This is a genomic window from Synechococcus sp. 1G10, assembly GCF_002252625.1.
Lineage (GTDB): Bacteria > Cyanobacteriota > Cyanobacteriia > PCC-6307 > Cyanobiaceae > Regnicoccus_A.
The window spans coordinates 53,656-107,291 of the sequence record NZ_NQKW01000004.1 but is presented as its reverse complement, the minus strand read 5'-3'; the positions used below and the strand labels follow the sequence as shown (position 1 = coordinate 107,291).

General features: G+C 66.4%; 60 protein-coding genes (2 of these 60 only partly in view). 37 read left to right on the top strand and 23 right to left on the bottom strand.

All coding sequences use genetic code 11. The features are described from left to right. On the bottom strand, positions 1–760 hold the 5' portion of the coding sequence (locus CJZ82_RS05140; RefSeq protein ID WP_094554719.1) for a photosystem II S4 domain protein. The gene continues 35 nt to the left of window position 1, outside the view; the window shows 760 of its 795 coding nt (coding positions 1–760); it begins with the start codon at positions 758–760; the stop codon falls past the left edge of the window. Beyond that, positions 757–1,236 carry a hypothetical protein gene (locus CJZ82_RS05135; protein ID WP_094554828.1) on the bottom strand — a complete coding sequence of 160 codons (480 nt, stop codon included), beginning with the start codon at positions 1,234–1,236 and terminating at the stop codon, positions 757–759. Before CJZ82_RS05135 ends, CJZ82_RS05140 begins: the two co-directional genes overlap by 4 nt. A gap of 146 nt (positions 1,237–1,382) precedes the next feature. Between CJZ82_RS05135 and serA the strand changes: the two genes are divergently transcribed. The 4 genes from serA to CJZ82_RS05115 all read left to right on the top strand — a co-directional run bounded on the left by serA (position 1,383) and on the right by CJZ82_RS05115 (position 4,815). Then, positions 1,383–2,969, top strand: coding sequence for a phosphoglycerate dehydrogenase (gene serA, locus CJZ82_RS05130; protein ID WP_094554718.1), 1,587 nt, complete (start codon positions 1,383–1,385; stop codon positions 2,967–2,969). Positions 2,970–2,980: 11 nt separating this feature from the next. Then, the gene (gene prmA / locus CJZ82_RS05125; RefSeq protein WP_094554717.1) at positions 2,981–3,922 is read left to right on the top strand and encodes a 50S ribosomal protein L11 methyltransferase; all 942 of its coding nucleotides are present in this window, start codon (positions 2,981–2,983) and stop codon (positions 3,920–3,922) included. 142 nt (positions 3,923–4,064) lie between these two features. Continuing rightward, complete coding sequence (locus CJZ82_RS05120; protein ID WP_006171932.1) at positions 4,065–4,364, top strand: ferredoxin; 300 nt, start codon at positions 4,065–4,067, stop codon at positions 4,362–4,364. Positions 4,365–4,428: 64 nt separating this feature from the next. After that, positions 4,429–4,815: a hypothetical protein gene (locus tag CJZ82_RS05115; RefSeq protein WP_094554827.1), complete on the top strand. Its 387-nt coding sequence runs from the start codon at positions 4,429–4,431 to the stop codon at positions 4,813–4,815. 52 nt (positions 4,816–4,867) lie between these two features. Here CJZ82_RS05115 and psbV read toward each other — a convergent pair whose 3' ends face one another. After that, on the bottom strand, positions 4,868–5,389 hold the full coding sequence (gene psbV, locus CJZ82_RS05110) for a photosystem II cytochrome c-550 (protein ID WP_094554716.1): 522 nt from the start codon (positions 5,387–5,389) through the stop codon (positions 4,868–4,870). Between the two features lie 117 nt (positions 5,390–5,506). Next, positions 5,507–6,469: a ribonuclease Z gene (locus CJZ82_RS05105; protein WP_094554715.1), complete on the bottom strand. Its 963-nt coding sequence runs from the start codon at positions 6,467–6,469 to the stop codon at positions 5,507–5,509. Positions 6,470–6,582: 113 nt separating this feature from the next. Here CJZ82_RS05105 and CJZ82_RS05100 point away from each other — a divergent pair, with 113 nt between their 5' ends. Next, the gene (locus CJZ82_RS05100) at positions 6,583–7,962 is read left to right on the top strand and encodes a SpoIID/LytB domain-containing protein (protein WP_233130061.1); all 1,380 of its coding nucleotides are present in this window, start codon (positions 6,583–6,585) and stop codon (positions 7,960–7,962) included. Between the two features lie 81 nt (positions 7,963–8,043). Then, positions 8,044–8,790 carry a 6-phosphogluconolactonase gene (locus CJZ82_RS05095; protein WP_094554714.1) on the top strand — a complete coding sequence of 249 codons (747 nt, stop codon included), beginning with the start codon at positions 8,044–8,046 and terminating at the stop codon, positions 8,788–8,790. A gap of 4 nt (positions 8,791–8,794) precedes the next feature. Here CJZ82_RS05095 and CJZ82_RS05090 read toward each other — a convergent pair whose 3' ends face one another. Beyond that, positions 8,795–9,568 (bottom strand): YebC/PmpR family DNA-binding transcriptional regulator, encoded by a 774-nt coding sequence (locus tag CJZ82_RS05090; RefSeq protein ID WP_094554713.1) that lies wholly within the window; start codon positions 9,566–9,568, stop codon positions 8,795–8,797. Positions 9,569–9,637: 69 nt separating this feature from the next. Then, positions 9,638–10,558: a tRNA pseudouridine(55) synthase TruB gene (gene truB, locus CJZ82_RS05085; protein ID WP_094554825.1), complete on the bottom strand. Its 921-nt coding sequence runs from the start codon at positions 10,556–10,558 to the stop codon at positions 9,638–9,640. Positions 10,559–10,626: 68 nt separating this feature from the next. On the opposite strand from truB, the gene CJZ82_RS05080 reads away from it, so the two are divergent. Further along, positions 10,627–11,382, top strand: coding sequence for a queuosine precursor transporter (locus CJZ82_RS05080; RefSeq protein ID WP_094554712.1), 756 nt, complete (start codon positions 10,627–10,629; stop codon positions 11,380–11,382). Positions 11,383–11,473: 91 nt separating this feature from the next. Then, the gene (locus CJZ82_RS05075) at positions 11,474–12,223 is read left to right on the top strand and encodes a bifunctional 2-polyprenyl-6-hydroxyphenol methylase/3-demethylubiquinol 3-O-methyltransferase UbiG (protein ID WP_094554824.1); all 750 of its coding nucleotides are present in this window, start codon (positions 11,474–11,476) and stop codon (positions 12,221–12,223) included. Between the two features lie 34 nt (positions 12,224–12,257). Here CJZ82_RS05075 and rpmA read toward each other — a convergent pair whose 3' ends face one another. After that, on the bottom strand, positions 12,258–12,524 hold the full coding sequence (rpmA, locus tag CJZ82_RS05070) for a 50S ribosomal protein L27 (RefSeq protein WP_094554711.1): 267 nt from the start codon (positions 12,522–12,524) through the stop codon (positions 12,258–12,260). Positions 12,525–12,571: 47 nt separating this feature from the next. Beyond that, on the bottom strand, positions 12,572–12,937 hold the full coding sequence (gene rplU / locus CJZ82_RS05065; RefSeq protein ID WP_094554823.1) for a 50S ribosomal protein L21: 366 nt from the start codon (positions 12,935–12,937) through the stop codon (positions 12,572–12,574). 222 nt (positions 12,938–13,159) lie between these two features. Between rplU and CJZ82_RS05060 the strand changes: the two genes are divergently transcribed. The 3 genes from CJZ82_RS05060 to kaiC all read left to right on the top strand — a co-directional run bounded on the left by CJZ82_RS05060 (position 13,160) and on the right by kaiC (position 16,003). Next, positions 13,160–14,047 (top strand): circadian clock protein KaiA, encoded by an 888-nt coding sequence (locus CJZ82_RS05060; RefSeq protein ID WP_094554710.1) that lies wholly within the window; start codon positions 13,160–13,162, stop codon positions 14,045–14,047. Continuing rightward, positions 14,044–14,382, top strand: a complete 339-nt coding sequence (gene kaiB, locus CJZ82_RS05055) for a circadian clock protein KaiB (RefSeq protein WP_094554709.1) — start codon at positions 14,044–14,046, stop codon at positions 14,380–14,382. Before CJZ82_RS05060 ends, kaiB begins: the two co-directional genes overlap by 4 nt. Before the next feature lie 109 nt (positions 14,383–14,491). After that, on the top strand, positions 14,492–16,003 hold the full coding sequence (gene kaiC / locus CJZ82_RS05050; protein ID WP_198949666.1) for a circadian clock protein KaiC: 1,512 nt from the start codon (positions 14,492–14,494) through the stop codon (positions 16,001–16,003). A gap of 6 nt (positions 16,004–16,009) precedes the next feature. On the opposite strand, the gene CJZ82_RS05045 is transcribed toward kaiC, so the two are convergent. Both CJZ82_RS05045 and purD read right to left on the bottom strand, forming a co-directional pair. Next, entirely contained in the window at positions 16,010–18,019 is a 2,010-nt protein-coding gene (locus tag CJZ82_RS05045) for an ATP-binding protein (protein ID WP_094554707.1), read from the bottom strand. A 78-nt stretch (positions 18,020–18,097) separates the two neighbouring features. Continuing rightward, a complete protein-coding gene (gene purD / locus CJZ82_RS05040; protein ID WP_094554706.1) occupies positions 18,098–19,423 on the bottom strand; it encodes a phosphoribosylamine--glycine ligase in 1,326 nt (441 codons plus the stop codon). Between the two features lie 64 nt (positions 19,424–19,487). On the opposite strand from purD, the gene CJZ82_RS05035 reads away from it, so the two are divergent. The 9 genes from CJZ82_RS05035 to CJZ82_RS04995 all read left to right on the top strand — a co-directional run bounded on the left by CJZ82_RS05035 (position 19,488) and on the right by CJZ82_RS04995 (position 28,202). Further along, complete coding sequence (locus CJZ82_RS05035; RefSeq protein ID WP_233130060.1) at positions 19,488–20,630, top strand: hypothetical protein; 1,143 nt, start codon at positions 19,488–19,490, stop codon at positions 20,628–20,630. Beyond that, positions 20,627–21,382: a phosphoribosylaminoimidazolesuccinocarboxamide synthase gene (gene purC / locus CJZ82_RS05030; protein ID WP_094554704.1), complete on the top strand. Its 756-nt coding sequence runs from the start codon at positions 20,627–20,629 to the stop codon at positions 21,380–21,382. The genes CJZ82_RS05035 and purC overlap by 4 nt, the downstream gene beginning before the upstream one ends. A 103-nt stretch (positions 21,383–21,485) precedes the next feature. Next, on the top strand, positions 21,486–23,828 hold the full coding sequence (locus CJZ82_RS05025) for a BamA/TamA family outer membrane protein (protein ID WP_233130059.1): 2,343 nt from the start codon (positions 21,486–21,488) through the stop codon (positions 23,826–23,828). Next, positions 23,828–24,679, top strand: a complete 852-nt coding sequence (lpxC, locus tag CJZ82_RS05020; protein ID WP_094554702.1) for a UDP-3-O-acyl-N-acetylglucosamine deacetylase — start codon at positions 23,828–23,830, stop codon at positions 24,677–24,679. Before CJZ82_RS05025 ends, lpxC begins: the two co-directional genes overlap by 1 nt. A 6-nt stretch (positions 24,680–24,685) precedes the next feature. Then, positions 24,686–25,141, top strand: a complete 456-nt coding sequence (fabZ, locus tag CJZ82_RS05015; protein ID WP_198949665.1) for a 3-hydroxyacyl-ACP dehydratase FabZ — start codon at positions 24,686–24,688, stop codon at positions 25,139–25,141. Between the two features lie 4 nt (positions 25,142–25,145). Further along, entirely contained in the window at positions 25,146–25,967 is an 822-nt protein-coding gene (lpxA, locus tag CJZ82_RS05010; RefSeq protein ID WP_094554701.1) for an acyl-ACP--UDP-N-acetylglucosamine O-acyltransferase, read from the top strand. Further along, a complete protein-coding gene (lpxB, locus tag CJZ82_RS05005) occupies positions 25,967–27,154 on the top strand; it encodes a lipid-A-disaccharide synthase (protein ID WP_094554700.1) in 1,188 nt (395 codons plus the stop codon). Before lpxA ends, lpxB begins: the two co-directional genes overlap by 1 nt. Positions 27,155–27,240: 86 nt before the next feature. Next, on the top strand, positions 27,241–27,867 hold the full coding sequence (gene msrA / locus CJZ82_RS05000) for a peptide-methionine (S)-S-oxide reductase MsrA (RefSeq protein ID WP_094554699.1): 627 nt from the start codon (positions 27,241–27,243) through the stop codon (positions 27,865–27,867). A gap of 101 nt (positions 27,868–27,968) precedes the next feature. Beyond that, on the top strand, positions 27,969–28,202 hold the full coding sequence (locus CJZ82_RS04995; RefSeq protein ID WP_094554698.1) for a hypothetical protein: 234 nt from the start codon (positions 27,969–27,971) through the stop codon (positions 28,200–28,202). A gap of 6 nt (positions 28,203–28,208) precedes the next feature. On the opposite strand, the gene CJZ82_RS04990 is transcribed toward CJZ82_RS04995, so the two are convergent. Genes CJZ82_RS04990 through CJZ82_RS04975 form a run of 4 tightly spaced genes read right to left on the bottom strand, consistent with a single transcriptional unit; the run spans position 28,209 to position 31,352 of the window. Then, positions 28,209–28,478 carry a hypothetical protein gene (locus CJZ82_RS04990; protein ID WP_094554821.1) on the bottom strand — a complete coding sequence of 90 codons (270 nt, stop codon included), beginning with the start codon at positions 28,476–28,478 and terminating at the stop codon, positions 28,209–28,211. Positions 28,479–28,510: 32 nt separating this feature from the next. After that, entirely contained in the window at positions 28,511–29,986 is a 1,476-nt protein-coding gene (locus CJZ82_RS04985; RefSeq protein ID WP_094554697.1) for a leucyl aminopeptidase, read from the bottom strand. Between the two features lie 38 nt (positions 29,987–30,024). After that, a complete protein-coding gene (locus CJZ82_RS04980) occupies positions 30,025–30,642 on the bottom strand; it encodes a GIY-YIG nuclease family protein (RefSeq protein ID WP_198949673.1) in 618 nt (205 codons plus the stop codon). 8 nt (positions 30,643–30,650) lie between these two features. Further along, positions 30,651–31,352 (bottom strand): hypothetical protein, encoded by a 702-nt coding sequence (locus tag CJZ82_RS04975; RefSeq protein ID WP_094554696.1) that lies wholly within the window; start codon positions 31,350–31,352, stop codon positions 30,651–30,653. 131 nt (positions 31,353–31,483) lie between these two features. Here CJZ82_RS04975 and CJZ82_RS04970 point away from each other — a divergent pair, with 131 nt between their 5' ends. From CJZ82_RS04970 to CJZ82_RS04950, 5 genes are all read left to right on the top strand, one after another. Then, positions 31,484–31,807, top strand: a complete 324-nt coding sequence (locus CJZ82_RS04970; RefSeq protein WP_094554695.1) for a DUF1825 family protein — start codon at positions 31,484–31,486, stop codon at positions 31,805–31,807. Between the two features lie 47 nt (positions 31,808–31,854). After that, complete coding sequence (gene tyrS, locus CJZ82_RS04965) at positions 31,855–33,090, top strand: tyrosine--tRNA ligase (RefSeq protein WP_094554694.1); 1,236 nt, start codon at positions 31,855–31,857, stop codon at positions 33,088–33,090. Further along, a complete protein-coding gene (gene pyrF, locus CJZ82_RS04960) occupies positions 33,087–33,833 on the top strand; it encodes an orotidine-5'-phosphate decarboxylase (protein ID WP_094554693.1) in 747 nt (248 codons plus the stop codon). Before tyrS ends, pyrF begins: the two co-directional genes overlap by 4 nt. 86 nt (positions 33,834–33,919) lie before the next feature. Further along, entirely contained in the window at positions 33,920–34,627 is a 708-nt protein-coding gene (locus tag CJZ82_RS04955; protein ID WP_094554692.1) for a superoxide dismutase, read from the top strand. Positions 34,628–34,646: 19 nt separating this feature from the next. Further along, positions 34,647–36,044 (top strand): 1-acyl-sn-glycerol-3-phosphate acyltransferase, encoded by a 1,398-nt coding sequence (locus tag CJZ82_RS04950; RefSeq protein ID WP_094554691.1) that lies wholly within the window; start codon positions 34,647–34,649, stop codon positions 36,042–36,044. A 3-nt stretch (positions 36,045–36,047) separates the two neighbouring features. Here the strand turns inward: CJZ82_RS04950 and CJZ82_RS04945 are convergent, their stop codons facing one another. Genes CJZ82_RS04945 through hpf form a run of 5 tightly spaced genes read right to left on the bottom strand, consistent with a single transcriptional unit; the run spans position 36,048 to position 40,824 of the window. After that, a complete protein-coding gene (locus CJZ82_RS04945; RefSeq protein WP_094554690.1) occupies positions 36,048–37,271 on the bottom strand; it encodes a glycosyltransferase family 4 protein in 1,224 nt (407 codons plus the stop codon). Positions 37,272–37,299: 28 nt separating this feature from the next. Then, positions 37,300–38,688, bottom strand: coding sequence for an MFS transporter (locus CJZ82_RS04940; protein WP_094554689.1), 1,389 nt, complete (start codon positions 38,686–38,688; stop codon positions 37,300–37,302). 13 nt (positions 38,689–38,701) lie between these two features. Continuing rightward, complete coding sequence (gene recO / locus CJZ82_RS04935; RefSeq protein ID WP_369820023.1) at positions 38,702–39,532, bottom strand: DNA repair protein RecO; 831 nt, start codon at positions 39,530–39,532, stop codon at positions 38,702–38,704. After that, positions 39,529–40,209 carry a deoxyribose-phosphate aldolase gene (gene deoC / locus CJZ82_RS04930; RefSeq protein ID WP_094554687.1) on the bottom strand — a complete coding sequence of 227 codons (681 nt, stop codon included), beginning with the start codon at positions 40,207–40,209 and terminating at the stop codon, positions 39,529–39,531. Before deoC ends, recO begins: the two co-directional genes overlap by 4 nt. A 27-nt stretch (positions 40,210–40,236) precedes the next feature. Beyond that, positions 40,237–40,824, bottom strand: a complete 588-nt coding sequence (hpf, locus tag CJZ82_RS04925; protein WP_094554686.1) for a ribosome hibernation-promoting factor, HPF/YfiA family — start codon at positions 40,822–40,824, stop codon at positions 40,237–40,239. A gap of 53 nt (positions 40,825–40,877) precedes the next feature. Here hpf and lipB point away from each other — a divergent pair, with 53 nt between their 5' ends. The 5 genes from lipB to queA all read left to right on the top strand — a co-directional run bounded on the left by lipB (position 40,878) and on the right by queA (position 46,713). Then, entirely contained in the window at positions 40,878–41,555 is a 678-nt protein-coding gene (gene lipB / locus CJZ82_RS04920; RefSeq protein ID WP_094554685.1) for a lipoyl(octanoyl) transferase LipB, read from the top strand. A 29-nt stretch (positions 41,556–41,584) separates the two neighbouring features. Next, the gene (locus CJZ82_RS04915) at positions 41,585–43,576 is read left to right on the top strand and encodes an AMP-binding protein (protein WP_094554684.1); all 1,992 of its coding nucleotides are present in this window, start codon (positions 41,585–41,587) and stop codon (positions 43,574–43,576) included. 67 nt (positions 43,577–43,643) lie between these two features. Then, on the top strand, positions 43,644–44,087 hold the full coding sequence (locus CJZ82_RS04910; RefSeq protein ID WP_094554683.1) for a YlqD family protein: 444 nt from the start codon (positions 43,644–43,646) through the stop codon (positions 44,085–44,087). 68 nt (positions 44,088–44,155) lie between these two features. After that, a complete protein-coding gene (locus tag CJZ82_RS04905; protein WP_094554682.1) occupies positions 44,156–45,517 on the top strand; it encodes a dihydrolipoamide acetyltransferase family protein in 1,362 nt (453 codons plus the stop codon). Between the two features lie 38 nt (positions 45,518–45,555). Beyond that, positions 45,556–46,713 carry a tRNA preQ1(34) S-adenosylmethionine ribosyltransferase-isomerase QueA gene (queA, locus tag CJZ82_RS04900; RefSeq protein ID WP_094554819.1) on the top strand — a complete coding sequence of 386 codons (1,158 nt, stop codon included), beginning with the start codon at positions 45,556–45,558 and terminating at the stop codon, positions 46,711–46,713. Positions 46,714–46,759: 46 nt separating this feature from the next. Here queA and CJZ82_RS04895 read toward each other — a convergent pair whose 3' ends face one another. The 3 genes from CJZ82_RS04895 to CJZ82_RS04885 all read right to left on the bottom strand — a co-directional run bounded on the left by CJZ82_RS04895 (position 46,760) and on the right by CJZ82_RS04885 (position 48,638). Continuing rightward, positions 46,760–47,359: a superoxide dismutase gene (locus CJZ82_RS04895; protein ID WP_094554818.1), complete on the bottom strand. Its 600-nt coding sequence runs from the start codon at positions 47,357–47,359 to the stop codon at positions 46,760–46,762. 207 nt (positions 47,360–47,566) lie between these two features. Further along, positions 47,567–48,217 (bottom strand): FKBP-type peptidyl-prolyl cis-trans isomerase, encoded by a 651-nt coding sequence (locus CJZ82_RS04890; RefSeq protein ID WP_094554681.1) that lies wholly within the window; start codon positions 48,215–48,217, stop codon positions 47,567–47,569. Between the two features lie 79 nt (positions 48,218–48,296). Continuing rightward, positions 48,297–48,638, bottom strand: coding sequence for a phasin family protein (locus CJZ82_RS04885; protein WP_094554680.1), 342 nt, complete (start codon positions 48,636–48,638; stop codon positions 48,297–48,299). Between the two features lie 50 nt (positions 48,639–48,688). Here CJZ82_RS04885 and CJZ82_RS04880 point away from each other — a divergent pair, with 50 nt between their 5' ends. Next, positions 48,689–50,143, top strand: a complete 1,455-nt coding sequence (locus CJZ82_RS04880; protein ID WP_094554679.1) for an apolipoprotein N-acyltransferase — start codon at positions 48,689–48,691, stop codon at positions 50,141–50,143. A gap of 210 nt (positions 50,144–50,353) precedes the next feature. Next, on the top strand, positions 50,354–50,728 hold the full coding sequence (locus CJZ82_RS04875) for an AbrB family transcriptional regulator (protein WP_094554817.1): 375 nt from the start codon (positions 50,354–50,356) through the stop codon (positions 50,726–50,728). A gap of 137 nt (positions 50,729–50,865) precedes the next feature. Here CJZ82_RS04875 and CJZ82_RS04870 read toward each other — a convergent pair whose 3' ends face one another. Further along, positions 50,866–51,228 carry an RNA-binding protein gene (locus CJZ82_RS04870; RefSeq protein WP_094554678.1) on the bottom strand — a complete coding sequence of 121 codons (363 nt, stop codon included), beginning with the start codon at positions 51,226–51,228 and terminating at the stop codon, positions 50,866–50,868. Positions 51,229–51,355: 127 nt separating this feature from the next. Here CJZ82_RS04870 and CJZ82_RS04865 point away from each other — a divergent pair, with 127 nt between their 5' ends. The 5 genes from CJZ82_RS04865 to CJZ82_RS04845 form a co-directional block, all read left to right on the top strand. After that, positions 51,356–51,913, top strand: coding sequence for a PAP/fibrillin family protein (locus CJZ82_RS04865; RefSeq protein ID WP_233130058.1), 558 nt, complete (start codon positions 51,356–51,358; stop codon positions 51,911–51,913). Positions 51,914–52,006: 93 nt separating this feature from the next. Continuing rightward, a complete protein-coding gene (locus CJZ82_RS04860; RefSeq protein ID WP_094554815.1) occupies positions 52,007–52,246 on the top strand; it encodes a cell division protein SepF in 240 nt (79 codons plus the stop codon). A 114-nt stretch (positions 52,247–52,360) separates the two neighbouring features. Next, entirely contained in the window at positions 52,361–52,504 is a 144-nt protein-coding gene (locus CJZ82_RS04855) for a chlorophyll a/b-binding protein (RefSeq protein WP_094554677.1), read from the top strand. 52 nt (positions 52,505–52,556) lie between these two features. Continuing rightward, a complete protein-coding gene (locus CJZ82_RS04850) occupies positions 52,557–53,282 on the top strand; it encodes a hypothetical protein (RefSeq protein WP_094554676.1) in 726 nt (241 codons plus the stop codon). A 177-nt stretch (positions 53,283–53,459) separates the two neighbouring features. After that, on the top strand, positions 53,460–53,636 hold the beginning of the coding sequence (locus CJZ82_RS04845) for a J domain-containing protein (RefSeq protein ID WP_094554675.1). It continues 567 nt past the right edge of the window; only the first 177 of its 744 coding nucleotides appear in the window; it begins with the start codon at positions 53,460–53,462; the stop codon falls past the right edge of the window.

Genomic DNA, 53,636 nt, shown 5'->3' with positions numbered 1-53,636 from the left:
GCTTGGTGGGTTGGATCGAGAGCACGGTCAGCTCTCCGCGGTTCTCCAGCTGGATGCGGTCTCCGGCTTTGAGGTCTCGGCTGGGGCTGGTCACGGGTTGCCAGTTCACGCGGACGTCACCCCGGCGCACCAGTTCGGCCATGCGGCTGCGGGACAGACCGAACCCGGCCGATGCCACCGCATCCAGACGCAAGCTGGCCTCCACGGTGGCCAGTTTGCGTGGCTGGGGTCTGGTGGGAAGTTGCAGCTGATCGAGATCCCTGGCCTCCAGCTCCACGTCCACGCTGCGCACCCGGGCCGTGGTGCCCCCCAGGCGGCTGGCCAGCATCGGGTCCACGATCACCTGGGCGCCGCGGTCGCCCCGCAGCCATAGATCGCCCAGCTCCCCGTCGAGGGCGCCTGCCGCCAGCAGGGCGGCGCGGACATCGCCCGGTTCGGCCGGATCGAAAAGGAAGTTGCCGCTGACGTCCAAGCCGGCCAGAGGCGCAGGCGGCGGGGTTGACCCCGCGGCGAGATCGCGGCGCTGCAGCAGCAGCCGGCAGCGTTCGGCCTGGGGCCTGCCCCCCTCGGCGTCCAGCTGCAGCTCGCTGAGCCCCCCCAGCCGCTCCATTGCCTCTTCCCTGGCCATGGCAGAGAGGAACCCTGACCAGTGGGGCTGCCAGTCGCGCAGGGCCTGCTCGGCCAGGGCGATCAGTGGTTCGAGGGCTGCCGGATCGCGGCTGCCGCGCAGCAGATCGGCGCCGGGGGGCGTGTGGCTCATCCTTCGCCGAGCCGCACCACCGCCTGGGGACCGGCCTGCTGAATCAACAGCCAGGGGATCTCCTGGCCCGGAGCGCTCTCCAGCAGCAGCAGCCAGCTGCCCTCCTCCAGCCGGTTGCGCAGGCTGCGGATGCGGTCGTCGGCTTCCGAGCGAACACTGGCGGCCGCGGCGTAGCTGCCCATCCAGCCCGAACCCATGCCCAGTAGCCCTCCGATCAGGGGTTCGCCGTAGGTGCCGGCAAAGGCAAAGGTGTGAAGGTTGGTGATGAGGCTGAACATGAGCCCGGCGAAGAACCCGAAAGGCATCAGCCAGCGCACCATGCTGCGTTGCCGCCGCTGCCGAGCCAGGGCCGGGTTGAGCAGTTCGATGGAATCGATGCTGCTTTCTCCTTTTCCGAGGGCCATCAGTTCCCGTGGGGCGGGCTGAAGTTCGGCGAGCTGATCGCGCAGCCGCCGCAGCTTGCCCAGGTCGTTCATCACCACCACCACCGACAGTCCCAAGACCGTGCGCCCAAAGGCCCGATTCTCGGGCTTGGAGGGGAGAGCCGTGGCCACCGCTCACTACACTTCACCCCCGGCAGTGTCTGGCGTTCTCCAGACCCCCTCTCTCTCCGCCCCGGGTCATGACAAAGGTTCTGGTTTCTGATCCCATCGACCAGACGGGTATCGACATCCTGTCCCAGGTGGCCCAGGTGGATGTGCGAACAGGGTTATCCCCGGAGCAGTTGCAGCAGATCATCGGCGACTACGACGCCCTGATGATCCGCTCGGGCACCCAGGTGACCGCCGCCATCATCGAGGCCGCCACTCGCTTGAAGATCATCGGCCGCGCGGGCGTCGGCGTCGACAATGTCGATGTGGAGGCCGCAACCCAGCGGGGCGTGCTGGTGGTCAACTCGCCGGAGGGCAACACGATCGCGGCTGCCGAGCATGCCCTGGCGATGATGCTTGCCCTCTCCCGGCATGTGCCCCAGGCCCACGTCAGCACCATGGCCGGTGGCTGGGACCGCAAGAAGTACGTCGGCAATGAGCTCTACAAGAAGAAGCTCGGCGTGGTGGGGCTGGGCAAGATCGGCTCCCATGTGGCCCGCGTCGCCAAGGCCATGGGCATGGAAGTACTGGCCTACGACCCCTATATCTCCGCTGAGCGAGCGCAGGTGCTGCAGGTGCGCTTGATGGCGGTGGGCCCCCTGTTCGCGGAAGCCGATTTCATCAGCCTGCACCTGCCCCGTACCCCCGACACCGAGAACCTGGTGAACGCGGAGCTGCTGGCCACGATGAAGCCCACGGCGCGCCTGGTGAACTGCGCCCGCGGCGGCATCGTCGACGAGAAGGCCCTGGCCGAGGCCGTCAGCTCCGGCACCATCGCCGGCGCCGCCCTCGACGTGTACGGCAACGAGCCCCTGGAGGCCGATTCCCCCCTGCGCCGGGTGGAAGACCGGCTGATCCTCACGCCCCACCTGGGGGCCTCCACCGAGGAAGCCCAGGAGAACGTGTCGGTAGATGTGGCCGAGCAAATCCGCGACGTGTTGCTCGGTCTCCCTGCCCGCAGTGCCGTGAACATCCCCGGACTGACACCGGAGGTGATGGAGCGGCTCAAGCCCCACCTGCAACTGGCCGAAACTCTCGGGCTGCTGCTCAGCCAGCTGGCCGGAGGGTCGATCCAGGATCTGGAGGTACGACTCCAGGGTGAATTCGCCAACCATCCCTCCCAGCCGCTGGTGGTGGCGGCCCTCAAGGGCCTGCTCTCCAGCGCCCTCGGCGAGCGCATCAACTACGTGAATGCCGGGATCGAAGCCCGCAGCCGCGGTATCCACGTGCTCGAGGTCAAAGACGACGCCAGCCGCGACTTTGCAGGCGGCTCCCTGCAGCTCACCTGCAGGGGCGGCCAGGGCAGCCACAGCGTCACCGGGGCGGTTTTCACCGACGGCGACCTGCGCATCACCACCATCGATGAGTTCCCGGTCAACGTGATGCCCACCAGGCACATGCTGATCACCCGTCACCGCGACATGCCCGGGATCATCGGCAACATCGGCTCACTGCTGGGCGAGCACAACGTCAACATCGCCTCGATGCAGGTGGGCCGCCGCATCGTGCGTGGCGACGCTGTGATGGTGCTCAGCCTCGACGACCCGATTCCCCCCAGCCTGCTGGTTTCGATTCACGAGATCAACGGGATTCAGGAAGCCCATCCGGTCACGCTCTGAGCCCTGCTGCCATGTCCCCGGCTCCTCGCTGGTGGCGTCTGGAAATGGAGGCTCCTCCCGAGCTGGAGGAGTCGCTGCTCTGGAAGCTGCCCTCCCTCGGCATCCGCCGGGTGGCCATCCAGTTCAGCCCCGAGCAGCCCAGCTCCCACCAGTTGGTCGCCTGGCTGCCGGAGGCCGACTGGCCGGAGCCTGAGCGGCGGCGCCTGGCCGAGGTGCTTGAGCGCCTCACCGAGCCCTTCGCCATGGTCCTGCCGCCCCTCGTATGGCAGCTGCAGGACGAGGAGGACTGGAGTCTGAGCTGGAAGCGCCACTGGCAGCCCGACCCGGTGGGTGAGCGGCTGCTGATCCTGCCTGCCTGGCTGGAGCCGCCCCAGGAGCATGCCGGCCGCGACCTGATCCGGATCGATCCCGGCAGCGCCTTCGGCACCGGCAGCCATCCCACCACGCGCCTCTGCCTCGAGGCGTTGGAGCGGTTGGCGCCGATCGATCAGCGCGTGGCCGATCTGGGCTGCGGCAGCGGCATCCTCGGCCTCGGCGCCCTGCGCCTGGGGGCACGCTGCGTCGCCGCTGCCGACACCGATCCCCTGGCGGTGCGCGCCACGGGCAGCAACGGCGAACTCAACGGCTATCCCGTGGTTTCCGGTGGGCCGTTGCAGGTGGTGGAGGGATCGGCTCAGGAGCTCGCGGGTTTGCTGGCAGAGGACGGCCCGGCCGATCTGCTGCTGTGCAACATCCTGGCGCCGGTGATCGCTGAGCTGGCCGGGCACTTCCACACGTTGCTGGCACCAGGCGGTGTTGGCCTGCTCAGCGGCCTTTTGGTGGATCAGGCGGAGGAGCTCTGCCGGCAGCTGGCTGCTCATGGCTGGAGCGCCGATCTGGTGGCCTCCCAGGGCGTCTGGGGACTGGTGCAGATCCAGTGGTGCCGGGCTGTGATCCCTGGTGATGTCGCATAAATCACGCTTATGCGTGCTCACCCTTTGATTGGGCTTCCGGGGCTGGGACGCCAGGATCGCCGTCAGCGCCCCGGTCCGATGTAGGACGGTGCTGTCCTACAGGCCCTGAACACTCAGGAGTCTGTGAGCCCCAATCCTTTCCATGGCTTCCTACAAGGTCACCCTCATCAACGAGAGCGAGGGACTCAACAAGACCATCGAGGTTCCCGACGATCAGTACATCCTGGATGCCGCTGAAGAGCAGGGCATCGATCTCCCCTACTCCTGTCGTGCTGGCGCCTGCTCCACCTGCGCCGGCAAGCTCACCACCGGCACCGTCGACCAGTCGGACCAGAGCTTCCTCGACGACGACCAGATCGAAGCCGGTTTCGTGCTGACCTGCGTGGCCTACCCCACGTCCGACTGCACCATCAAGACCCACGCCGAAGAAGAGCTCTATTGAGCCCCAGGCCAGGCATGGCTTGAATTCAGATCCCATCTCCGCCACCCTTCGGGGTGGCTTTTTCATGCCCGCGTTGGTAGATACCCTGATGGAGCCTGGCAGTGAGCACTGCAGCCCAGGCGGCCAGTACAGCTTCCGGGTGCTGGGTCCCTGCTGTCGTCTCTTTGACCGCGACGAACTGCCATGGCCCTGTTGCCGCCTGGCCTGGCGCAGCAAGGAGCCCAGCTGGCGCCGTATCGGCCGCCGCTTCGTGGCCGATCTGGCCTCCAGGCGCTGCCCCTCCTATGCCGTTGAGCTGCTCCAGCCCGGTGCAAGGCCCACCTGCACCGTGCTCACTCTCTTCCCCCAGCGCCTGTCTCCGGCTCTGCAGGAGTGGTGGTACAGCAAGCAGCCGGGGTCGATGGATGCCGCCAACGTGAGCCCGCCCGATCTGGCGCAGGTGGCCCCATAAAAAAACCGTGGCCCGGGGACCACGGCAAAGGGCTGTCCTTAGCCAGCTGGATTCAGAAGTAGACCTTGCCACCGCCCCACTGGGCGCCATTCACCTTCGGTGCCACCAGGATGTAGCCGGCGATCACCCGCAGGTCATCGTCGTCAAGGTCGCGCATCTTCACGAACACGTCGCTGCTGCGCATGCTCGGGTGGACGTCGGAGATGCTGTACTCACCGTCATAGGAGGTGGGGTCCTTGATGAAGTCAACCAGGGCCTCCACCGAGTCACGGGAGGGGGTGGCCAGGGCGAGAGTCTCGGGGTCGAGCCCCACGTTGTAGTTGGTCTTGGTGATGCCGCCGGCGTGGCAGGTGCCGCAGCTGTCATTGAAGAGCTTGCGACCGCTCTTGATCTCCGCTTCGCTGAAGGTGACCAGGTTGCCGTCTGGGTCACCGGGCACCGTGAGGGTGGCGGTGTCCCATTGGGCGGCCTGGGCAGCAGTCACGCAGAAGCCAAGACTGAGCAGAAGCGCCAAGGGCAGAACCAGCAGGGTCCTGGCAACCGCCCGAAGGGCAGTGGGAACGAGAGAGGCCATGAAGGGAGCCGGCGAAAAGGCGGTAGGCACCGCACCTGAGACCTTGTATCACGGGGGGAGGGCCCGTCGGCCGGGAATCAAGAACTGTTGCAGCCATCACCGTTGACAGGCGATTCCTCACGGCCCCTTCCCGTCGCCTCCGGCGCACACCTCTAGGCTCAGAAAGTCCTTGGCCACGAGGGTGTTCGGGAAGATCGCCCTGGCCTCGTTCACCAGGTCGTCGGGGGTGAAGGTGTTACCGGCCACGTAGCGCGGACTTAGATGGGTGAGCACCAGTTGCTTCACGCCAGCCAGCGCCGCTGTCTGCGCGGCCATGGTGCTGGTGGAGTGCTGACGCTGGAAGGCCATCTCCGCCTCGCTGTGGGCGAAGGTGGATTCGTGGATGAGCAGATCGGCTCCGCGGGCCAGTTCCACCGCCGCTTCACTGAACACCGTGTCCGTGCAGTACACCATGCTCACGCCTGGGCGGTCGGGGCCGCAGAGGGTCTTCCCCCGGATGATCCGTCCGTCCTCCAGGCACACCTCCCGACCGGCCTTGAGTTCGGCGTAGACCGGCCCCGGTGGGATTCCCAGCTCGCGGGCTTTCTCGATATCGAAGCGGCCGGCGCGGGGTTTCTGCTCTACCCGGTAGGCGTAGGCCGGGATGCGGTGGGTAAGCGGGGTGCAGCGCACCGTCAGGTCGTCGTCGTCGAGCAGCACCGTCCCGGCGTGGGCTGCCTTGTGGACCCGGTGGGTGCGCAGGGGGTAGCCGATCCGGGTGGAGGAGGTGCGCAGCACGCCTTCAAGGAAGTCGCGCAGGGGATCGGGGCCGTAGAGGTCGACGCCGCTGCAGGCTCCGGCCAGCCCGAGGCTGGCCAGCAGCCCCGGTAACCCGAAGACATGGTCGCCGTGCATGTGGGTGATGAAGATGCGCCTGAGCTGCGACACCCTCAACTCACTGCGCAGAAATTGGTGCTGGGTCCCCTCGCCGCAGTCGAACAGCCAGAGCTCGGCTCGCTGGGGCAAGCGCAGAGCCACTGCTGAGACATTGCGGGAACGGGTGGGTACACCCGAACTGGTGCCCAGGAAGGTGACGTGCACTCCGGAAGATCCTTTGGCGCATGCTGCCACGTCAGGCTCTGTCCAGGTGGGCTCTGGCGCTGCCTGGATGGGGTGGTCACAATGGCGCGCACGTTGCAAGGTTGCCGCCGTTGATGGCTGATCTCAACACCGGTCGGATCCGCTCTCTGCTCCTGGCCGCGGCCCTGTTGCCCCAGGCGCTGCTGGCTGGGGCAGCTGGGTTGGCAGGAGCCCCGGCCGTGGCCCAGAACGTGGCGGCTCTTGACGCGCTCGAGCCCCTGATGGCCAGCCGGGCCACCAATCCTCAGCTGCGGGTGCTGTTGCTGGATCTGCCGGCGATCCGGGTGGCCGGCAGTGGTGGTCTGCGCCTGCGCGACGCCAGGGGTGGGGAGCTGCTGCGGATGCCTGCCGGAGCCACCCTGGCCCTGCGCCAGGCCGGTGGCCGGATCCAGGCCCAGCCTTCGGCCACCGCCGGGGCCAGCCCCGGCCCACTCAGCCTCAGCGAACTCTGGCTGGAGGCCCTTCCCGACCGGGGCGGTCTCGCCAGCCTGCAGATCGAGAACCGCCGCTACAGGGGGCGGCTGCAGGTGAGGGTTGAGGCCTCGACGCTGCGGGCCATCAACGTCATTGAGCTGGAAACCTACCTGCCCAGCGTGGTGGGCAGCGAGATGCCCGCCAGCTGGCCCCTGGAGGCTCTGCGGGCCCAGGCCGTGGCGGCGCGCACCTACGCCCTGCGCAACCGCAAACCCTCGGCCGCCTTCGATCTGCACTCCACGGTCACCAGCCAGGCCTACAAGGGCCTGGAGGCGGAAACCGCCTCCACCCGTGAGGCGGTGCGCAGCACCCAGGGCCTGGTGCTCATGCACGGCAACAGCCTGATCAATGCTGTCTTCCACAGCAGCAGCGGGGGCAGCACCGAGAACAGCGGTGATCTCTGGTCACGCCAGCTTCCCTACCTGGTGAGCGTCCCCGACTACGACGACTCCAGTCCAGTGGCCAACTGGGAGAAAACCCTCTCCCCCCAGATGCTGGCCAGCGCCTTTGGCGAAATCGGCGGCGTCAGCCGCATCGATGTCCTCTCCACCACGAGCAGCGGCCGGGTGCGCCAGGCGAGGGTGATCGGACCCACCGGAGCACTGGTGCTCACGGGCGCCCAGCTGCGCAGCCGTCTGGGGTTGCGCAGCACCCTGGTGCGCTTTGAGGCTGCCCCCTTCACCTTCACCTTCACCGCACCGAGCCTGGCCGGCGGCAGCCAGTTGCCAACGGGAATGGGTTCGCTGCTGGCACCCCCACCTCCCCGACCCTTGGCTCCACCCTCGCCGGTGATCATCGCCGTGGGTCGAGGGTTCGGCCATGGGGTGGGCATGAGCCAGTGGGGGGCCTATGCGCTCGCCCAGCGGGGCCGCCGATTCGACCAGATCCTGCAGCACTACTACCGCGGCGTTGAAGTGCTGCCACTGCGCGCCGGATCCGGCCCTCTGGCGTCGGGTGCTGTCGCCGGGCGAGGCTCCTGAGCACCGGTCCTGCGGCTGCAGCGGCGGAGCGGCTGTTCCCTATGCCTACCTGCAGTGCCATCGCCTGCTTCTCCCGCCTGGTTGGCCGACCGCATCGAGTGTTTCGAGCGGCCGGCGTCCCTTGCTGTGCGCGTCGCTGAACTCCTGCACCAGGAGTTCAGCGACGGATTGAAGCGTCCTCTGGGTCTGGCCACCGGCCGCACCATGGAGCCTGTGTACACCGCCCTGGTGGAGCGGCTGCTGGCCCTGCCAGCCGATCAGCTCAGTGACGTGCGCCAGCAATGGTGCAGCTTCAACCTCGATGAATATGTGGGACTGGGGCCGGGTGATTGCGGCTCCTTCGCGGCGGAGATGGACCGCCAGCTCGCGGCTCCCCTCGGGCTGGAGCCAGGACGGGTGCGACTCCCGGATGGCCTGGCCGCGGATCCAGCCGCCGAGGCCCGCAGATATGCGGAAGCCGTTGGGGCGGCGGGCGGCATCGGGCTACAGCTGCTGGGGCTGGGCAGCAATGGCCATGTGGGTTTCAACGAGCCCCCCTGCGGCCCCGATGCTCCCAGCCGCAGCCTCAGGCTCAGCACCGCTACCCGTCGCCAGAACGCCGCGGCCTTCGGGGGGGATCCATCCAGGGTGCCTGCTGGGGCGATCACGCTTGGGATGGAGCAGATCCTGGGGGCCGAGCGCATCCTTCTGGTGGTGAGCGGTGCCGCCAAGGCGAGCATCCTGGCGCGGCTGCTGATGGAGCCTCCGGGGCCGTCGCTGCCGGCCAGCTGGCTGCAGGGCCATCCGGGCCTGCGCCTGATCGTTGATCGCCCGGCCATGGGCGGCTGAGGGCTCAGCCCATCACGGCATCAAGCAGCTCGGCGTCCGCTTCCAGGTTGGAGGTCAGGCTGCGAACGTCATCGAGATCCTCGAGGGCGTCGAGCATGCGCAGGCAGCGCCGCAGCTGGTCGTCGCACTCCAGCCGGCAGGGGATGGATGACACCCAGCGCGACTCCCAGTCGTGCACGGGCCAGCCCAGCAGCCGCAACTGGTTCTGCAGGGCCTCCAGGTCGGTGGAGCCGCAGAACACCTCGGCGTTCTCCCCCTCCAGGCTGTAGCCCAGCACCGGCGGACCGCCTTGATCCTCCAGGTTCAGCAGGCTCTCGAGCAGTCGCTCCTCGCAGGGCATCGGTGGCTCCAGCCGCACGACCCCCTGTTGCTCGAACAGGTAGCCCACGCAGCCACTCTCCCCGAGGTTTCCTCCTTGCTTGCTGAAGGCCAGGCGCAGGTCGGCGGCGGTGCGGTTGCGGTTGTCGGTGAAGCACTCCACAAGCACCGCAACCCCGCCGGGGCCGTAGCCCTCGTAGCGGACCGCCTCGAACTGATCGGCCTCGCCGCCGCCCTGGCCAGAGCCCTTGGCGATGGCCCGCTCGATGTTGGCGCTGGGCATGCCGGCAGCCTTGGCCTTGTCGATGGCAGTGCGCAGCTGGAAGTTCCCCGCCGGATCGGCCCCGTTGCGGGCCGCCACCGTGATCTCACGCCCCAGCCGGGTGAAGACCACCCCGCGCCGGGCATCGACCACGGCCTTCTGGCGTTTGATCTGGGCCCACTTGCTGTGGCCGGCCATGGAGGGGCGATCGATGAAGAGTGGGGCGTGGCTTGGAGCGTCGGGGCCGCAGGGGGATCCCAGGGAGGATCAGCCCGTGGCCTCCAGCACCAGCCGGGGCTGGAGCCAGCCGTCTGAGACAGTCCGGGCCATTCCTGCCAGGTTGCCATCCGGATCCAGTATCACGACCACCTGGCCCTCGCTCAGGTGGGTGGGGCCGGCCAGGCGCCGCCCACAGCGCCAGCTCACCAGATCGCCGGGCTCCAGGGTGAAGGCGGGGTACTGGCCCAGGGCAAGCAGGGGGGCAAGGGGCGGTGGCGGCGGCTCCGCCTCGAGATCCTCAAGGCCCACGGCACCGCTGAGTGTGAAGCCCAGGGCTTCGGTGCGCCGAAGCCTGGCGAGGGCCCCGCCGCAGCCGAGGGCCTCACCCAGGTCCCTGGCCAGGGAGCGGATGTAGGTGCCGGCGCTGCAGCGCACCTCCAGTTCCAGTTGGCCCGAGCTGGGCTCCCAGCTGAGCAGCTCCAGCCGCTCGACCGTGACGGCCCGCTCCTGCAGCTCCGAGTGCTCGCCGCGCCGGGCTCTGGCGTAGGCACGCTCCCCTTGCACATGCACCGCAGACACCTGCGGCGGCCGTTGCAGGATCGGCCCACGGAAAGGGTTCAGGGCCGCCTCCAGCTCTTGCCGGCTGAGCGGCGGCAGCGGCCGGCGCTCCAGGACAGCGCCCGTGAGGTCGTCGCTGTCGGTGCAAAGGCCCAGCTGGATCACTCCCCGGTAGGCCTTGGCGCCGTCGAGGTAGGGCAGCAGGCGGGTGGCTGACCCCAGCGCCAGCGGCAGCACACCGGTCACGGCCGGATCGAGGGTGCCGCCATGGCCGACGCGCTTGAGGCCATAACGGCGGCGCACCAGCGCCACACAGCCGTGGGAGGTGACGCCGGCCGGTTTGTCGAGAATGAGGAACCCGCAGGGTGCCTGGGACTGGTTAGCGCTGAGGCGGCTGCCGGACATGGTCATGGCAGGCACTGTTGCATCTGGGGCCCTGGCCTGCAGGCTGGGGGGAGCACCCGTTTCCTCCTTCACCCGTGACCCTGCAGCAGCGCCGTGATCTGGCTTTTCTCGTGCTGGCCGGTCTGTTTCTGGGCACTATGGGCATGCTCAACATTCTTGGCCTCACCCGCTTCCTCACCCTGGGCTCGATCGGTGGCTGGCCGATCGTGGTGGCTGTGGGGGCCCTGCCTTATCCGCTCACCTTCCTCTGCACCGACCTGATCAGCGAGATCTGGGGGGAGCGGCAGGCCAGTCAACTGGTGTGGGTGGGCCTGTTGCTCAACGGCTGGATCGTGTTGATTCTCTGGCTGGGGGGGATCCTGCCTGGGCTGGATGGCCATGGGGGCAGCGCAGGCCTGCCGCTGGCGCTGGCGGGTGAGCGCCTGCCGCTGTTCTATGAGATGCGATCCCTGGCTTTCGGGGCGGTGGGGGCCTCGATGGTGGCTTATCTGGCCGCCCAGTTCACGGATGTGCGGCTGTTTCATTTCTGGAAGCGCCTGACCGCCGGACGAGCGCTGTGGTTGCGCAACAACGGCTCCACCCTGGTCAGCCAGCTGGTGGACACCACGGCCGTGGTGCTGATCAGCCACTACGCCGCGCACGTGCTCCCCATTCGGGGCGAGGAGGCGGTGCTGCCCCAGCTGGGGGGCTTTATCGCCAGCGGCTACCTGTTCAAGCTGGTGGCGGCCCTGCTCGACACCCTGCCGTTCTATCTGCTGGTGGCCTGGCTGCGCCGTTGGCTGGAGGTGCCCGGTGCCGGCGAGGAGCTGGAGGATCTGGGCTCGCCGTAGCCTGGCTCCAGTTTCAGAAGCGTGTTATTTGCCTGAAGGTGTGAGCCCCCTGCCCGGTCCAGTCGCGACCCTGGACGGTGGGAGCGGTGCGGTGCGTGAGGGACTTGGTCTTGAGTCCTTCCATGACGATGGCTTTGCCTTGCGCCAGCAGCTGGCTTCCTATCTGGGCCTGACTCCTGACCAGCTGGAGGAGCGCCTGCCCCGCAGTTGCGCGGATCTGGCCTCTCTGCATCCCGGTGGGCTGGGCTTCGATCCCCAGCGGGTGGAGGCGTTCTATGAGCAGACCGTGGGCACCGGACATCTGCTGGAGCTGGCCGCCTGGCACCTGGGCAGTGCGGACTACATCGGCGACACCCTGCGGCTGCAGACCCGTTTTGCCCGTGGAACCGTGCTCGATTTCGGGGGTGGCATCGGCACCCATGCTCTGGCTGCCGCGGCACTGGATGAGGTGGACCAGGTGTGGTTCGTGGACCTCAACCCCCATAACCGGGCCTTCGTGGCCGAGAGGGCCGAACGTTTCGGGCTCAGCAATCGGCTGAAGATCTGCCGAGACCTGGGGGATCCTGGCCTGCCCCAGCACTTCGATACGGTCGTTTGCCTCGATGTGCTGGAACATCTGAGCGATCCTGCCGGGCAGCTGGAGCGTTTCGCTGCCCGCATGAAGCATGGGTCCATTGCCCTGCTCAACTGGTATTTCTTCCAGGGCTTTGCGGGGGAATATCCCTTCCACTTTGATGATCCAGCACTGGTGGAGCGGTTCTTTCGCACCCTGCAGAGCCGGTTTCTGGAGGTCTTCCACCCCTACCTGATCACCACCCGGGCTTACCGGTTGATGGAATGAGCTGAAGTGGAAGACCTGGATGGCCTGATCGGGATCAAGCGGCTTGGGCCACGTGGATGCGCTTGCGGGCGCGCAGACCACGTTTGATCGTCTCGAAGCTCACCACACCCGGCACGAGGGCGAAAAGGGTGTCGTCGGATCCACGTCCAACATTCACGCCAGGCATCACCGAGGTGCCGCGCTGGCGCACGAGGATGGAGCCGGCTGTCACGGTTTCTCCGCCGTAGCGCTTGACGCCGAGGCGCTTGGAATTGGAGTCGCGGCCGTTGCGTGTTGAACCTGTGCCTTTCTTGTGAGCCATGGGGAAAGCTGGTGGAGGGATTTCAGACTGGGCCGAGGAGCTGATGCTCAGTCGATCGGTTTTCCGTTGACGTTGATTGACTGGACCATCACCCGGGTGAGCTCCTGACGGTGCCCGTTCTTGCGGCGGGTTTTCTTTTTCGGGCGCATCTTGTACACCAGGATCTTCGGACCGCGGCGATGGGCCATCACCTTGAGCTCGATCGTGGCGCCACTGACATAAGGGTGACCCAGGTTGGTGCCCTGTCCGTCGCGCACCAGCAGCACGTTCTCCAGGGTCACCGTCTCATCCACCTCGGCGGCGATGCGGTCGAGGTCGTAGTAGCGGTTCGGCTGGAACCAGAATTGCTGGCCGGAGGCTTCGGCGATCCCGTACAGGTCGGCTCCCGGTGCAACGGCAGTGGAACTTTCCATTGCGGTGGCTGGACTCTCGGGAGCAGGACTCTCGGTGGCTGGACTCATGGGCTCAGGGGGCGTGGACAGGCCAGTGGAGTTGGAGAGACCTTCGCCGCTACCTACTCAGCACTGTTCAGGCCTGCCGCACAACCAATCGATGGACAATGGTCGATCATCTCTCCTTGCCTGCCGAGTCGTCAACACTAAGGTCTGTCAACCGCTGCCGCCGTTTCTCTCCCCATGACCCAGCCGGCGCTCACCGTGGCCTCGCTGATCCGCGATGAGCCGTTGCGCCAGGCCTGCAGCACCTGGTTGCCGCAGGGTCGCTATGAGTTGATGGAGCTGGGCCTGCGGCAGAATCCCGCCGCCGAGCTGGAGCGCTGCTGGGATCAGTTCGATGCGGTCCTGCTCGAGCCCGGGGTGCTCTCCGTTGAGGCCTTCCAGCGCCTGAGGGACCAGGGCATGATCCTGCCGGCGGTGGTGTTGGGCCCGATCAGCGGCCAGATGGAGTACTTCCAGGGCGAAGTGCATCTGCCTCCCGACCAGATGGAGCAGCTCAGCTACAGCCTCGATGCGGCAATTTCCCGCTGCCTGCGCCGCAGAAGTGCACCAGGATCGGGGGATGACCTCGAGGCCAGCGATTCCCACGCTGGGGAGAGTGACCAATCCAACTGGAGGCTCCCCCATCGCCTGCGCGAAAGGCTTGGCTATCTGGGGGTGTTCTACAAGCGTGATTCCTCCCGCTTTCTGCGCAATCTCCCTGCGGCTGAGCGAAAATTGCTTCTGCGTTCCCTGCAGCGAACCTATCGGGATCTGCTGATCAGCTACTTTCATGATCAGACAGCAGCCAACCAGGCACTGGAAAGCTTCGTGAATACGGCCTTCTTCAGCGATTTACCTATTACCAAAACAGTTGAGATCCACATGGATATGATTGATGAATTCTGGAAAAAACTGCAATTAGAAGGCCACAGGCAGGATTTTCTCAAGGACTATCGCCTGGCCTTGCTTGATGTCATGGCCCATCTCTGTGAAATGTACCGCCGCTCACTTCCCTCAGAGGCGTCGGTCAAAGCCAATGATGGAATGGTCGGCAAGGCCATCACCGAATCTCAGGTGCAATCATGAGTCCACAGAAAGCTTACATTCTCAAGCTTTACGTTGCTGGCAACACGCCAAATTCGATGCGGGCACTAAAAACGCTACGCCTGATTCTTGAGCAGGAGTTCAAGGGTGTCTACGCCCTCAAGGTGATCGACGTTCTCAAGAATCCTCAGCTGGCCGAAGAAGACAAGATCCTGGCGACCCCCACACTGGCCAAGATTCTGCCGCCACCGGTGCGTCGAATCATTGGCGATCTCTCCGATCGCGAGCGGGTGTTGATCGGTCTTGACCTGCTTTATGATGAACTCACTGATCATCAGATCTCCGACGAGATGATGGGTGATTCCGATGACACTTGAAATCTTTAGATCACCCCTTTCTTTTCTGTTCTTTGCCGGACAGGGACCTAGATTCTGGGCCTAGCTCAAACGCCCCATGCAGGATTTCGATGCCGTCAGCCAGCCCAGCATGAGATTGCAGAAGCTGCCCACAGGCGTGGAAGGCCTTGATGACATCTGCCAGGGGGGTCTGCCGATCGGACGCTCCACGCTGATCAGTGGCACTTCTGGCACGGGAAAGACGGTTTTTTCCCTTCACTTTCTCCACAACGGCATCCGTGACTTTGATGAGCCTGGGATCTTTGTGACCTTTGAGGAGTCTCCCCTCGACATCATCCGTAATGCCTCCAGTTTCGGCTGGAATCTGCAGGAACTGGTGGATCAGGAGAAGCTCTTCATTCTGGACGCCTCCCCCGACCCGGATGGCCAGGATGTAGCAGGTAATTTCGATCTGTCTGGGTTGATCGAGAGGATCAACTATGCCATTCGTAAGTACAAGGCAAAGAGAGTTGCCATTGATTCGATCACTGCTGTTTTTCAGCAGTACGACGCCGTTTCGGTGGTGCGGCGAGAGATCTTTCGCCTGATCGCCAGGCTGAAGGAAATCGGTGTCACCACTGTGATGACGACAGAGCGGGTTGATGAATACGGCCCAATCGCTCGCTACGGGGTGGAGGAATTTGTCTCCGATAATGTGATCATCCTGCGCAACGTGCTTGAAGGCGAACGGCGACGGCGCACCGTGGAAATTCTCAAGCTGCGCGGCACGACCCACATGAAAGGTGAATTTCCGTTCACCATGGGAGCCAATGGGGTCGCCATCTTCCCGCTCGGGGCGATGCAGCTCACCCAGCGCTCTTCGAATGTGCGCATCAGCTCAGGGGTGCAGCGCCTCGATGAAATGTGCGGCGGCGGCTTCTTCAAAGATTCGATCATCCTTGCCACGGGTGCCACCGGCACGGGCAAAACGTTGCTTGTGAGCAAGTTCGTCGAAGATGCCTACAACAACAAGGAGCGTGCCATCCTCTTCGCCTATGAGGAGTCGCGGGCCCAGTTGCTGCGCAATGCCACCAGCTGGGGAATTGATTTTGAGCAGATGGAGCAGGATGGAATGCTCAAGATCATCTGCGCCTACCCTGAATCCACAGGTCTTGAAGACCACCTTCAGATTATCAAAACAGAGATCGGCCAGTTCAAGCCCGCGCGGATGGCAATCGATTCTCTCTCAGCCCTCTCCAGGGGGGTCAGCCACAACGCCTTCAGGCAATTTGTGATTGGGGTCACAGGCTATGCCAAGCAGGAGGAGATCGCCGGCTTCTTCACCAACACATCGGAGGAGTTTATGGGCAGTCATTCCATCACCGACTCCCACATCTCCACGATCACTGACACCATCATCTTGCTTCAGTATGTGGAAATCCGTGGTGAGATGGCTCGGGCCATCAACGTGTTCAAGATGCGTGGCTCCTGGCATGACAAAGGAATCCGTGAATTCGTGATCACAGGAAGTGGCCCGGAAATCAGGGATTCCTTCTCCAACTTCGAGCGCATCATCAGTGGTGTTCCCCACCGGGTCACCACCGATGAGCGGGCGGAGCTTTCGCGCATTGCCCGCGGCATCGATGGCGAGGTCTCCTTCTAGAGCCGACTACACCTCGGCCAGATTCGGCTCAGCCAGACGGGACTTCTGAGAGCGGCGCTCACCTTCCACCATCAGCTCATCGCTGTCGGCCTGCTCCAGGGGCAGGTCGAACCAGAAGGTGGTGCCTATCCCAGGCTCACTTGCCATCTGGATGTCCGTGCCGTGCTTCTCGAGGATGCCACGCACGATTGAAAGACCAAGCCCTGTGCCTGCCTCGGTATGAACCGCATTCTCGACCCGGTAGAAGCGCTCGAAGATGCGCTGCTGATCCACTAGGGAAATGCCTGCGCCCGAATCTGCGATCTCGACGCGCAGCCGCGGCAGGGGTGAGCTGAGTTCACAGCTCGGGGCATCACTGGCTGGCTGGTTGGAGGGATCAAAATGGCAGGAGTCGGGCCAGGGATAGGCCCTCAGCATCAGGCTGCCTCCGGCCTGGGTGAACTTGAGCCCGTTGCCCACGAGGTTATCGAGAACCTGCAGCAGCAGATCCCAGTTGCCGCGCACCCTGGGCAGCTGAGCATCCACCTCCAGCTCCAGCTGCACTCCCTTCTCCTCGGCGTTGAGGCGGTAGTTGCGCAGGGTCTGCTCCATGGCAGGGCGCACTTCCATCGGCTCCAGCATCCAGGTGCGGTCCGATTCCAGCCGCGAGAGATCGAGCACGTCGTTCACCAGCCTGGTGAGGCGGTCGGTTTCGGCGTTGGCGATCGCCAGGAATTCCTGGGTTTCTTCCTCGCTCAGCTGATCGCGCAGGTCATGCAGCGTTTCGACGTAGCTCTTGATGTTGAACAGCGGCGTGCGCAGCTCATGGGACACATTGCTGATGAAGCGGCTCTGGGCAGCGTTGAGTTCGACCTCTCGAGTCAGGTCCTGCACGGTCATGGCAATGCCCTTCAGGCTTTCCCCCGCGGCATCTTTGACGGTTTGCAGAACGATCCTCAGGGTGCGCGGCGGCTCCCCGAAACTGCAGCGCACGTCAGCGCTGTCCTTCTCCCCACTTACCAGGGAGTCCAGCGGTCCCTGCAGCTCCATCGCCAGCACATCGGGCAGTTCACTGCCCAGTTCGTTGCCTTCGAGGTTGCGGCCTTCCCAGCGGAACAGCCGCCTGGCGGTGGGATTGACCAGCACGATCCGCCCTTCGCCATCAAGCAGGGCCGCGCCATCCGCCATGGTGGCTATCAGGGTCTGCTGCTTCACCTGGGCGGCGGTGAGTTCCTCGATGTTGGCGGCGTCGTAGACCTTCAGCTGGGAGGCCATGTCGTTGAAGCCATTGAGAAGCTCCCCCAACTCTCCGCCTACGGGCAGGGCGATGCGGGCCTCGAAATCGCCACCGGCAATCGCGCGCACACCCCGCAGCAATTCCTTCACCGGGCGGGTGATCGTGAGGGCATTGAATACCGCCCCCAGGATCACAAGCACCCAGATCGAGATGAATACCGCCACGGTTACCTCCCGCGTGAGGGCCGCGCTGGCGAGCACCGCCTCGTTGGGGTTGATGCCGAGGGCCAGCACACCCAGATAGCGCCCCTCGCTGACCATCGGCACGAACACATCGGTCACCTGGCCATCGGGGCTGAGGTGTTGCCGGATCAGGGGGTTCTGGGGGCGGCGCTGCAGTTCGGCGGGCAGTTCCAGGCGACGGCTGAGCAGCAGCTCGCTGCCGCCGTTGGTGGCGCTGATCGGAATCCCGAGATAGATCACCCCTTCGGGATCGGCGAAAAAGATGTAGCGCAGGCTGCGGCTGGAGCGCCAGAAGCGTTCAGCCACCGCCGCCAGTTCCCGGTCATGCCCTTCCGCCACCAGCGGTGTCACATTGGCTGAGAGCAGCAGGCCCAGATCCCGGGCAAAACGGGTGTCGCTCATCCGCGCATCCCTCTGGATGCCATTGAGCGCAAAGAAGGTGATTCCGGTCATCATCAGGCTGACCACCAGGGTGGCCACCGCCAGCAGCTTGGTCTGGAGGCTGAACTCCGCCCACCAGAGCTTGAGTTGCTCCCACCAGCCAGGGGGCAAGGGCATGCCGCCGACGCTGTCGGGGCTGGGGGTTGAGGACGGCGAGGCGTCGTTCACGCCTGGAAGCGAAGCTGCTCAGGCACCCTAGGTGCGCCGGACCTGGTGGCCGATGTCTCGGCGAAAGGTCATGCCTTCGTAACGCACCTGATCAAGGCCGGCGTAGGCACTGGCGAAGGCCGCATCGAAATCCCCCGCCTGGGCCACCACCGCCAGCACCCGGCCCCCTGCGGTCACGCAGGTGCCCGACTCCTCCAGGCGGCTGCCGGCATGGAAGAGCTGTCGCTGGGGCGTGGTCAGCGGCTTGGTGTGGATCGCATCCCCCCGGCGCACCTTGCCCGGGTAGCCCTCTGCGGCGGCCACCACACAGGCGCTGCAGCCCCCGGCGATGGTCAGGGGCGGCGCCTGATCCAGGGTCCCCTGGGCGCAGGCCAGCAGCACCGCTGCCAGTTCCCCGCCCAGCAGGGGCATCAGGGTCTGGCATTCGGGATCGCCGAAGCGGCAGTTGAACTCGATCACCCTGGCGCCGTCGTCGCTGAGCATCAGCCCTGCGTAAATCACGCCCCGGTAGTCGATGCCCCGTTGGCGCAGGGCCTCCAGGGTGGGTTCGAGCACCTTCTGGCGCACCTGCTCGAGGGCGGCGGCGTCCAGCAGGGGAGCGGGGGCATAGGCCCCCATGCCGCCGGTGTTGGGCCCGGTGTCTCCCTCCCCGATGCGCTTGTGATCCTGGGCAGGCGGCAGCAGCACCATCGTCCGACCATCGGTGAGGGCAAACACCGACACCTCAGGACCGCTCAGCCGCTCCTCCAGCACCAGGCTCTGGCCGGCCTCTCCGAAGCGTCCCTCGAAAATGTCTTCGATGGCGGCGCGGGTGTCCTCAATGCTCTCGGCCACTGTGACCCCCTTGCCGGCCGCCAGCCCATCGGCCTTCACCACCAGGGGCCTACCCTCCCGCTCCAGCACCGCCAGGGCTTCGCTGCGGCTCGAGGCGGCCCAGTAACCCGCGGTGGGCACTCCCGCCTCCAGCATCAGCGCCTTGGCCCACTGTTTGCTGGCTTCGAGCCGGGCCCCGTCGGCCCCCGGCCCGAACACCGCCAGCCCTCCGGCCCGCAGGCGATCGGCCAGGCCGTCGGCGAGCGGTCCCTCCGGGCCGACCACCACCAGCGTCACCCCCAGCTCCAGGGCTGCGCGCAGCAGGCCCTCCTGGTCGGACTCGCTGATGGCCAGGGCTTCACAGCCCTCCAGCTGGGCTGTGCCGCCATTGCCCGGAGCCACCCAGACAGCCTCCACTCCGGGGCACCGTGCCAGGGCCCAGGCCAGGGCATTTTCACGGCCGCCTGAGCCCACCACCAGCATCCGCTGCACGCTGGCCTCGGAGGAGCCGGAGGGTGGGAACTGGACCGAAGCTGTCATGGGGCCGGAGCGGCGGATGTGGCCAATCGGTTCCCTTAGGTTTCCCTCTGGTGGACCGCCAGCCGTGTCATTCCTTCTTTACTTGCCGGAGGTTCCCGCTGCACCGCTGGCATGCCGTGGCCTGGCCCGCCGGGGTGGGCGAGCGGCAGGTCTGCTGACGCTGCTGTTCCTCTGCGCAGGCGTCTCCGTGGGCGCCCGTGCCCAACCGCAGCCGGTTTCGCTGCCAGAGCCAGTGCCTGTGCCAGTGCCACAGCCAGAGCCAGTGCAGGCGGCGCCTCTGCCGATGGACGAGCAGGTGTTTGCAGCCGCTCTGGCGTCCGATCAGTTGCCGGTTCTGGAGCAGGCCTGCCGGGACGCTGCACGCTTTGATCTGCCCGTGCGGCTTCGCCAACTCAAGGACCGGCTGGTGGCCATGCGCCCCGCTCCCCAGCCCCTGCCGGTCGTGCTGGCCAATGCCAATGCCCTGATCAGTTGCCTGGCGCCGGAGGCGGCCCTGTCGGTGCTGGATCGCTTTGGGCCGGGCCCTGGGCTGGAGCGGCAGCAGTGGCTGACCCTGCAGTGGCGGGCGGCGAATGCAGGCCTCAACCATCGCCGGGCCGCTGAAGCCCTGCGACGGTTGAGCGGCGGGGAGCGCAGCCGCCTGGAGACCATGGCGCTGCCGGTGCGGTTGCGGGATGACGGCAGCCTGGATACCCGCTCGGCGCTCGACGTGCTCGCCTCCCACCTGGCGGCGATGGGCCGCCGGCAGGAAGCGGCTGAAGTGTTGCTGGCCGGGCGCTTGCCGGGTGTGGTGGGGGCTGAGCGGCTGAAGCTGGCGGCTGCGCTGCTCGACGACCTTCCGCTGGCCCAGCGCAACGCCCTGGTGGAGATGGCCCTTGATCAGGCCGCCGTCGCTGGGGCCTGGGGTCTGGCGGCCCAGTTGCTTGATGACCAGCAGGCACTGCAGCGGCTCGAAGGGGGCGATCCGGAACCAGCTCGGCAGAGGCGGTTGCGCCTCAGTCGCCGCATTGACGACGCCTACGCCGAATGGCTGCTGCAGCGCGATGATCCCTCCGAGGCGGCGCGCATCAAAGTCCTGAAGCAGCGTCTTCGTTCTCCGCGCGAGCAGGGAGGCCATGCTCCGTCTGCAGCTCAGCCGGCCACCCTGCCGGCCCAGGAGCCTGCTGCCCCATCCGCCGCCGATTCCGTCGAGCCCACCACCCCATGACCGCCTTTCAGCTGGGCCCACTCCTCTACGAAGGCAAGGCCAAGCGGGTCTTTCAGACCGATCAGCCCGACCTGCTGGCTGTGGAGTTCAAAGACGAAGCGACCGCCTTCAACGCCCTCAAGAAGGCCGAGCTGGAGGGGAAGGGTGCCCTGAACTGCCGCATCTCCGCCCTGCTTTTTGAGCACCTTCAGCGCTCGGGGGTGCCCACCCACTACCTGGGAGTGCAAGACCTGCGTTGGATGCTGGTGCGGCCGGTGCGGGTGATCCCGCTGGAGGTGGTGATTCGCAACCTGGCGGCCGGATCGCTGTGCAAGCAGATGCCGATTGCGCCCGGAGTGCCGCTGGATCCACCGCTGCTCGACCTTTATTACAAAGACGACGCCTACGCGGATCCCTTCCTGAGCGAGGCCCGGCTGGAGCGGTTGGCTCTGGTGAGCAGCCAGGAGCGCCTGGAGCTGGAAGTCCTGGCCCGCCAGGTGAACACGCTGCTGCTGGAGTTGTTCGCCGGCATCGGACTGCAGCTTGTCGACTTCAAGCTCGAGCTGGGTTTCACGGCCGACGGCCAGTTGGTGGTGGCCGATGAGATCAGCCCCGACACCTGCCGCCTCTGGGACCTCGATGTGGCCGATGAAAAGGAGCGCATCCTGGACAAGGACCGCTTCCGCCAGGACCTCGGCGGGGTGATCGAGGCCTATGGGGAGGTCCTCAAACGGGTCCAAGGGGTGATCCAGGGGCCGAGCACATACAAGTAGTGTCACGGCAATTTGCGGCACTGCCGCTTTGACTCGGAGACCCATGGGTGTCATCACCAACGCCCGCACTGGCAGTTCCTTCTCCGAGGCTGGGCCTCGGCCCATGTCGCTCACCGTCTGGCTGGGGCTGCCCCTGCTGGCACTGCTTGCGGTGCTCAATCCCCTGAGGGCCGCTGCCCAGAGCCAGCCGGCTTTAGAAGTGGCCCAGGCCGCAGAGCCCGCTCCCTCCTCAGGGGCGGAGCCGACCACGGCCGCTCCAGACGCCGGCGAAGCGGTTCCTGACACCACGGCGCCTCAGGCTCAACCGGCCACCCCAGACTCCGCCACCCCAGACGCCGGCATCCCTGTTCCCGATCCGGCTGTGACGCCGGCAACCCCGCCTGCCGGCGCGCCCACTTCGATCAGCCCTGAACGCCTCACCCCGGCCAAGCCCGATGAACCGCGGGTCCTGGTCAGTGAGGTGGTGGTTCAGGGCCTTGAAGGTCACCCCGAGCGTGAGCGCCTGGAGCTGGCGGTCTACGACGCCATGGTGGTGCGGCCCGGCAGCCGGGTCACGCGCAGCGAGTTGCAGACGGACCTCTCCGCCATTTACGCCAGCGGCTGGTTCTCGGATGTGCGCATCCAGCCTGTGGATGGCCCCCTTGGGGTGCAGGTGGTGGTGATCACCACCGCCAACCCGGTGCTGCGGAAGGTCGAATTCGACGCCGCCAAGGTCAAGCTGCCGCCAGCTGTCCTGGCGGATACCTTCGCTGCTGACTACGGCAGAACCCTCAACCTCAACACCCTGCAATCCCGCATGCAGGAGCTGCAGAAGTGGTATTCCGATCAGGGATACTCCCTGGCGAGGGTCACCGGTCCCAATCGCGTGAGTCCCGATGGCACGGTGCTGCTCAACGTGCGTGAGGGCACCGTCGAGGGGGTGGAGGTTCAGTTCCTCAACAAGGAAGGCTCGGCCACCAACGACAAGGGGGAGCCGATCCGTGGCAAAACCAAGCCCTGGGTCGTCAGCCGCGAGATCTCGATCAAGCCGGGCGAGACCTTCAACCGCCGCAATCTCGAGGACGACATCAAACGTCTCTACGGGACTGGCCTGTTCGGTGACATCAAGGTGACCCTGCGGCCCGTGCCCGCCAAGCCGGGTGAAGTGGTGATCGTTCTGGGCATCGTCGAGCAGTCATCGGGTTCCCTCTCCGGCGGCCTCGGCTACAGCCAGAGCCAGGGTGTGTTCGGCCAGATTCAGCTCCAGGACAGCAACCTCCTCGGCCGGGCCTGGGATCTGGGGGTCAACTTCACCTATGGACAGTTCGGTGGCCTGGCCGACATCTCCTTCACTGATCCCTGGATCAAAGGAGACGCCTATCGCACGGCTTTCCGAGCCCGGGTGTTCCTCAGTCGCGACGTCCCCCAGGTCTTCCAGAGTCAGGACAACGGCAACATCAACACGGTCTCCGACTTCTACAAAGCCCCGGGCACCAATGTTGCCTACAACATCAACAACAACAACAACCCCGAGAGCAAGACCTTCCGCTCAGTCTCTGATGCTGAGTCGGAGTCTCCCGACAACAGCTGGTTTGATTACGAAGGCAATTCCGTCGCCATTCAGCGTGCTGGAGGCAACATCCAGTTCGTGCGTCCCCTCAATGGTGGCAACCCCTTCAAGCGGGCGCTCTGGAGTGTGGTTCTGGGAGCCAGTGCCCAGGAAGTCACGCCGATGAACTTCACCGGCTCCAACCGCCGCTTCGGTGTGAGCACCAACAACTTCGATGGTTCTGACGCTCCTGTCGACGATGTGATCTGCATCGCCTTCAACTGTGCCCGCAGCAATCAGTTGGTGGCGTTGCGGGTAGCCGCCACCCGCAACAATCTCAACGACCCCCGCAACCCCACCTCCGGTTCCTTCCTCAGCGTCGGCACTGAGCAATACGTCTCCGTCGGCCCCGATTCGCCCACCTTCAACCGTCTGCGGGCCAGCTACAGCCACTTCATTCCGGTCAACTGGCTGCAGTTTTACAAGGGTTGCCGGCCCAAGCCGGGTGAAACTCCCGACTGCAAGCAGACCCTGGCGTTCCAGTTCACGGCCGGCACCAACATCGGTGATCTGCCTCCTTACGAAGCCTTCTGCATGGGGGGCTCCAACTCCGTGCGCGGCTACGCCGACTGCGACCTGGGCGTGGGACGCAGCTTTGGCGAGGTCACCATCGAATACCGCTTCCCCCTGTTCAGCATCGTCAGCGGCGAGCTGTTCGTGGATGGCGGTACCACCTTCGGCAGCCAGTCGGGTGTGCCTGGTAATCCTGGTTCGCTTCTCGACAAGCCCGGCAGCGGCTTCTCCGTTGGTACGGGCCTGATCGTCACCACACCGGTGGGTCCCCTGCGCCTGGAGGTGGCCAGCGAGGGTTTCACCGGCGACTGGCGCTTCAACCTCGGTGTGGGCTGGAAGTTCTAGTGATCGTCTGGCCTGAGGACTACAGCCAGGCCTGGACCCTGGCGACAGCGGTCGAGCGCACTGGCATTGGGTTGCACAGCGGCAGCCCCTGCCGCGTGCGCCTTCAGCCCAGCGAGCGCCCCGGTTATGTGGTGGGCTGGCTGGATGCCCCGGCACTGGAGCCGGTGGAGCTTCACCCGTCCCAGGTGAGCGATACCCAGCTGTGCACGGCTCTCCGCCTCGATCAGCGCCGTCTCGCCACGGTGGAGCACCTGCTGGCCGCCCTGGCAGGGACAGGCCTTTCACACGTGGAGTTGCTGGTGGAGGGTGAAGAGATTCCTTTGCTCGATGGTTCTGCCCTGCCCTGGGTGGAGGCCATCGCCGCGGCAGGTCTGCAGCACCTGGGCCCCCGAGTGCCCCTCAGATCCCTGGAGGCTCCGATCACCCTCCAGCAGGGCCTGAGCTTCGCCACAGCCCTCCCCAGCGATGCTCCCCGGATCGGCGCAGCGATCGAATTCAGCCAGCCCGCCATCGGGAGTCAGGTCTATTCCCTTGAACTCACCCCCGCCGCCTTCGTGGAGCAGATCGCGCCAGCGCGCACCTTCGGCTTCCGCGAGCAGATCGATCAACTCCGCGCCGCCGGCCTGATCCGGGGGGGTGATCTGGAGAGTGCTCTGGTCTGTGATGGGGATCGCTGGCTTAATCCCCCCCTGCGTTTCCCCCAGGAGCCGGTGCGCCATAAGCTCTTGGACCTGCTGGGGGACCTGGCGCTGGCGGGCTTGCCCCAGGCCCAGGTCTTCGCCTTCCGTGGATCCCACGGGCTGCACACTGCCCTGGCGGCGGCCCTGGCCGCTCCGTCCCGCTCGACCTGAAGCCCGTTGTCCGTACCTCCCGCTGGCGCCCCCCTGCTCACCTCAGAGCAGATCCTCAACCTGCTGCCACACCGTTATCCCTTCGCTCTTGTGGATCGGGTGATCGAATACGAACCGGGCAAGCGGGCGGTCGCCCTCAAGAACGTCACCCTCAACGAGCCCCAGTTCCAGGGCCATTTTCCTGGCCGCCCCCTGATGCCCGGCGTCCTGATCGTGGAGGCCATGGCCCAGGTGGGTGGTCTGATCGTCACCCAGATGCCGGAGTTGCCCAAGGGATTGTTCGTGTTCGCCGGCATCGACGGGGTGCGCTTCCGCCGGCCGGTGGTGCCCGGTGATCAGTTGCGCATCAGCTGCGAACTGCTCAGTCTCAAACGCAAGCGGTTCGGCAAAGTGAGGGCTGAAGTCACTGTGGACGGAGGCCTGGTGTGCTCCGGGGAACTGATGTTCTCCCTGGTTGACTGAGGCCATGACCCGCACAGCCGTGGAAACCACGATTCACCCCACCGCGGTGGTCGACAGCCGCGCCCAGCTTGGCCAGGGAGTTCAGATCGGCCCCTTCGCCGTGATCGGACCCGAGGTGCAGCTCGGTGCCGGCTGCCAGATCGGTCCCCATGTGGTGATCGATGGCCGGGTCACGATGGGCTCTGGAAACCGCATCTTCCCCGGCGCCTGCATTGGCCTCGAACCCCAGGATCTCAAGTACGGCGGTGCCCCCACCGAGGTGGTGATGGGCGATGACAACACCATCCGCGAGTGCGTCACGATCAACCGGGCCACCGCCGATGGTGAGCAGACGCGCCTGGGCAACGGCAATCTGCTGATGGCCTACAGCCATGTGGGTCACAACTGCCTGCTGGGCAACCGGATCGTGGTGGCCAACAGCGTGGCGATTGCCGGGCATGTGGTGATCGGCGATCGGGCTGTGATCGGCGGAGTGCTGGGCATCCACCAGTTCGTGCACATCGGCAAACTGGCGATGGTGGGGGGGATGAGCCGTATCGACCGCGATGTGCCTCCGTTCGCGATCGTTGAGGGGCACCCCGGCCGCCTGCGCGGTCTCAACCGGATCGGTCTCAAGCGCAATGGCCTGGTCGATCGGGAGGGCGGAGCCGAGCTCAAACAGCTTCTGGCGGTCTGGAACCGGCTTTACCGCAGCCATGAGGTGCTGGCGGAGGCCCTGGTCCATATCCGCGCCGAAACCCTCCTGCCGGCCTCCGAAGAACTCTGCAGCTTCCTTGAGGCCTCGATCGCCCCAGGACGCCGCGGCCCCCTGCCCCACCAGCGCTGATGGTGCGGCTGCTGATCAGCACCGGTGAGGTGTCGGGGGATCTTCAGGGCGGTCTGCTGATCAAGGCCCTTCACGCCGAAGCCCAGCGCCGGGATCTGCCCCTCCAGATCGATGCCCTCGGTGGAGAGCGCATGCGCCGGGCCGGCTCCCATCTCCTGGCCAACACCGCTCCGATGGGGGCGATCGGACTCTGGGAGGCTCTGCCCCTGGTGCTGCCCACCCTGCGGCTGCAGCGGCGGGTGGGCCGCTGGCTCTCCAGCTGTCCTCCCGACGGGGTGGTGCTGATCGACTACATGGGGGCAAATGTGAGCCTGGGACGTCGTATTCGGCACCGCTTCCCTGCGGTGCCGATCACTTATTACATCGCTCCCCAGGAGTGGGCCTTCCGCCTGGGGGAGGGGGGAACCACTCGTCTGATCGGCTTCACCGACCGAATCCTGGCGATTTTTCCCGAGGAAGCCAGCTTCTATGCCTCCCGCGGTGCACGGGTCACCTGGGTCGGCCATCCGTTGCTCGACACCCTCGGCTCCCCTCCCACCTCTGAACAGGCCCGCGCGGAGCTCGGACTGATCCCTGGCCAGCAGCTGCTGTTGCTGCTTCCCGCCTCCCGCCCCCAGGAGATGCGCTACATGATGCCGTCGCTTGTGGCAGCTGCGGCCGAGTTGCAGCGGCTGCGGCCAGGGCTGCGGGTGATGGTGCCGGCCGGGCTGGCCAGCTTCGAGGCTCCCCTGGCCGAACAACTGGAGCTGGCAGGGGTCGATGCCACGGTGATTCCAGCCGATCGCGCCGATGCCCTCAAGCCGGTCCTCTGTGCCGCCGCCGATCTGGCCCTGACCAAATCGGGAACAGCCAACCTGGAGCTGGCCCTGCGCGGCGTTCCCCAGGTGGTGGGCTACCGGCTCAGCAGGGTCACCGCCTTCGTGGCCCGAAAACTGCTGGGCTTCAACGTGCCCCACATCTCTCCGGTGAACCTGGTGCTGGGGGAGCGGCTGGTGCCGGAACTGCTCCAGGACGACCTGACCGCGGAGGCGATCGTGGCCGCCGCGCTGCCTCTGCTGGACCCAAGCTCGGAGCGGACCCGGATGCTGGAGGGCTATGGCCGTCTGCGCAGCCTGCTTGGGGAGCCGGGTGTGACCACCCGAGCGGCCTGTGAGATCCTCGATCAGCTGACGGGATCGGAGACGTGAAGCCATCGCTCAGACGCCAGGACGGCTCCGGCCCAGGGTCTGAAAACAGGCGAATCCAGCTTGAACCGCCCTGGCTCAGGCTGTCCATGAGGCTCTTCCCATGGCTGCTGACGCTGCTGCTGCTCGTCATGCCCGCCGCACCAGCGCTGGCTGCCATCGAGGAGGCCGTGCTGGCCGGCGGTTGCTTCTGGTGCCTTGAGCACGATCTCGAATCCCTGCCTGGGGTTGTGGAGGCGGTCAGCGGCTTCAGTGGTGGCAGTGTCAGCAACCCCACCTATCGCCAGGTGACGGCTGGCGGCACCGGCCACATCGAGAGTGTGCGCGTCCGCTTCGATACGGCCCGGATCAATCTGCCCACGCTCCTGCGCGCCTACTGGCGGAACGTGGATCCCCTGGATGGCGGGGGTCAGTTCTGTGACCGAGGCCCCAGCTACCGGCCCGTGATCTTCAGCCGCGGCACCGCCCAGCGGGATCAGGCCCGAACCAGCCTGGCCTCGGCCGCCCGGGAGCTGGGGCTCAAGCCCAGCGCCATCAAGGTGGAGATCCGGGAGCTCACGCAGTTCTGGCCTGCTGAGCCGTATCACCAGAACTACGCCGATCGCAACAAGGTCCAGTACACCTACTACCGCTGGTCCTGCGGCCGCGACCGGCGGCTTGATCAGGTCTGGGGCTCACGTGCTCGGGGGTCGCTGCCGTGGCGTCCGAAAATCTGAAATCGGTTCCTGCAGGCTGAAAGGGGAAGCTTTCGACCCTTCACAGATCCGAGCTGGCCGCTTACGGTAAATCCATACGGAGCCAAGGTTGCGTGGGTTGTATGTATCTGCTGACGATCCGGGACGGTCTGGTGACTCGCCACATCGGGCCTTACACCAGTCCCAAGCAAGCGGTTGATGATCTTGACCGCCTGCTGGCCTCATTTGGCGAGCGGGCCCGCTGGCAGATTCATGAACTGGAGGAACCGGACAGCCTGCTGGAGAACTCCAGGGATCCGAGCGCTCGGGAGTCCCAGTCGTTGATGGGCACGTCGGCGAGTCCCGTGGCTGCCTGAGCCTCCTCAGTTGGGGTTGCCAGCTCCCGAGCGGGGGCTGCGGGGGTAACCGCGCAGCAGGCCGCTTTCCACCATCAGGCCCACACCTGCAGTCACACAGATCAGACCGAGGGTTCCGTACCAGAACCAGGGACCCGGTTCGGCCAGTTTCTGACTGAGCGCCGCCAGTTGGAGGGTGCGGCGGGTGATGGCCTCTCCCACCAGACAGAGACCCAGCGGCAGGAGCAGGACCCCCAGCTGAGCGCGGATGTACCAGCGGATCTTCTGAGCAGCCATGGCGTCGGGGTCCGGCGTCAGCGGTGCCAACCCTAAGCCGCACCTCCGCAGCTCACCCACTCCACCAGGGTGCGGACGCCGAAGCCGGTGGCACCAGCGGGGTCGAGGCCCCGTCCCTTGTCGCTCCAGACCGTACCGGCGATGTCCAGGTGAGCCCAGGCCAGATCGGCAGGCACGAAATCCTGCAGGAACAGCGCAGCGGTGATGGCCCCGCCCGGGCGGGGTCCGGTGTTCTTCATGTCGGCGACCGGGCTCTTGAGCCCCTTCTTGTAGGAGGCTTGCAATGGCATCCGCCAGAAGGTCTCCCCACTGCTGCGCCCCGCCTCAACCAGCGCTTCGGCCAGGTTGTCGCTGGCGGACCACAGGCCGGCGATCTCCTCGCCCAGGGCGATCACGCAGGCCCCGGTGAGTGTGGCCAGATCCACCATGGCATCAGGTTCCAGCTTGGCTGCGTACACGAGGGCATCGGCGAGGGTGAGGCGGCCCTCCGCGTCGGTGTTGTTCACCTCGATGGTTTTGCCGTTGGAGGCGGTGAGGATGTCGCCTGGGTGGATCGCCTCGCCGCTGATCATGTTTTCGCAGGCGGCCACGATCACGTGCACCTCCACGCCGGCCGGCCGCAGTTCGGCGATCGCCCGGGCGGCTCCGAGCACAGCGGCACTGCCGCCCATGTCGTATTTCATCATCTCGATCTGGGAGCCTGCCGTTTTGAGGTTGTAGCCGCCGGAATCGAAGGTGACGCCCTTGCCGATCAGCACCAGCCGGCGGTTGGCTTCGCCCTCGGGGTGGTACGTGAGATGAATGAACTTGGGGGGCAGGCTGGAGCCCTGGGCCACCCCGAGATAGGCGCCCATGCCGAGCGCCGCGCAGTCGGAGCGCTCCAGCACCTTCAGCTCCAGGCCGAACTCCCCGGCGATGGTCGCGGCGGCGTCGGCGAGGGCCTGGGGGGTGACCACGTTCGGTGGGGCAGCCACCAGCTGCCGTGCCAGTTCCACGCCCGCGCAGGTGGCAGCAACCCCCTCAAGGCCGGCAGCGGCCCCCTGGGCCAGTCCCAGCAGGTTGACGACCTCGGGGATGGGCTTGGGGTCGGCCTCACTGCGGAAGCGCTGATCGATGTAAAGGCTCAGACGGACGGCCTCGGCCATGGCCCGCGCCGCTGAACGAGGGTCAAGCCCCTCGGTGGGCAGGGCCAGACCCAGCCTGAGGCCAGGACCTGCAGCAGTGGCGATGGCGGCCGCACTGCTGCGCAGGGCGTCGAGATCGAAGCGGCCCGGTTCTCCCAGTCCCACCAGCACCAGCCGCACAGGAGTGGCCTGGAGCTGGGTGAGGGTGACGCACTCGCCTGGCTTGCCCTTGAAGCTCTGGCGCTCCAGCAGCGCCTGCAGTCCGGGGCCGAAGCGTGCTTCGAGGGCCACGAGGCGCTCGCCCGTCTCGCCCTGGAACAGGCCGACACCAAGGGTGTCACCGCTCCATTCGGCCAGCGAGGTGGAGGGACAGCTGAACTCCATGGGGGCCGGTCATCGGGCCGCGATCGTAGCGACGGCGCTCAGACCGGATCGCTGGTGAACGGGGTGCTCCAGCGCTGGCGGGTCTCCTTGTTGAACGGTGGCTGCCAGCGGCGGATCAGGGCCTGCTCCAGGGCCCGCCGTGGCCGCACACGGACCGGCACGTCGCAGCAGAAACGGATGCTGCAGCGGGTCTCCAGGTCCGCCTGGCCCATGGCCTCGCCATAGGCCGCCAGGTAGCCCTTGCAGTCGTGCTCACCTTTCCAGCGCCGGTCGGCCTGGCCGGTCTCGCCCACGTAGAGCAGCAGCGGCGTGGTCAGCCGCGGCGGTCGGTCCATCACCAGGTAGAGGGCAGGGCCCAGCTGGGGCGGTTCCGGCCAGCGCCAGAACTGCAGGTTCTGAGCCTGGAAGGCCAGGGGGTCGAAACTGTTGGCTCGCCCCTCGGGATCCCCGTCGCCGCTGTCGCCGGTGCTGGGGTCCGCGCCAAAGAGGCTGGCCTGCAGATGCTCGCTGGCGCGGCCCTCGAACAGCGGCCCCTGAAACTCAGCCAGGCGCCGTTGCCACTCGAGCAGCTGGTCTCGCAGCAGGGGAGGCGCCGCTGGGGCCGCGCCGCCAGCGCTGGGGGCACCCCCCTGGAACAGTTCCTGCTGGCGTCCCATGGTCATGCTCAGCGCGAGGCCGGCGGCCGGGGCGGCCTTGGTAACTCGGGGCCGATGGGCCCCTGGCCGAAGCACACCCGCCCGATCAGGCCCTCCACCAGCTCGGCAGGAAGTTGCAAGCGCTGCTGGAGATCGGCCAGGTCACGGAAGGGTGCCCGGCTGCGCTCCTGCAGCAGGCGCCGGCAGCGGGACTCCTCCAGCGCGAGCTGGGTCCCGAGCTGCTCGGCCCTGCAGCGGTTCAGATCCAGCGGTGCAGGGCGTGCCGGCGGCGGCTCGCCATACCAGCGGAATTCCAGCAAGGGCGTCCAGCTGCGGATCAGCTCCCCGTCGACATGGAGAAGGTTCTGGAGATCCTCCGTCCCGCTCAGCTGCACGCCACCGCTCTGCAGGCGCAGCAGCAGGTCCACGTGGCTGGGAGTGCAGCCCGGCAGGCGCAGCCAGTCGGCGGCGGTGGCGCGGTTCACATCCAGACGCCAGCCCAGGGCCGCGGCCTGGCGCACCTCTTCAGCACTGCGAAGGCGCAGGCCGGGCTTCTGAGCAAGCTTGAGGGCCAGCAGGTCGCGATCGACGCTGTCGTCGCCACGGCTTTCCGGCTCACGGCTTTCGGGCTCACCGCTTTCGGGCCTCCGGCGCTCGGGGTCACGGCGAATCTGACCCGTGACCTCCAGCAGGCTGCGGGCGAGGGGATCCAACCAGTGCCCCTTGGCCATGGCGCTGGGAAGGCTCCGCGCAACTGGAGGGAAGTTAGCGGCTGCGGCCTGGCTGTTACGCCAATCCGTACTCGCCCCGGGCGCTGGAGGCCCTCAGAATCGTCTTCATCGCCTAACGCCTGGCACGCCCCATGGCCTTCTTCGAATCCGAGATCGTTCAGGATGAAGCCAAGCGGCTGTTCACCGATTACCAGCAGATGACCCAGCTGGGGGGCGACTACGGCAAGTTTGACCGGGAAGGCAAGAAGCTGTTCATCGACCAGATGGAGGGTCTGATGGGCCGCTATCAGGTGTTTATGAAACGCTTTGAGCTCTCCGAGGATTTCCAGGCGAAGCTCACAGTTGAGCAGCTCCGCACCCAGCTGGGGCAGTTCGGTATGACGCCCGAGCAGATGTTCACCCAGATGCACCAGACCCTGGAGCGGATGAAGCGCGAACTGGAGGCCAGTGCCTGAGCCTGGCCGGCGGCTTCCTACGATCCGCCCTGACGCAGGGTGCACGGATGGGGGAGGGTTTGCCGCCTTGGCTGGAGCGGGGACTGGCCGATCTCTTTCCCGCCGGAGCGCCGGGGGATCCAGATCAATCCCTGGCTGAGCGGCTTAAGCAGGCCGCCAACGACGCGCGTCCCCTGCGCATCAAGCTGGGAATCGATCCCACCGGCACCGACATCCATCTCGGTCACTCGATCCTGTTCCGCAAGCTGCGCGCCTTCCAGGATGCCGGCCACACGGCGGTGCTGATCATCGGCGACTTCACCGCCCGCATAGGCGATCCAAGCGGCAAGAGCGCCACCAGGGTGCAGCTGAGCGCGGCCGAGGTTGAAGCCAATGCCGACACCTACCTGGTTCAGTTGGGTCTGGGGCAACCTCCGGAGCGGGCTTTGCTCGATTTCACCACTCCCGGCCGCCTGGAGGTGCGCCGCAACAGTGAGTGGCTGGCAGGTCTTGATCTGCCCCAGGTGATCGAGCTGTTGGGCACGTCCACCGTGGGTCAGATGCTGGCCAAGGAGGAGTTCGCCAACCGCTATGTATCAGGCACCCCCATCTCACTGCATGAATTCCTCTACCCGCTGCTCCAGGGCTACGACTCGGTGGCGGTGGCCTCCGACCTCGAGCTGGGGGGCACCGATCAGAAATTCAACGTGGCCATGGGCCGCGACCTGCAGCGCCACTTCGGCCAGCGGCCCCAGTTCGGTCTGCTGCTGCCGATCTTGCCGGGGCTCGACGGGGTGCAGAAGATGAGCAAGAGCCTGGGCAACACCGTGGGCCTGAATGAGGGGCCGCTGGCGATGTATTCCAAGCTGGAAAAAGTGCCCGATGCGGTGGCTGATCAGTATCTGACCCTGCTCACCGACCTGGATCCGGCCCACTGGCCAACAAGCCCAAGGGAGCGCCAGAAGGCCCTGGCTCTGGCGATCACGGCGGCGTGTCATGGCCTGGACGCCGCCAGCACCGCCCAGGCCGATGCCGCCAACCTGGTGGCCGGGGAGATGGTGGCCCGGACGGTCCCGGAAGCCTCGCTCGCCGCCCTCAGCTTCCCCGCCAAGGCCTTCCAGCTGCTCAGCGCCCTCGGCCTCTGCGTGAGCAGCAGTGAGGCACGGCGCCAGATCCAGGGCGGCGGGGTGCGCCTCGATGGCGAGAAGCTCACGGATGTGAACCGCAGCTTCAGCACCGCCTCCGAGCTGGAGGGCCGGGTGCTGCAACTGGGCAAGAAGACCTTCCTGCGGCTGGTGGCGTGAGCGTCAGCACCACGACCACTCCTGGAACCGGCGGGCCAGCTGCCGAGAAGATCATCCTGGCGCTCGATCGGCCCGATGCCGCCTCGGCCCTGGCGCTGGTGGCATCGATTCCCGATCTGCGCGTGGTGAAGGTTGGGCTGGAGCTGTTCTGCTCCGCTGGCCCCGAGGTGGTGCGGCAGCTGCGAGGCGAGGGCCTGCGGGTGTTCCTCGATCTCAAATTCCACGACATCCCTGCCACCATGGCCGGCGCCTGCCGCAGTGCCGCCCGGCTCGGAGCGGAGCTGATCACGGTCCATGCCAGCGCAGGCCGGGAAGCTCTTGAGGCGGCCCAGGCCGGTGCTCTCGAGGGGGCGGCCATGGAGGATCTTCACCCGCCCACCCTGCTGGCGGTAACCGTGCTCACCAGCTGGGAGGCGGCGCGCTTCAAGGCCGAGCTGGCGGTGGCGGAATCGCCCGAGGTCTACGTGCCCCGTCTGGCGGCGCTGGCGGTGGCCGCCGGCATCGGTGGGGCGGTCTGCTCCCCCCAGGAGGTGGCGGCCTTGCGCCGGGTTCACCCCGAGCCCTTCGCCCTGGTCACCCCCGGCATCCGTCCTGCCGGGGCGGCGGCGGGCGATCAGCGGCGGGTGATGACCCCTGCGGACGCCCTCAGTGCGGGAGCCAGCCGGTTGGTGATCGGTCGGCCGATCAGTGCCGCCGCCGATCCAGCTGCCGCCTTTGCTGCCTGCTGCGCCGAGCTGGGTTGAACTCCGCAGAGGCAGCCAGGGGTCCGTTTTCCAGCGTTTTCTGGCGATCTGTCCATACTTGGCTGGTGATCACCCGGGCCTGGACGATGCGACGGATCCTTGGCGCCCTGGGGGCCTTCCCGCCGCTGCTGGTGCTGGTGCTGCTGCTGCTCTGGCCTGGCCAGGGGGCCTGGGCGGCGGCGCCAGCCTTCACGCTCCCGGCCCTCCCCTATCCCGCCAATGCCCTGGAGCCGGCGATCGATGCCACCACGATGACGATCCACCACGACCGCCATCACCAGGCCTACGTGGACAATCTCAACGCCGCCGTGGCCAGGGATCCGGCCCTGAAGGGTCTCAGCCTGGAGGACCTGCTGGCGCGGGCCTCCAAGGCCCCGTCGGCCGTGCGCAACAACGCTGGTGGCCACTGGAACCATTCGTTCTTCTGGGCCTCCCTCACCCGGCCCGGGCAGGGGGGTGAGCCCAGTGAGGAGTTGCAGCAGGCCCTGGTGCGTGACTTCGGCTCGATCGAGCAGTTCCGCTCCGCTTTCCGGGCCGCAGGCCTGGCTCGCTTCGGCTCAGGCTGGGTATGGCTGATCACCGATTCCGAAGGCAAGCTCGAGGTGAACTCCACCCCGAACCAGGACAACCCCCTGATGGACCTGGTTCCGGGAGGCGGTACACCGCTGCTGGCCAACGACGTCTGGGAGCACGCCTACTACCTCAAGTACCAGAACCGTCGCGCCGACTACCTCGATGCCTGGTGGTCCCTGGTCGATTGGTCGGTGGTATCCGACCGCTACAGCGCCCGTTAACGCCCCCCACTGACCGCTGATGCCTCGCGCCGGGATCCTGGCCGCCCAACCGGCTCTTCGTTTCATCCCGCCGCAGTACAGCCGCTGGGTGCACCGGCTCTGCAGGGCCGCGTTGCCCATGCTGTTGCGTTCCCGGGGTCTGGTGCATTTCGAGACCAGTGGCAGCGAGAGCCTTGCCGCCCTGTTCGCCGAGGCCCAGAGCGGCCGCTGCCGCTTGCTGATCGCCTTCCGCCACCCCAGCACCACCGACCCGCTGGTGATGGCCCAGCTGCTCTGGCGGGAGGTGCCCCGGGCGGCCAGAGCAGCTGGGCTGAGCCTCAAGGCCCCGGTCCACAGCCAGTTTCTCTACGACCGCGGCATTCCCCTCTGGGCGGGGGAGTCCGCCGGCTGGATCCTCTCGAAGCTGGGCGGTATCCCGATCCAGCGGGGCAAGCTGGACCGCCTTGCCCTCAAGACGGCCCGCGATCTCTTCGCTCACGGCCCCTTTCCACTGGCGATAGCCCCGGAGGGCGCCACCAACAACCACGGCGAGCTGCTCAGTCCCCTGGAGCCCGGGCTGGCCCAGATGGCCTTCTGGTGCTGTGAGGATCTGGCGGCGGCGGGGCGCCACGAGCGGGTGCTGATAGTGCCGATAGGGCTTCAGTACCTCTCCACCAGCGACGACTGGGGACCCATCGATCGCCTGCTGGGGTGCATGGAAGACCTGCTCGGCCCATCCACCACCTCCCCGATGGCCACCTCCAATATGGCCAGCTCCCCGTTGCCCGCTGATCCCGACCAGGCCCAGCAGCAGCGCTATGAACGGCTGATCGCCCTCTCAGAGCGGCTGCTCTCCCTGCTTGAGGGCTTCTATCAGCGCATTGATGGCGCGCCTCGGACGCCGGCTGGGGAGGAGTGCGCTCCAGCCGCTGACTTCCTCGAGCGGTTGAGCCGGCTGCGGGAGCAGGCCCTGGCCGTGGCCGAGGCCCACTTCCAGCTCTCCCCCAGGGGCACTGTCAGCGAGCGCTGCCGCCGCATCGAGCAGGCGGGCTGGGCCTGCATCTACCGCGACGACCTGGACGATCTGTCCGAGGTGCAGCGTTGTCTGGTCGATTGGTCGGCGCGGGAAGCGGACATCCGCATGGGCCACATGCGCCTGGTGGAGCATTTCGCCACGGTGAGCGGCTCCTACGTGGTCGAGAAGCCCAGCATCGACCGCTACGGGGAGGTACTGATGATCCTCTGGCGGGCGATCGCCTGGATTCGTGGCCGTGAGGAGGAGCGTCCGCCTGCGCTTGGCCCTTGGCGGGTGCGGATGGTGGTGGCGGAGCCCATTGATGTGGGCGAGAGCAGCACCGCCTACCGCAGCGACCGCCGCGGGGCTGTGGAGAGGCTCACTGCCGAGCTGCGCCAGCGGCTGGAGGCGGCGATCGGCTGAGGGTCAGGCGGCGAGGCTGCCCTGGGGCACGAGCTCGGCGTAGAGCTCCTCCAGCTGCTCGATGTTGCGGGCCAGGGTGTAGCGCTCCAGGACCCGCTCCCGGGCCCGGCGTCCCAGCTCGGCGGTCAGCACCGGTTGATCGCGCAGCACCGGCAGCAGCGTGCGCAGCTGGGTGGTCACACCCTGGGTGCTGATCACGATGCCGGCGCCTCCCTCCAGCACTTCGCCGTCGGCGCCGGCATCGGTGGCCACGCAGGCGGTGCCGCTGGCCATTGCCTCCAGCAGGGCCAGGGAGAGCCCCTCAACCAAGGAGGGCAGCAGGAAGACATCGGCTGCCTGCAGCAGAGCCACCCGCTGGTGCAGGTTCGCTTCGTAGCCCCACCAGAGCACGTCCTGCTCGTCGCTGTTGCCCTGCAGGGCCTGGCGCAGAGGGCCATCTCCGACGATCACCAGCAGGCAGCCCGCCGGCCGCACCAGCCGCCAGGCCCGCAGCAGCGCTTCCACGTTCTTCTCGGTGGCCAGCCGTCCCATGTAGAGGAAGAGGCGGCGCTGGCCAAGGCGGTCACGGAGACTGGCCAGTTCCCGCGAGGGTGCCGCCGGATCGGGAGGGCACCACAGGCCTGGATCAACCCCGTTGGGGATCACGGCCAGCCGGTCCTCGCGCACGCCCAGCCGGGCCAGCACCTCGGCTTGGAGCTCAGAGAAGACGATCACCCGATCGAAGCGGGCCAGTGCCGGGGCGTAGAGCTGGTAGGTGAGCTGCTGGGTTCCGGCGGTGATGTTGCGCAAGCCGGCGTCGAAAGCCGGATGGAACGTGGCAACCAGCGGTACCCCCAGGTGCTGGCAGAGATCCGGCAAGCGGAAATCCAGGGGGGAGAGCGTGAGGCTGGCGTGCACCAGGTCGGGGCGCAGGCGCTCCAGCGATTCCCTCAGCTCACGCTGGGCTCCCGGCGAGGGAATCGTGTACACCTGGGATTTCACCAGGTAAGGCAGCGCCACCTCATCAGCCCCAGCCCGGGGGTAATCCGTTGGGACCAGGCTCCGAGGTTGGGGCCCATCAATGTTCTGGCCGGGATCCCAGGAGCGCCCAAGGCCAGTGGGAGGAGTATCGAAATGAATGAAGCTGACCTGATGGCCGTGTTGCCGGAGCCGCTCGGTAATGGAGAGGCTGTAGGTGACGTTGCCGCAGAAGGGTGACTTCTTGCCCAGCCAGGCGATATGGGCCAACACTTCAGGCCTCGTCCTGGACAGAACGCTAGCAGCGCTGCCAGGGCTTCTCGATCAGGGCCGCCACCAGGGTGATCGCCGCCAGTCCCCACAGCACCGGCATCAGTCCGTAGTGGCTCACCACAGCTCCGGCCAGTACCAGGGGCAGGCTGAGCGCCACGTTGATCATGTTGTTCTGCAGGCCGAAGACTTTGCCGCGCATTGCTTCCGGGGTGTCGTCCTGGATGGTGGTCTGGGAGGGGATGGCCACCAGCGCCGCGCCGATGCCGAGCAGGCCGCAGAGTCCGAGAGTGAGCAGAAGGCTTCCCCGTCCCTCGCCGAGCAGCACCAGGCTGAAGGCAATCATCATCAGGCCGGTGGAGGCCATACGCCTGCGGTTGAGACCCTGGCCCAGCTGGGCCACACCAAGGGCTCCGCAGGCCATGCCCGCGCCGCTCATGGCCAGCAAGGTGCCGAAGCGGGTCGGGCCCAGCCCTTCGATGGCCGAGGCCAGGCTGATGGCGAGCACATAGAGCGCCGCCAGGATGCTGTACAGGAGAACCAGTTGCAGCAGGGCTCTCCGCACACTGGCCCGTTCGCGCAACACCTCAATTCCCTCGGCGATCTCACTCCAGACGCTGGTGCCCCGCTCCACCCGTTCCGGTTCTTCCATCCGGATCATGCTGATGAACAGGGCCGCCAGCCCGTAGCAGAGCGGCAGCAGGACGAATTCTCCGCCGCCGATGCCGATCGCCTCGAGGCTGGAGCGCAGCAGCCGCAGCACCGGATCACCGATGGCGAAGCCCACGATGGTGGCCCCCATGCTGGTTGCCTGATACAGCGACATGGCCGCAAGCATGCGCGGCCTCGGCACCAGCAACGGGATCGCCGCCTGCTCGGCCGGCGCGAAGAACTGGGTGAGCACTGACTCCAGGAAGGTCATGACCACCAGACCCCAATAGCCCCAGCTCAGCCCCAGCCACTGGGGCCCTGGCAACAGTGCAAGAGGGGCCAGCAGGGTGAGGCCGGCCCGCAGTCCGTTGGAGGCCACCATCACCTGGCGCTTGGGCCAGCGGTCGGCCCAGACACCAGCCACCGTGCCCAGCAGCATCGCCGGCACGGTGTTTGCTACGTAGATCCCAGTGGCCAGCAGGGTGATCATCTGGGCTCGGGTGTCCAGATCAAGCCGCAGACTGGCCGCCGCCTCGGCCAGAACCATGTTGTTCTGGGGGGTATCCGTCACCCAGTACTGGGCGATCAGGAACACCATCAACACGATGTAGAACTTGTCGGCCAGCTGGGAGAAGACCTGCCCAAGCCAGAGCCTGCGGAACTCAGGGAGGGCCAGCACGGCCTGCAGACCGGCGGTTCCCGTTTCAGTTGCTGGGCTGGTGCCTTCGGAAGGTTCCGGAAGGGGCGTGGCGGTCGGCCGGGACAATCCGCTTCAGGTGTCAGTCGTTCGGAGCCAATGATGGCGCAGCGCCATGGTGCCCCTGAGACACGGAGCTGAAGCAGCCCTGCAGCAGACCCAGGGCCTTCCCCCGGCAGCCGAGGTGCTCCTGGCACCACACCTGCACCAGTCCCAGCAGCCGCAGCCAGACCCAGGCCGGTCCCATCAGGCTGCCGTCGCGGCAGCGGGGCAGACCGGGTCGTGGCAGCCGTTGCAGCAGGGCCAACTCAGAAGCGTTCAGCACCAGCATCGCCCCGGCCACCGAGCCGATCACCAGGCCCTCGCTGGGCAGCAGGCTGCAGCGCCAGTCGCGGTTGCCCAGGGGAGGGGCCAGGGGCTCACCGCTGCGGGCACAGCGCTGCAGCGGTAGCCCGTAGCCCCCCAGCGCCAGCAGGTGCACATGCCCTTGCACGGCTATCGCAAGCGCCTCAAGGCTGTCCTGACGCTCGCTCACCACCGATTCCAGACGACGCAGCTGCAGGGTCAGGTCGTCGAGGGCTCCGGCCACCCCATCCCCGTCGGGCACCAGGCGCAGGCAGAGCTCCGCCAGCGACTGGGCGGCGGCGAGAGCTTCGAGGCGCTGGCCCAGCTGGCTGAAGTTGTGGATCACCCGAAGCTGGCGCACCCGCCGCAGGCCACGGCCACCGCCTACCTGGAGCCGCAACTGGGAGAGGGGCACGGCTGCCGCCAGGCTGCTGCGGGGCCGCCGGGCGCCAGGCACCGCCAGGCGGCTGAGGCCACCTTCTTCGCTGAGCAGGGTGAGCAGACGGTCATGTTCTCCGAGAGGGCCACATTTCAGCGAGAGACCCTCCAGCGACTCCTCGGGCATCAGGCCGGGGCGCGCATGGCCTCGATCAGGGCCACACCGCGGCTGGTGCCAAGGCGGGTGGCTCCTGCGGCCACCAGATCAAAGGCCTGCTCCAGCTCGGCGATGCCACCGGAAGCCTGGATGCCCGCACGCCCCCGGGCCAGCTCGCGCAAGTGGGCCACCTGCTCCGGGGTCACGGGTGATCCGAAGCCACTGCCGGTCTTGAGGTAGGCGGCTCCGGCATCGATCGAGGCCTCCACCAGCAGCTCCAGAGCGGCGGGATCCAGTCGGCCCACGTCCTGAATCACCTTGACCGGCAAGCCGAGTTCGACGATCGTCCCCAGCTCCTGATAAATCAAATTGCCGTTCCCATCGGCGAGGGCGCCGAAATCGGGCACCACATCAAGCTCGTCAGCGCCAGCGCTGGCGGCGGCCTCCGCTTCTGCCAGCTTGATCAAGGCCGGCACGGCGCCGAAGGGGAATGCCACCACGGCCACCAGCTTGACGCTGCCCGATCCCCCGAGCCGTTCGCGGGCGGCAGCCACCCAGCGAGATGAGACGCAGACTGCCGCAAAGCCATAGTTCCGCGCCTGATCACAGGCCTGGTGCACATGCTCCAGACCCCGGTGAGGATCCAGGAGGGCATGTTCAATGAGTGGGGCCAGATCGGGCAAGGGCCCCCTCAACCTTGAGTCACGCATCACCGGGGTCGGGTGGTTCAGGATGGGTCAGGATTCCTTCGGCTGGATCACACCGAATCCACCATGGTTGCGGCGATAGACCACCTGGATACCTCCGCTGGATTCCTCCCGGAACACATAAAAATCGTGGTCGATCAGCTCCAGCTGGTGCAGGGCTTGATCCAGGCTCATTGCAGGCATCGAGAAGTACTTGCGCCGCACGGCGGGGACAGGCAGGGCCGGCTCCCTGTCGCCGATCAGATCATGGGGAAGAACTTCCTCCAGGCTGGGCGGTTCGGTATCGTCGCCCGTGGCTCCAGATGATCCGGCGCCGTGGTGATCACTGAGGCGATCCTTGTAACGGCGGAGTTGGCGGCTCAGCTTGCTCGCCACCATGTCGATGCTGGCGTAGAGGTTCTCACTTCGTTCCTGGGCGCGGATCACCACCCCATTGGCATATACCGTGACCTCAGCGGTCTGTTGAGCCACCCTGGGATTGCGCGCCACGGAGAGATGAACATCGGCTTCTTTGACCAGCCCTTCGTAGTGATTGATGGCCCGTCCAAGCTTCGCTTCCGTGTAATCGCGGATCGCCGGCGTGACATCGAGATTGCGGCCGTGAATCAACAGCTTCATCGAGCAGTCCCCTCGCTGGTCGTTATGGATCAACTGTAGGAAGCCTTTCGCACATGACTCCGGCCCTCGACGCAATCCTTTTTGAACCACCCCTGCCCGTGCCTTTTGAGCAGGCCTGGGCCTGGCAGCGGCAGCTGCAGGCGCGGCTGCTGCGCGACCCCGATGGGCCAGAAGCTCTGCTGCTGCTCCAGCACCCCCCCTGCTACACCCTGGGCCGCGGCGCCAGCGAGGGGTTCCTGCGCTTCGATCCCGCCGATCCTCCCGCCCCCCTCTTCCGCATTGACCGCGGTGGCGAGGTGACCCACCACCTCCCCGGCCAGCTGGTGGCTTATCCGGTGCTGGCGCTGCAGCGCCATGGTGGTGATCTCCACCTATACCTGCGCGATCTGGAGGGAGTGGTGCTGGAGGTGCTGGCGGCCCTCGGGCTTCGAGGAGAGCGACAGAAGGGCCTGACCGGTGTCTGGCTGGAGGGGCGCAAGGTGGCGGCGATCGGCGTGAGTGCGCGCCGCTGGATCAGCCAGCACGGCCTTGCCCTCAACGTGACCTGCCCGCTGGAGGGGTTCAGCGCGATCGTCCCCTGCGGATTGAAGGGTCATGGGGTGACGCGACTGAGCGACTGGTGCCCAGGGATCACCACCGCGATGGTTCAGATCCTGTTGCGCCAGGCCCTGGCCCGGCGGTTCGGGTTGGGGCTCCGGCCACCGAAGCCCACGGAACTGCCCTGGCGGTGATAAGCCTGGGCCACGCTCAGGACGAAACGATGGATGGCAAGGCCTCCGCTGGCAGGCTTTCAGACAGCACAGCCTCGGTTCTCTGGTCGGGGGACCGGCTCGATGAACAGGCCCTGTCCCAGCGTGATGTCTGGCATGGACTTCAGGGGCTGGAGGCCCTCTGGCCGATCCTCGCCCAGCGTCATGGCGAGGCGATCGCCCTCGATGCCCCCCACGCCCGTCCGCCGGAGCAGCTCTCCTTCCGCGAGCTCGACGCCCGCATCGAGTGGGCAGCAGCGGCCTTCGCGCACCTCGGTCTTGGGGAGGGCGAGGTGGTGGCCCTGTTCGCGGAGAACAGTCCCCGCTGGCTGGTGGCTGATCAGGGGATCATGCGCTGCGGGGCGGCGGATGCCGTGCGCGGCAGCAGCGCACCCCTTGAGGAGCTGCTTTACATCCTTGACGACTGCGGCGCAGTCGGAATGGTGGTGGAGTCCGCGGCTCTGCTGGAGCGTCTGGCCCAGGAGCCCGAAGCCCTGGCCCGGTTGCGCTTCGTGGTGCTGCTGGAAGACGAAGCCCCAGCAATCGACAGCAGCACCTCATCGCCAGGGCCGCGTCAGCTGAGCTGGGAGGCCTTCGAGACCCTGGGCCGTGGGGGGAACGCCCCCGTGCCGCCATTGCCGAGCCGGGGCCCTGAGCGCCTGGCCACCCTGCTCTACACCTCGGGCACCACCGGCCGACCCAAGGGGGTTCCCCTCAGTCACGCCAATCTGCTGCACCAGCTGCGCACCCTTGGGGTGGCCGTGGCTCCGCGTCCGGCCGATCGAGTGCTCAGCGTGCTGCCGATCTGGCATGCCTACGAACGCACTGCCGAATACTTTCTGCTTTCCTGTGGCTGCCGCCAGAGCTACACCACCCTCAAGCATCTGCGCCCTGATCTCCAGCGGGTGAGGCCTCAGTACATGATCAGCGTGCCGAGGCTGTGGGAGGCCCTGCTGGCCGGCTTTGAGGACGCCCTTGAGGCCATGCCTCCCTCCCGTCAGGGCCTGATCCGCCAGGCCCTGCGGCTGAGCCGCTGGCATTGCCAGTCGCGCCGCCGCGCCCTTGATCTCACCCTGGAGCCCGAATCGCTGCCAGGACGTCTGGGCGCAGGCCTTGCCTGGTTGCTGAGCTTGCCGGGGCACCGCCTGGCTGCTGCCCTGCTCTGGCCCAAGGTGCGCCAGCAGCTCTCGGGCGGCGCCCTGCGCACGGCCATCAGTGGTGGAGGTGCACTGGCCTTGCATGTGGATGGCTTCTTCGAAGCGATCGGCATCGAGCTGCTCGTGGGTTATGGACTCACCGAAACCAGCCCGGTGCTGGCCTGTCGCCGCCCCTGGAGGAACCGACGTGGCAGCGCGGGGCAGCCCCTGCCGGATACGGAATTGCGCATCGTCGATCCCGAGAGCGGCGTGCCGCTGGGCTGGCGCCAGCGGGGCCGGGTTCTCGCCCGTGGCCCCCAGGTGATGGCCGGATACTTCGGCAAGCCCGAGGCCACCGCCGCGGTGCTGGATGGCGCCGGCTGGTTCGACACGGGCGATCTGGGCCGGCTTCTGGCTGATGGAACCCTGGTCCTCACCGGCCGGGCCAAGGACACGATCGTGCTCAGCAGTGGCGAAAACATCGAACCGGGTCCGCTGGAGGAGGCCCTGGTGGCCCATCCGCTGGTGGAGCAGGTGATGCTGGTGGGCCAGGACCGCCGTCAGCTCGCTGCCCTGGTGGTTCCCCGCCCGGAGCCACTGGCCGCCTTCGCCAGGGCGCGGGAGCTGACGGACCCGGGGGGTGCTGTTCCCGTATCGGATCGGGCCCTGCTGAGGGCCATCAGTGGCGAGTTCAACCGGTTGCTTGCGGCCAGGCCCGGATCGCGGCCCGACGAACGCCTGGCCGGAGTGGCCCTGGTGGAGCCCTTCTCGATCGAGAATGGGCTGCTCACCCAGACCCTCAAGCAACGCCGGGATCGCATCACCGACCGCGATGCGGGTGCCATAGAGGCCCTCTACCAGGCCTGAGCTCGCCGCCCCCGCGGTTGACCGCTGGACGACTGGCTGAGAGCCTGGTCTCTGCGATCCCCCTCCCATGACTGAAGGCCACACCCTCACGATCAAGCGCACGATCACGGTGCGGGCCGTGGTCACCCCCCGCTGGAAGGAGGATGCCGAGCGGGAGCTGAGTGCCGCGCTCAGCAACAGTGATCAGCAGCTGTCCCAGCTGGAGCAGGAGGGCCAGCAGCTGGTGGATGAGATCCGCCGACAGAGCCTGAACCCGCTCGATCCCCGCGTGCAGGAGCAGGTGGCCTCCGTGCAGCAGCAGGTGGCGGCGAAACGGGCCGAGTTCGAGGACCAGAAGCGCACCCTGCTGGAGCAGCAGCGCCAGGTGCGTGATCTCGAGTTCGATCAGATCGTCGACCAGGGCCAGATCGAGGGCACCTGCAAGATCAAGGTGGGCGACAACCTGGTGGAGAAGTTGCAGGTGGCCGTGCTGGTCCGCGACGGCGTGGTGGAGGCGATCGAGGGGGGCTGATCTTCTGGATCGGTGATCGGATGGTTCCCACGTAAAATCCCGATGCAGCCTGCATTGGGATCAGGACTTTGGCGACCCACGAAATCTTCATGCCCGCCCTGAGCTCCACGATGACGGAGGGCAAGATCGTGGAGTGGCTGAAGAAGCCCGGGGATCGCGTCGAGAGGGGCGAATCGGTGCTGGTCGTGGAGTCCGACAAGGCCGACATGGATGTGGAGGCCTTCCAGGAGGGCTTTCTCGCCTCGGTGCTGCTTCCCTCCGGCGGTACGGCCCCGGTGGGTGAAACGATCGGTCTGATTGTCGAAACCGAGGCGGAGATCGCGGCGGTTCAGGCTTCTGCGCCGGCGGCACCGGCAACGGCAACGGCTGCCCCGGTTGCACCAGCACCAGCTGCGGCCCCAGCCGCTGTGGCTGCTGCTGCTCCTGCTCCTCCCGCTGCATCTGCAGCGGCTCCGGCTGCTGTGGCCACGGCAGTGCCCGCACCAGTACCTGTTCCCGTGGCCGGCGGGCGGCTGGTGGCCACACCGCGCGCGCGCAAGCTCGCCGCTCAGCTTGGTGTGGCTCTTGAAAGCCTGCGGGGCAGTGGCCCCCATGGCCGCATCCAGGCCGAAGACGTTGAGCGAGCCGCTGGTCATGCGGCCAGCATTCCCCGCGTGGCGGAGGGCACTGCTCCGGCGGTTTCGGCCACGCCTGCCGCCGCCGCCTCTCCCAACGGCTCAGCCGCACCGGCCCCCGTTGGCCAGACCTTCGGCAACCCTGGCGACACCATTGCTTTCAACACGCTGCAGGCGGCGGTCAACCGCAACATGCTGGCCAGCCTGGCAGTGCCCTGTTTTCACGTGGGCTACACGATCGGCACCGACCGGCTTGATGCGTTCGCCAAGACGGTCAAGAGCAAGGGCGTCACCATGACGGCCCTGCTCGCCAAGGCGGTGGGTGTGGTTCTCGCCCGTCACCCCCAGGTCAATGCATCCTTCAGCGAGGCCGGCATGGTCTATCCCCTCGCCATCAATGTCGCCGTGGCGGTGGCCATGGATGATGGAGGTCTGATCACTCCGGTTCTGGCCGCAGCCGACCGCACCGATCTCTACAGCCTCTCGCGCTCGTGGGCCGACCTGGTGGCTCGCTCCCGCTCCAAGCAGCTCAAGCCCGAGGAGTACAGCACCGGTACCTTCACCCTCTCCAATCTGGGCATGTACGGCGTCGACCGCTTCGACGCGATCCTGCCACCGGGCACAGGAGCGATCCTGGCCGTGGCGGCTTCCCGTCCAGCCGTGGTGGCCGGCAAGGATGGCTCGATTGCTGTCAAGCGCCAGATGCAGGTGAACCTCACGGCCGATCACCGGGTCATCTACGGCACCCATGCCGCTGCTTTCCTCAAGGATCTGGCCCAGCTGATCGAGACGGCGCCAGAAAGCCTGGCCCTCTGACTTTCGTTGTTTCCTCGGCCCCTCCGGGGCCTGCACCCCTGAGCGATCCGTCCGCTGATCTGCGGCTCTCCAGTTACACCTACGACCTGCCGCCGTCGTTCATCGCCCAGACGCCCGTCGAGCCGCGCCACAGCGCCCGCTTGCTGGCCCTGGGCCCCGCCACAGTCGGCTCAGGCGCAGAGCAGCAGGTCAGACATCTCAGTGTCTGGGACCTGCAGGAGGAGTTGCTCCCGGGCGATCTGCTTGTTGTCAACGACACGCGGGTGCTCAAGGCCCGGCTGCAGGCCCGCCGCGCCAGCGGAGGTGCCGTGGAGCTGCTCGTGCTCCAACCCCACAACAGTGCGGCCCCTCGGGAGGCGGCCGTGGCTTCCAGCGACAGTTGCTGGATCTGCCTGGTGCGTCCAGGTAAGCGGGTGCGGCCTGGTGAGGTGCTCCAGCTCGAAGCCGCCGGCCAGCCGTCCCTGCCGCTGGAGGTGGTGGCGCTCGACGAGACCACAGGTGGACGGGTGATCCGCTTCCCGCCCGGCTGCATCGACGCCGCTTCGATCGAAGCTCTGTTGCAGCGCTATGGGGCGATGCCGCTGCCTCCCTACATCCAGCATCCGGATCCTGAGCAGGAAAGCCGCTACCAGACCCGCTATGCCACCAGGCCCGGAGCAGTGGCCGCACCGACGGCTGGCCTTCACCTGAGTGATGAGCTGCTGGAGGCGATCCGCGCCAGGGGCGTGGACATCGCCACCGCCACGCTGCACGTGGGCATCGGCACCTTTCGCCCCCTGGAGGAGGAGGACCTCTCCAGCCTTGATCTGCACAGCGAGTGGGTGGAGATCAGCGAGGATCTGGTGGACGCGGTGGCTGCGTGTCGGTTGCGCGGCGGGCGGGTGATCGCGATCGGCACCACCAGCGTCCGCAGCCTGGAGGGTGTGGCGGCGCTCCATGACGGCAACCTGGTGCCCTTCCGCGGACCGGTCAATCTGGTGATCCAGCCTGGATTCCGCTTTCAGGTGGTGCAGGGACTGCTCACCAATTTCCACCTGCCACGCAGCTCGCTGTTGCTGCTGGTGAGTGCCCTGATCGGTCGGCCGCGGCTGCTGGAGCTCTACGAGGAGGCCAAGCGCCAGGGTTATCGATTCTTCTCTTATGGCGATGCCATGTGGATCGCTCCTGAAGCGGTTCAGGAGGCGGCTCGCCCCTGAGCGGGCGGCCACCTCTGGCTGGATGGCCCCAAGGGGCCTCTGAGAATCAGGCGGCGGCCAGGTTGGCGGCGACGAAGTCCCAGTTCACCAGCTTCTCGAGGAAGGTGGTCATGTAATCCGGGCGCCTGTTCTGATAGTCGAGGTAGTAGGCATGTTCCCAGACATCCATCGTCAGGAGTGCCTTCTGACCGTGGGCGAGGGGCAGATCAGCGTTGGCGGTCTTGGTGATCTTCAGCGTGCCGCCATCGAGGATCAGCCAGGCCCAGCCACTGCCGAACTGGGTGGCACCAGCGGTCTTGAACTGCTCCACGAAGGCCTCGAAGCTGCCGAAGTCGGCGTTGATTTTCTCGGCGAGGGCTCCGCTGGGCTGGCCACCACCACCGGGTTTCATGCACTGCCAGTAGAAGCTGTGGTTCCACACCTGGGCCGCGTTGTTGAACACCCCCGCCTTGGAGGAATCTCCAGCCACGCTCGTGATCACGTCCTCGAGACTCTGGCCGTCAAGGTCGGTGCCCTCGATCAGTTTGTTGAGGTTGGTGACGTAGGCAGCGTGGTGCTTGCCGTGATGAAACTCGAGGGTGTTCTGCGAGATATGGGGTTCGAGCGCGTTGATCTCGTAAGGGAGAGCGGGCAGCGTGTGAGCCATGAACAGTTCAACGAAGGAGGAAAGGGCGGAGCCCACGGGGGACCGCCAGTTAGGCGGCATGTCACAGGCCTGTGACTGAGTCCCGGCGGCACGTCGAGAAAAGGCGAGCCGGATCTGTCACCAATGTGACCATGAACAGCTTGACCGGCGGTCCACCGGAGGACTCATATTAACGAGACGCGCCCTGGCCCAGTTGCAGGACGCGGTTCAGCCTCCGACCCCAAGCAGTTCCACCTCAAATGTGAGGGTGGCGTTGGGGGGAATGACTCCGCCAGCGCCCCGTTCGCCGTAGGCCAGATCCGGTGGGATCACCAGTTTGCGCTTGCCGCCCACCTTCATCCCGGCCACACCTTCATCCCAGCCCTTGATCACCCGACCGGCTCCAAGCGGGAAGGAGAAGGGGCCGCGGCCGTAGCTGCTGTCGAATTCCTTGCCGCTGGCGAGGGTGCCGCGATAGTTGACCTGGACGGGCTGGCCGCTCACGGCTTCGGCACCCTCGCCGACCACCAGATCGGTGATGCGCAGGCCACTGGGGGTGACCACTTCCTTGGCGGCCACCAGTTCGCCTCCCAGGCCGGAAGCGTCGGCGAGGGCAGCGGGGTCGATGGGACTGTCGGAGGCCATGGTGAACAGCGAGGGATTCGGATCGTCGGGGTCAAGCTCGATCCGACCGCTGGGTGCGGCAGGTGCCTGATTGATGGCTGAGCTCAGCGAAGCAACGGCAGCTGAGCCCAGGGAGGCAGTGCTGACAGCACCGCTGCCGCTGGCCTCGACTGTGCTGGGAGAAATCAGCTGACTGGCCAGGGCCAGCAGCAGGCAGGCGACGCAGACGCCGGTGCTGATCAGGATGTCACGCATGGGTCGGTGTCTGGCGGCCTGGCCGCAACGAGTTGGCAGGCATTCTGCCAGCGCCGGGGATGACGACTCCTGTGCCCCGTCAGTCGGGCACTTCGGCCCCTTCACGTCGGCTGCGCAGCTGTTGCTCCAGCCGGTCGATGCGGCCCCTCAGCTCATCCACCTCGCGCTGGCGTGCCAGCCCCAAGTCTTGAAGGAAGTGATCGATGCCGCGCTCCATGGTGCGCTCTGCCTGCTTCTCCAGCTCTGGGTTCTCTCCCCGCAGCGAGCGCATCACGTCATCGACGAGCACGGAGGCTTCGCCGGGATCCAGGCGGCCGCTCGTCACCCAGGCCTGGGTGACGTTGCGCAGACGGTCGGCCACCAGGGAACTGGTGCCCAGTCCACGCAGGATCAGTTGCTGGAGCAGATTGTCCCGGTCCATGGCGGCAAGCGCTGACCACCTGATGATGTCGTTGCACGCCGGCGCAGGCCATGGGAGATGACCGGCGCCTGAGGGTGATCACCGCCCTTGCCGGTGCTCTGGCGGGGCTTTCCCTGGCACCCCTGGGCCTGCCGCCGCTGCTCTGGCTGGCGCTGGTTCCGCTCTGGGGAGCCACTCCCGCCGCCGCCGGCCTCTGGGGGGGCGCTGCAGTGCTGGTCAGCCATCGCTGGCTGCTGTGGTTGCATCCCCTCGACTGGATCGGTGTCCCCGCCCCCCTGAGCCTGCCGATCTGCCTGGCGCTCTGGTTGGCCTGCGGACTCGCCGGTGGGGGGCTGGTGGCGATCTGGGGCTGGCTGGTACGCCGCCTTGACCCCCGCCGCCTCGCCACGGCGCTGCTGGCCTCCGGGCTCTGGGGGCTGGCGGAAGTGCTCCTGGCCGCCGGACCCCTGTTCTGGATCGGGCTGGGGGCCTCCCCCCTGCCCGCCGATCGGGCTCTGGCCGGGCTGGCGGCTGTGGGCGGATCCGGCCTTGTCGCTGCCGTGCAGCTGTTGATCGGCTGGTTCTGCTGGCGCACTCTTGTGGCGCCTGCGGTCAGCCGGCGCGGCTGGGTCCTTGGTCTGGCCGCTCTGCTGCTGTTCAGCCACGGCCTCGGCTGGAGCCAGCTGCGGGCAGATCGGGTGGAGCGGGGGGAGTCCTTCCGGGTGATGGTGCTGCAACCAGCTCTGCCCACCCGGGAGAAGTTCGAGCCCGAGCGCCAGCGGAACCTGCTGATGCAGATCGCCAGGGGCCGTCAGCAGGCGGCCGCCCTGGGGGTGCCCCTGCTTCTGCCGGAAGGAACGTTGGTGCTAGGGCAGGCCATGCCCGAGGCCGAGGCGGAAGTACTCAGTGGTGGCTTTCGCCTTGAGGGGGAGGAGTTGCGCAGCAGCGTCCTCCGATTCGAGCCCAGCTCGAGTGAAGCCTCCAGTTGGGTCGACAAGGCCAGGGTGGTGCCTCTGGGCGAATGGGTGCCCCTGGCGCGGTTCTGGCGCTGGGGTGGACTGTCTGCCGTGGGGGGTGTGGAGCCGGGGCCGCCTGCTCGGCTTCTCAGACGCAGCGGCGCGGATCCGGCGGTGGCGATCTGTTACGAGCTGGCCAATGGCGAGGGTCTGCGCGAGGCCACCGCGGCGGGGGCAGGTTGGTTGATGGCCAGTGCCAATCTCGACCCCTATCCAGCTCTGCTGCGTGATCAGTTCACGGCACTGGCCCAGCTGCGGGCGATCGAAGTGGGCCGCTGGTTGGTGAGCACCGCCAACACAGGACCAAGTCTGGTGATCGACGCTCAGGGCGTTGTTCGCGCTGCCTTGCCGGCGGGGCGGGCCGAGCTGGGGTTGTTCGAACTGGAGTGGCTGAAGCGGGCCACGACCTACCAAATCTGGCGCGAAGCACCTCTGATCCTGATGATTCTGCTGGGGGGGGCGAGCTGGTGGTTCTGGTTTCAGCGACGTCGCCACGGCCATTCTCACTGAACGGATCAGATCGGTCTTGCCAGTGCAGAGAGGATCCTGAAACTTCGCAGCCATGACTCACCTGATCAGGATCAGGATGTCCTGACCGGAAATGCGCGATGACCAGGATCTTCGTTGGATCTGAACTGGGCTGACCAGGTTGCTTTGTCCGCCAACCTCAACGAACCCACGCCATTCAGTATGTTGTCTGAGATGTTCTCAAGCAATGCCATGTTGACTGGTGCCGATCTGCTCGCCAAGGTCAAGGAGCTGGGTGAGGTCAGCAAATCAGAGCTGGTGCGCTCTGCCGGCTACGTCAGCACCAAGAAGGACGGCAGTGAGCGATTGAATTTCACGGCGTTTTACGAAGCTCTGCTGGAAGCCAAGGGCGTCAACCTCGGCCCCAGCGGTGGCGGTCAGGCAGCCGGTAAAGGTGGACGCAAGCTCAGCTACATCGCCACTGTTCAAGGCAACGGCAACCTGCTGGTGGGCAAGGCTTACACGGCTCTGCTCGATCTCAAGCCCGGCGATGAGTTCGAGCTGAAGATCGGCCGCAAGCAGATTCGCCTGGTGCCTGTCGGTGCTGAAGACGAAGGGGAGGAGTGATCCTTTCCCCATCTGCCTGAAGCGGTTGGGGTGCCCGGACTGTTGTTCAGGGGGGCCCAATAAAAAAAACCCCGCCTCGGCGGGGTTGATCAAAGTGCCAGAGTCAGGCGGACCTGATCTGTCGTTCTGGAGGAGGCTCAGTAGCGGCTGCGACCACCGCCGCCGCCGCCGCCGCCACCGCCGTAGCCACCACCACCACCACCGCCGCCGTAGCCGCCGCCACCTCCGCGATTGCCACCACCGCCACCGCCGCCGCCACCGCGGGGCTCAGCCTTGTTGACCCGGATCATCCGGTTCATCCATTCGACGTTCTGAAGATCGTCGATGGCTTTCTGCTCTTCGGCGTCGTTCGCGAGTTCCACGAACGCGAAACCGCGCTTGCGTCCAGTTTCCCGATCAAGGGGCAGGCTGCACTGGCGCACTTCTCCGTACTGACTGAAAAGGTCACGGAGATCCTCTTGCTCGGCATCGAACGAGAGGTTGCCTACGTAGATTGTCATGTAACTTTAAATAACTTGAACGGATCCGTCGACGGCTGGAAGTGTTGCTCTCACCAGTGATCGAAAAATCAATAATCACTCTACACACGCCCCCGTCCCCAGATCCCCCTCCCACCCCCTTGGTGCCATGACTCCCCGTGAACTGTTGCTCGAAGGGTTGTGCAACCCCGCTGCGCTCGGCGATCAGCGGATCCGATCCCTGATCGAAGCTCTTGAGCGGGAGTCACCTGCTGATCTGCTGCAGCGGCCGCAGCATCTGGAGGGGGTCTGGGAGTTGCGCTGGAGCAGCAGCAAAGCCCCTTACCTGCGGGTTGCCCCGTGGATCGACAACCTTCAGGTGCTGGTCCCGGCCCGTGACCGGGCCATGAACCTGCTGCGCCTCACCGGTGCCTTCTCGGGACTGGGCGGTATCGCTGTGCTGGCGCGGATTGCCGTTCAGGGGCCCCAGCGGGTTTCGGTGAGCTTCGAGCGGGGAGGTTGGATCGGCCCGGCGCTGGGACCGATGCAGATGCGTCTGTTGCGTCAGGTGAGCCAGAGCTACCCGGCCTGGCTGGACATCACCGTTCTGGATCAGGAGTTGCGCATCTGCCGGGGACAGACCGGGACTCTCTTTGCCCTGCGCCGACGGGAAGAGCTGTGCTGCGACGACCTTCTCGCCCTGGCTGAACCTGCGCCCCAGCTCTGACCCGAGCGGGTGCAGAGGTTGGCGCCGCTGGGCTGCCCATGGCACTTTGATGGAATGGATCGGTTTCCCGACTTGGCTCCCGAAGTCGTTCTGATGGAACCGCGCCGTTTTGAGGACGTCCTGCAAGCGGTTCAGGCGGTGCGTGAGCGTAAGACCGTGGTGCTCAACTTCGGTTCGATGCCACCGGAGGAGGCCCAGCGCTCGGCGGATTTTGTCTCCGGCGGGGTTTTCGCTCTGGATGGGCACCAGGAGCGACTCGGGGAGATGGTCTTTCTCTTCGCCCCCTTCGGAGTGGATGTGAGCCGGGATCCCGGCAGTGGCGCCGAGCCGTGAGCCGCCGCCGTGAATCGCTGTGGATCTGCCCCATGGCCCGGTCGGTTCTTGGTCGCCTCTTAACAATGCTCAAAGATTTGTGTTACGCTTCGCAAAGCACTTCGCTCTCCTCCAATGGCTGACTCCACCACCCGCTTCGGTTTTGTTGCGTTCGCTGAAACCTGGAATGGCCGTCTGGCCATGCTTGGCTTCGTGATTGGCCTGGCTACAGAGGTCCTCACCGGCCAAGGCATCCTCGGCCAGATCGGCCTGGGCTGATCGCGGCATCCACGAGCAACAGGTTCCCGTCATGACGGGCTCATCACCGGCCATGACCACCACCCTGGCGTTCACATTCAGCTTTGTTCCTCCCCACGAAGGGGAGGAGTCCATTGGCTGGAGCCAAGTAGTCGCAGATCATCAGGCTTCCCTCTGTGATGCAAGGGCACTGCGCATCCTGCGCTGTCCCAAGGCATGGAGCGGCAGCCTCGATTCCCTCGTACAGGCTGGGCAGGCCACGATCAGCTGCGAAGATCCTTTTGTCGGCCTGCCCAACACCGGTCCTGCGCGGGAACGGCTGCTATGTGATGCCGTCATTCCTCGTTTCGACGCCTCTCGCCTCTGGTTGCAGGTTCACGTCCTGGAAGCCGGCCAAGGTGTTTCGCCTACCGATGCTCCGCTTGGACACGAACGGCTTGATGCAGTTCCGCTCCAGCAGTTGAGCAACGAAACCTGCTGGTTCTACCCAACCGAGGATGGCGATTACCTTGCGTCGGAACGAACCATTGACGTGCGTTTCGGTCCTGGGGTGATGGCGGAACCATTGCCGACCTCCCAGCCGTTGTCCTATGACCGCGGTGATCTGCGCCTGCTCTGGTCGCTGATGGCAGATGACGAGGATCTCAGTTGTGTGGGACTCACCTATCAGCGCCGCCGGATCGAATTCCCCCGCCAGGCTGAACAGCCAGCCACCACGGCCACCTGGTCCTCCTTCCGGGTGGACGGCATGGCCAGTCCCTCCTTCCAGCGCCTCTCGACGATCTCCACCTACGGCTGATTAGACAGCTTTAGGTCGAGCAGCAAGTCAAGGTGAGGTGCCGTCAGATTTTTTCAGATCCGAGGCTTGGGCGACAGCCAACCGAATTATCGAGGCGATGTCCCTCAACAGGACCGGCAGGATTGATCGCCTCGTACTGCGGCAGCCTGCTGTCGGCACACTTCAGGCCGATTGAAGATGGGATTTGATCCGCGCAGCTGGGCCCGTGCGCCGGCCCGGGGCGCCCAGGTCACCGCCAACATTGACGCGCTGCTCGCCGAGAACGAAGCCCTGCGCCGGGAGGTATTTCTTCTGCGGCAGCAGCTCCTGCGCCAGCAGGCCCCAGGATCCGTTTTCAGGGGCGAAGTCAGTGTC

Bases quoted from the DNA above. Each gene is read 5' to 3' on its own strand.
- CJZ82_RS05135 (WP_094554828.1), bottom strand. From the start codon at position 1,236: ATGAACGACCTGGGCAAGCTGCGGCGGCTGCGCGATCAGCTCGCCGAA.
- serA (WP_094554718.1), top strand. From the start codon at position 1,383: ATGACAAAGGTTCTGGTTTCTGATCCCATCGACCAGACGGGTATCGAC.
- prmA (WP_094554717.1), top strand. From the start codon at position 2,981: ATGTCCCCGGCTCCTCGCTGGTGGCGTCTGGAAATGGAGGCTCCTCCC.
- CJZ82_RS05120 (WP_006171932.1), top strand. From the start codon at position 4,065: ATGGCTTCCTACAAGGTCACCCTCATCAACGAGAGCGAGGGACTCAAC.
- CJZ82_RS05115 (WP_094554827.1), top strand. From the start codon at position 4,429: ATGCCCGCGTTGGTAGATACCCTGATGGAGCCTGGCAGTGAGCACTGC.
- psbV (WP_094554716.1), bottom strand. From the start codon at position 5,389: ATGGCCTCTCTCGTTCCCACTGCCCTTCGGGCGGTTGCCAGGACCCTG.
- CJZ82_RS05100 (WP_233130061.1), top strand. From the start codon at position 6,583: ATGGCTGATCTCAACACCGGTCGGATCCGCTCTCTGCTCCTGGCCGCG.
- CJZ82_RS05090 (WP_094554713.1), bottom strand. From the start codon at position 9,568: ATGGCCGGCCACAGCAAGTGGGCCCAGATCAAACGCCAGAAGGCCGTG.
- truB (WP_094554825.1), bottom strand. From the start codon at position 10,558: ATGACCATGTCCGGCAGCCGCCTCAGCGCTAACCAGTCCCAGGCACCC.
- rpmA (WP_094554711.1), bottom strand. From the start codon at position 12,524: ATGGCTCACAAGAAAGGCACAGGTTCAACACGCAACGGCCGCGACTCC.
- rplU (WP_094554823.1), bottom strand. From the start codon at position 12,937: ATGGAAAGTTCCACTGCCGTTGCACCGGGAGCCGACCTGTACGGGATC.
- CJZ82_RS05060 (WP_094554710.1), top strand. From the start codon at position 13,160: ATGACCCAGCCGGCGCTCACCGTGGCCTCGCTGATCCGCGATGAGCCG.
- kaiB (WP_094554709.1), top strand. From the start codon at position 14,044: ATGAGTCCACAGAAAGCTTACATTCTCAAGCTTTACGTTGCTGGCAAC.
- kaiC (WP_198949666.1), top strand. From the start codon at position 14,492: ATGAGATTGCAGAAGCTGCCCACAGGCGTGGAAGGCCTTGATGACATC.
- CJZ82_RS05045 (WP_094554707.1), bottom strand. From the start codon at position 18,019: ATGCCCTTGCCCCCTGGCTGGTGGGAGCAACTCAAGCTCTGGTGGGCG.
- purD (WP_094554706.1), bottom strand. From the start codon at position 19,423: ATGACAGCTTCGGTCCAGTTCCCACCCTCCGGCTCCTCCGAGGCCAGC.
- purC (WP_094554704.1), top strand. From the start codon at position 20,627: ATGACCGCCTTTCAGCTGGGCCCACTCCTCTACGAAGGCAAGGCCAAG.
- CJZ82_RS05025 (WP_233130059.1), top strand. From the start codon at position 21,486: ATGTCGCTCACCGTCTGGCTGGGGCTGCCCCTGCTGGCACTGCTTGCG.
- lpxA (WP_094554701.1), top strand. From the start codon at position 25,146: ATGACCCGCACAGCCGTGGAAACCACGATTCACCCCACCGCGGTGGTC.
- lpxB (WP_094554700.1), top strand. From the start codon at position 25,967: ATGGTGCGGCTGCTGATCAGCACCGGTGAGGTGTCGGGGGATCTTCAG.
- msrA (WP_094554699.1), top strand. From the start codon at position 27,241: ATGAGGCTCTTCCCATGGCTGCTGACGCTGCTGCTGCTCGTCATGCCC.
- CJZ82_RS04995 (WP_094554698.1), top strand. From the start codon at position 27,969: ATGTATCTGCTGACGATCCGGGACGGTCTGGTGACTCGCCACATCGGG.
- CJZ82_RS04990 (WP_094554821.1), bottom strand. From the start codon at position 28,478: ATGGCTGCTCAGAAGATCCGCTGGTACATCCGCGCTCAGCTGGGGGTC.
- CJZ82_RS04985 (WP_094554697.1), bottom strand. From the start codon at position 29,986: ATGGAGTTCAGCTGTCCCTCCACCTCGCTGGCCGAATGGAGCGGTGAC.
- CJZ82_RS04980 (WP_198949673.1), bottom strand. From the start codon at position 30,642: ATGGGACGCCAGCAGGAACTGTTCCAGGGGGGTGCCCCCAGCGCTGGC.
- CJZ82_RS04975 (WP_094554696.1), bottom strand. From the start codon at position 31,352: ATGGCCAAGGGGCACTGGTTGGATCCCCTCGCCCGCAGCCTGCTGGAG.
- CJZ82_RS04970 (WP_094554695.1), top strand. From the start codon at position 31,484: ATGGCCTTCTTCGAATCCGAGATCGTTCAGGATGAAGCCAAGCGGCTG.
- tyrS (WP_094554694.1), top strand. From the start codon at position 31,855: ATGGGGGAGGGTTTGCCGCCTTGGCTGGAGCGGGGACTGGCCGATCTC.
- CJZ82_RS04955 (WP_094554692.1), top strand. From the start codon at position 33,920: ATGCGACGGATCCTTGGCGCCCTGGGGGCCTTCCCGCCGCTGCTGGTG.
- CJZ82_RS04950 (WP_094554691.1), top strand. From the start codon at position 34,647: ATGCCTCGCGCCGGGATCCTGGCCGCCCAACCGGCTCTTCGTTTCATC.
- deoC (WP_094554687.1), bottom strand. From the start codon at position 40,209: ATGCGTGACTCAAGGTTGAGGGGGCCCTTGCCCGATCTGGCCCCACTC.
- hpf (WP_094554686.1), bottom strand. From the start codon at position 40,824: ATGAAGCTGTTGATTCACGGCCGCAATCTCGATGTCACGCCGGCGATC.
- lipB (WP_094554685.1), top strand. From the start codon at position 40,878: ATGACTCCGGCCCTCGACGCAATCCTTTTTGAACCACCCCTGCCCGTG.
- CJZ82_RS04915 (WP_094554684.1), top strand. From the start codon at position 41,585: ATGGATGGCAAGGCCTCCGCTGGCAGGCTTTCAGACAGCACAGCCTCG.
- CJZ82_RS04910 (WP_094554683.1), top strand. From the start codon at position 43,644: ATGACTGAAGGCCACACCCTCACGATCAAGCGCACGATCACGGTGCGG.
- CJZ82_RS04895 (WP_094554818.1), bottom strand. From the start codon at position 47,359: ATGGCTCACACGCTGCCCGCTCTCCCTTACGAGATCAACGCGCTCGAA.
- CJZ82_RS04890 (WP_094554681.1), bottom strand. From the start codon at position 48,217: ATGCGTGACATCCTGATCAGCACCGGCGTCTGCGTCGCCTGCCTGCTG.
- CJZ82_RS04885 (WP_094554680.1), bottom strand. From the start codon at position 48,638: ATGGACCGGGACAATCTGCTCCAGCAACTGATCCTGCGTGGACTGGGC.
- CJZ82_RS04880 (WP_094554679.1), top strand. From the start codon at position 48,689: ATGGGAGATGACCGGCGCCTGAGGGTGATCACCGCCCTTGCCGGTGCT.
- CJZ82_RS04875 (WP_094554817.1), top strand. From the start codon at position 50,354: ATGTTGACTGGTGCCGATCTGCTCGCCAAGGTCAAGGAGCTGGGTGAG.
- CJZ82_RS04870 (WP_094554678.1), bottom strand. From the start codon at position 51,228: ATGACAATCTACGTAGGCAACCTCTCGTTCGATGCCGAGCAAGAGGAT.
- CJZ82_RS04865 (WP_233130058.1), top strand. From the start codon at position 51,356: ATGACTCCCCGTGAACTGTTGCTCGAAGGGTTGTGCAACCCCGCTGCG.
- CJZ82_RS04860 (WP_094554815.1), top strand. From the start codon at position 52,007: ATGGAACCGCGCCGTTTTGAGGACGTCCTGCAAGCGGTTCAGGCGGTG.
- CJZ82_RS04855 (WP_094554677.1), top strand. From the start codon at position 52,361: ATGGCTGACTCCACCACCCGCTTCGGTTTTGTTGCGTTCGCTGAAACC.
- CJZ82_RS04850 (WP_094554676.1), top strand. From the start codon at position 52,557: ATGACCACCACCCTGGCGTTCACATTCAGCTTTGTTCCTCCCCACGAA.